Origin of the sequence: Sphingopyxis sp. (assembly GCF_034380315.1) — a bacterium.
GTDB lineage: Bacteria > Pseudomonadota > Alphaproteobacteria > Sphingomonadales > Sphingomonadaceae > Sphingopyxis.
Genome location: NZ_JAXMPB010000001.1, coordinates 165976 through 221727 on the forward strand (window position 1 = coordinate 165976; position 55752 = coordinate 221727).

Below are 55752 nucleotides of genomic sequence, written 5' to 3' on the forward strand. Positions count from 1 at the left end.
GCGGCAAGAACCACCGCAGTCTTGTTCAAGATAGCGATTTCCGCTGTCATATACCGCTCCCGCCAAATCTGTAGAACGATATGCACAAGCAATAGTATAGTAGTCAATTAACACTATATCCGCCGCACCCCCGGCCCGCGCCCCTTGCGCATCCCCGCCAGCAATTCCGTCACCGCCCATACGCAGGCATCGGCGCGGTCGGGCGAGCGTCCCGGCCCGGCATAGCCGCCGCCGGTCTGCAGCCCGCACAGCTCGTCCTCCAGCGCGGCAAAGCCGCCCGCATGCACCACCGCGCCGCGTTCATAGGCGATGGCGACCGGCTCGGCCCGCCGCACCTTGCTCTGCCCCGCGCGCACCGCCACCACCGGCAGGTCGATCATCGCGGCGCGCAGCGTGGCCTCCACCATCTCGCCCCCCATATTGCTTTCGGCGACCACCCGGTCGGCGCCCCAGCGCGCCGCGGCGGCCGCCACCGCCTGGGCCCAGACATGCGGCGGCGCCTTTTCGACGCTCGCATCCTCGACCACCGCGACCCGGCCATCGCGCAGCAGCACCGCGACGATGATCCCGCACGCATCGCCATGACTCGTCGCCGGCGGATCGACGCCGATCGCCACCCGCACCGGCTTGCCGACGCCGTCTGCCGTAACCCGGCAGCGTTCGATCAGCGCGCGGGTCCACAGCGCGCCCTCGGCATCCTCCAGCATGTCGCCGTCAAGCTCCTGCCGCCCCAGCCGCGTCCCGCCATAGCTTTCGATCATCGCGACGACGAAATTGGCGGGCAGAAAGGGGTTTTCGCGCGTCCGCCCGCGCGTTTCGACCATCCCCGGCGCCGTCATCAGCTTGCGCATCGCGGCGGTGACGCGCGGGGTCGTCGTCACCACCGCGCGCGGCCGCTCGCCGAGCCGCAGGCCGAGCATCAGATTGTCCCACACCGCCGTGCCATGGCGCCATTTCGCAAGCTCGTCGCACCAGGCGGCATGATGTTCGGGCCCGCGCAATTCCTCGCCCGCTTCGGCCGAATAGAGGGTCGCGACCGCGCCATTGGGAAAGCGCAGCTCGCGCCGCGTCTGGTACCAGCGCGGCACCTCGCCCGGCCGCGCCACCGCGATCAGCCCGCTCGGCCCCTCGACCATCACCCGCTGCCCGTCGGCCTGCGTCGCGGCGACCAGCGCGATCCGCGCGGCGGGCAGCGCGCGCGCCAGCTCGCTCACCCATTCGGCTCCCGCGCGCGTCTTGCCGAACCCGCGCCCGGCGCGGATCAGCCAGATGCGCCATTCCCCCGGCGGCTCGCGCTGGCCGTCATGTTCAAAGCCGAACCAGCGCGTCGTCAGCTCGCCCATCTGCGCCGGGTTCAACCCGCGAAGCACGAAGCGCAGCTCGCCCGGCGTCATCGCGCCCATGTCGCCGAGCACATCGTCGGAGCGCGACCGCCGCGACGGCGCATCGTCCGCCAGCTTGTCCGCCATCACCGACCACCCCGTTCGAAACCATGCCGCCCGCCAGAACAGCGCATGCCCATCCCCCGCGTCACGGACGCAACGCGCCCCCGCAAACCGGACGGCCGCGATACATGCGCCCCGGCGACAGCCAGGGCGCCCACGGACAGGCGCTCCCCCCGCCCCCGGCCCTTCGCCGAAGAGCGGCGCAATCAATCCGCCCCCGCCCCTGCGTCGGCGCCGCCTGCATCCCCGCCGCCCGCAGCGTCGATGCCCGCGCCGTCCACACTCCCGCCGCGCCCGTCGGTCAGCAGCGCGCCGCTGTCGCCGATCGCCGCAAGCCGGGCGCGCTGGCGCTTCACCATTGCGATGCGTTTGATCAGCACCGCGTCGGTTTCCTCCTGCGTCGCGATGCGGCGTGCGCCGCGCGGGCGTGCCTGGCCCGCCAGCACGCTCTGGCGATGCTTGTTCATCACGTCGATCGCCTGGGCGACGCTCATTTTCTCGAGCATTTCCTCGCGCTCGTCGATCTCCAGCTCGCCCACCGTTTCCAGCGCACGGCGGAGCAGCGCCATGTCGAGCCGGTCATAACCGATCATCAGCGCCTCCTGCCAATGCGCCGCGAATTCGGGGTCGCGGCGGCGCAGGCCATAGGCCGCGGTCGGCCCCATCCCTGCCGCGACATGCGCGCGCCCGACGTTGCAGCTATGCGCCAGCTCGGTCAGAAAGGCGCGCCGCGCCGCCGCGGTCCACCCGCTCGACCGTCGTTTCCGGATTTGCGGCGGCATCGATCCATAGCGTCCGATCACATCACCCGCCGCGTCGCCATCCGCATCGCGTGCCACGTCGCCGGCAATCCCCGCATCCCCCGCCCGATCATCGTCCATCCGCTTTCTCCCACGAAAAAGGGCCGCACGCCCAAAGGCGCCGGCCCGACTCGCATTTCTGCATGATGGAGTATTTGTGCCATATCAGCGTTACGATGTCAATAGATTTTTACCTATTTGGTGTTTTTCGATGATATCGAAACGGAAGCGGTCCGAAATGGGCGGTCCGCTGCCGGTGTGACGACGGGCTCAGCCGGCATTTGGCCGGTTGGTGGCATTCGCCGGTGGCCGCTGCGCAGAGCCCGGCGCCCCCCTCGGCCACAGCAGCAGGAACAACGTGGCCGCAGCCAGCAGGCCGATCGTCAGCACGCTGCTTTCCGGCCCGGCCGGCCCGCCGGTCAGGGCGTCCGGTCCGGTGGGCGTCAGTTGTACGACCAAGGCCGGCAGTTGCAGATCCAGGCCGGTGATCGGCACGGCAAAGCCGACGCCCGTGAACCAGTTCCAGCCCGCATGCCAGCCCATCACACCCCAGATGCTGCCCGCGCGCCAGGCCCAGGCGCACGCGAACAGGCCAAAGGTGAACGCCATGACGATTTCGCGAACCGGCTGGTGCGGCGAGAAGTGAAGAAATGTGAAGGCGGCCGAACTGGCGATGAACCCCGCCGCCAGGTTCCAGCGGCGCGTCGCCGTTGACAGCAGCCAGCCGCGAAAGATGAACTCCTCCACCCCCGCCTGAAAAGCAAAGCAGGGCAGCAGCACCGCTATCCAGAACAGCGATTCCGGCGAGAAAAGGGCGGGAAGGACATCGCCGCTGACATAGCCCCCGGCGAGCCAGATCGAGACGACCGCCAGGGCGATCATGCCGACGCCGATCGCCAATCCGGTCAGGTGCTTGCGCAGCCCTTGCTCGCCGGTCAGCCCCAGGGTCGCAAGGCTGCGGCGCTCGACGAAGTGCGACCAGGCCCAGACGGCGGCGCCCATCGCCGCAAAGGGCAGCAGCAGGAGCACGCAAAAACCGAATGCGGACCGCGGCTCGCCCTTCGCATCGACAAGGCCGATCGATTCGAGGCCAAGATCGATCGGCACGCTGGAGAATGCGACGAGCAGAATGCAGACCACTGGCGAAAGCCAGGCCCAGGGCAGCCAGCCGCGATGGGGTTCGGACGAAAAGATACTTTGGGTCATTCGGGCCGTTTAGCCGGGCGGCTGGTCAGGCTTATAGAATGATTGTGCGCGCCTGCCCGGACCGGTGCCAGGCCAATGGCGTGGTGCCGAACGTGCGCTTGAAGACCCGGCCGAAGTGGCTCTGGTCCGCGAATCCGGCCTCGTGGGCAGCCGCGGCGATGCCAAGCCCGCTGCGCAGCAGTTCACTGGCACGCTCCAGTCTGCGGCATTGCAGATAGCGATAGGGGCTGGTCCCCAACAGCGCCCGGAAGTCGCGCGAAAGCTGCCAGCGATTATAGCCCGCGAGCTTTTCGAGGTGATCGAGGTTCGTCGCGGGTGCCGGAACGCTGTCGAGGAATTCGCGCACCCGCATCACGGCTTCGCGATTGACATTCCGCCCGGCCGGCGAAGGGCCGCCGTCGCACCGCTGCATCGCGGACACCAGCTGGTGGAGCGCGTCCTGATAGCCGAAGAGATCGGCGTCGGCCGTGCACATCGCGATCAGGCGCAGCGCCGATCCAACCAGCTCGGCGTCTGTCGAAACCCCTTTGGCCAGAAAGGGCAGCGCGGCTCCCCCGATCACGGTCTGGACATGGACAGGCGGCAGATAGGCCGCCCGATACGAAAATCCCGACGGGTCGCTGCAATATCCATCATGCACTTCGTCGGGATGCAGGATCACCGCTTGGCCGGGCAGCGACTGCCAACGCTCCCCGCGGTAATTGAACGACTGCACTCCGGACGTCGTCACCGCGATCGTGTAGGTGTCGTGGCGGTGCGGCGAAAACGCACCCACACGAAGCTGCGCGTCAACCAGCTCGACCCTGGAACCATGCGGCCCGACATGCTGATTTTCCGAATTGGACCGCATCCAGGCGATATTGCCCCGGAACCGGATATTCGCAAGGGCCCAACCCTTCCGCGCGCGTCGAATGGCGCTCCGCGTTCAGGCGATCGGGCGCAGGGCGCCATTGTCCGAAATGAGCGCGCAGCCCCCCTCACGCGGCATCGTGGAAAATCAGCCCCAGCGTATGGCGCTGTCCGCTGTGCAGCGGGCTGACGCCGTGGCGCATCGTCACGCGGTAATCGCCGCGGGTGCCGCGCACCGGGCGGCTGTTCACCGCGAAAATCACCGCGTCGCCGCGCGCCAGCGGCACGACGCTGGCGCGCGATTGCATGCGTGGGCGCTGTTCGGTCAGCACGAATTCGCCGCCGGTGAAATCCTCCCCCGGCGCCGACAGCAGGATCGCCGCCTGCAACGGAAACACATGCACGCCATATAGATCCTGGTGCAGGCAATTATAATCGCCCGGCCCATATCGCAGCAGCAACGGCGTCGGCCGCGCCTGCCCCGCCGCATGGCACCGCGCCGCGAAATCGGCGTGGGCGGCGGGAAAATCGCCCGCCTGCCCCAGCCGCGCCGCCCAGATATTCGCCTGCCCCGCCAGCCGGGCGTACAGCGCGGTGCGCAGCGCCGCGACCAGCGGCGGCAGGGGATAGGAGAAATATCGATATTCGCCGCGCCCGAACCCGTGGCGCGCCATATGCACATGGCTGCGAAACCCGGCCTCGGCATCGTAAAGCGCCGTCAGGCGGCGGCATTCCCCCGCGCCGAGCAGGCCGGGCAGCACCGCCCACCCCTGCGCATCGAGCGACGCGGCGACATCCCCCCAGTCAAAGGCGGCAAGGCGCCCCCGCCCATCCCCGGACGCGCCGGGATCAGGCGAAGCGGGATCGGGCGAAAGTCGGGAGGTGGGCAAGGGGGCGGAAGCGGTCATGCCCCCTCCTGCCAGCCCGGCGCCCGCCCCGCGCCCCGTTTCTTGCGTTCAAAGCATCCGCGCAAGCCGGGTCAGGCCGCGCGCCACGCCCGCGCGGTCGATCGCGCCGCCCAGCGACACGCGCAGCGCCGCCGCACGGCCCGCATCCTCCGCTCCGCCGCTATCCCCCGCCCCGGCCGCAAAGGCATCGGCGGTCATTGCCGTCATTCCTTCGCGGCGCAGCGCGGCGGCGGCTTCGGCGGCCTCCGCCACGCCGGGCATCGGCACCCACAGATGATAACCGTCGGGGTGCGCGGCATAGCGCCCCAGCGGCATCAGATGCGCCGCGATCCGCTGCCGCGCGCGCGCCTCGGCCCGCGTTTCGGCGATCAGCCGGTCGTGGCTGCCATCCTCCAGCCAGCGCGTCACCAGCGCGGCGTTCAGCGGCGGCGCCATCGCGCCGCTTTCGTGCATCGCCGCCGCGACCGCCAGCGCCGCCGCCTCCGACGGCGCGCGGACATAGGCGACGCGCAGCGCCGGCGACAGCGTCTTCGACGTGCTGGCGATATGATAGCCGAGCGCCGGGACATGCGCGGTGATCGCGGCCAACGGCCGTTCGGCGAGCAGGCCATAGGCGTCATCCTCGATCAGCATCACGCCGCGCCGCGCCGCCACCTCGGCCAGCGCCGCGCGCGCGCCCGCGTCCAGCGTCGCGGCGGTCGGATTGTCGTTGGTCGGCACCACATAAAGCGCGCGGACCGGCGCGCGGCGGCACAGTGCGTCGAGCGCCTCGGCGTCGATCCGCGCCAGCGGCGCGAGGCAGAGCCCGGCGCGGCGCGCCAGCGCGATAAAGCCGGGATAGCAATACGCACCGCACGCCACCGTCTCGCCGGGTTTCAGCGTCGCGGCGATGATGGCGTGCAGCGCATTTTGCGCCCCCGCCGTCACCACCATCTGTTCGGCTGTGCTCGTCAGGCCCAGCCGTGCGCCGATCGCGGCGCCGCCCGCGCGGTCGGCGGCGCGCCCGCCCGCCGGGGCATAGTGCAGCCGCCCGCTCGCCCCCTCGGCGCGCAGCAGCGCGCTCGCCGTGCGCTCCCACGCCGCGACCAGCGTGCCGCCTTCGGGCTCGGGCGGCATGTTCATACCGGTGTCGCGCGGCGGCGGCCCGGCGGCGATCGCCGCCTGCGGCAGCACAAAGCTCCCCGCCCGGCCGCGCGCGCCGATCAGCCCGGCGTCGCGCGCGCGCTCATATCCCTTGGTCACGGTGGACAGGTCGATGCCCAGCCGGTCGGCCAGCGCGCGCTGCGGCGGCAGGCGGTCGCCGGCGCGCAGCCGCCCGCTCGCCACCGCCTCGGCAATCGCCGCGGCGATCGCGGCATATTTGGCGCCGCCGCCCGCGCCGGGCAGCTCGGGCAGCCAGCCCTCAGCCATCGGCGCGCTCGGCAAGCGCATCGGATGCGGGCGCGGAAAGGGCGGAAGGAACGGCGACGGGGGCGGCGGGGGCGACGGGGGCGGCTTCAGCGGCCGTGGCGTAGGGCGTCCGGCCCTCCGCGTCGCGCTTCGCCCGGGCATTCAGCCCGGCCCACAGCGCGCCGGTTCCCGCCTCCTGCGCCTGGTTCACATATTGCGACGCGACCAGCCAGCCCTTGATCGGGTGCAGCGCGGCCAGGCACGGGACGATCATCAGCGGCGCCGACACCAGCAGATGCGCCCACCATGGCGGGTTCATCGCCACCTCGAACCACACGACCAGGAACAACAGGGGGAAGGCTATGAAACATAAGGAAAAAAAGGCCGGCCCATCATCCGGCGCCGCAAAATCATAGTCGAGTCCGCACGCCTCGCAGCGGTCGGAAACCTTCAACCAGCGGCGAAACATCCGACCCTCTCCGCAATGCGGGCACAAACCGCGCCACCCCGCCTCGAAAATCCATCGCCACTTGTCGCGGCCTTCCAACTCAGTCGTCATTTTCGTGAAATCCCGATGGCGGCGGTGCCAAATACCATACACAATGCCATACATAACTTTTCCCGCTGGCGATGCAAGGTCGGACGGTCCGGCTCCCTGCATTCCCCTTCCGAATGGATCATCATCGCGCACGCGCCCGGTCCGATATCCCAGCTCTGATCGAGGGGCTCGGTTTGCGAGGCCCGGTTCGCCGGGCCCGACCGGGCACGCCCGTCGATGTCCTGCGCCACCGGCATCTTGCGCCGTGGTCGCCGCGCGCTTAGGTTGGCGGTCCGGCCCACGCCGCCTTCTCAAACTATGGAACCGACCGTCATGGACAAGACACTGACCGCAACGCCGCCCCGCCTTGCCGCCACGAAAGCTCTTGTTCATGCCTGCTTCCACGCCTTCGATCACCATCGCCAAACTTCATTGGTCGACGCCTGACGGCCGCGCCGTCCTTTCGGGTCTCGATCTCCAGCTTCAACGTCAACGGGTCGGCATCGTCGGCCGCAACGGGGTAGGCAAATCGACGCTGCTGCGCCTGCTCGGCGGCGACATCGCGCCCCAGTCGGGTCATATCGCCATCGACGGCAGCGTCGCCGCGCTTCGTCAGAATATACAGGTCGATGCAGGCGCCAGCATCGCCGACCTGTTCGGCGTCCGCGCCGCGCTCGCGCTGATCCGCAGGGCAGAGGCCGGAACCGCCACCGCCGACGAACTCGCCGACGCCGACTGGATGCTGGAAGAACGGATCGAAAAGGCGCTCGCCTCGGTCGGCCTGCCCGCTGCGGCCGACACCCCGCTCGCATCGCTTTCGGGCGGCCAGCGCACCCGCGCGGCGCTCGCCGGAACCTTGTTCGCCGCGCCCGATTTCCTGCTGCTCGATGAACCCACCAACAATCTCGACCGCGACGGTCGCGCGGTTGTGCGCGACCTGATCCGCGGATGGCGCGGCGGCGCGCTGGTCGTCAGCCACGACCGCGAACTGCTGGAGGAAATGGACGCGATCGTCGAGCTCTCCGGCCTCGGCGCCGCGCGCTACGGCGGCGGGTGGAGCGCGTATCGCGCGCAAAAGGACAGCGAACAGGCATCCGCCGAACAGGCCCTCGCCGGGGCGGAAAAACAGCGCGCCGACACCCGGCGGATGGCGCAGACGACCGCCGAACGCCAGGCGCGCCGCGATGCGGGCGGACGGCGACAGGCGGCACGCGGCGACCTGCCGCGCATCTTGAACGGTGCCCGCAAACGCCAGGCGGAAGAAACCGCCGCCGCCGGACAGCGCCGCGCCGAACGCCAGCAAAGCGCGGCAGAGGATCGTCTTGCCGAGGCACGCGGCCGGATCGAGATCATCGATCCGCTCGCGGTCTCGCTGCCGCCAACCGGCCTTCCCGCCTCGCGCACCGTGCTGGCGATCGAGGACGTCACCGTCGGCTACGAACCGGGCCGACCGGTGCTCGCCAACTTTTCGCTCTCCCTCGTCGGGCCGGAACGGGTCGCGATCGTCGGCCCCAATGGCGCGGGCAAATCGACCCTGCTCGCCCTGATCGCCGGACAGCTCGCGCCATGGGACGGCCGCGTGCACACCCCGGTCGCCTTTGCGATGTTCGACCAACAGGTCTCGCTGCTCGATCCGCAACGATCGATCGCGGACAATTTCCTCGCGCTCAATCCGGGCACAACGAACAACCAATGCCGCGCGGCGCTCGCCCGTTTCCGTTTCCGGGCCGATGCGGCAGACCGCATCGCCGGGACGCTCAGCGGCGGCCAGATGCTCCGCGCCGGACTTGCCTGCACGCTCGGGGCGCCGGCACCGCCGCAACTCCTCATCCTCGACGAGCCGAGCAACCATCTCGATCTCGACTCGCTCGCCGCGGTGGAGACCGGGCTCGCGGCCTATGACGGCGCGCTGCTCATCGTCAGCCACGACGCGCATTTTCTGTCGGCGGTCGGGATCGACCGCACCATCGCGCTGCCGGGCGGCGGGCCTATTTCGCCTTTTCGCTGACCGCCTTGTCGCTCACCGCCTTGATCACCAGCGCCTTGTCGTCGGTCAGGTAACGCTGCGCCAGCGCCTGCAGTTCGGCCGGCGTCGCCGCCTCGACCTCGGCGATACCGTTGCGGCTGCGGTCGAGGCGCGCGGCCTTCGACGCCGCCTCGGCGACATAGTTCAGCCAATAGCTGTTCTCGCGCCGCGCTTTGGTCATCGCCTCGACCAGCGGCCGCCGCGCCCGGTCGAGCAGGTCGGCATCGACCGGCGCATCGCGCAGCTCCTTGGCGATTGCAAAAATCGCGGCGCGCGTCGTCGCCAGATGGCCGAAATCGACATTGCTCGCGGCGAACAAATGGCCATAGCCCGGGAATTCGTCGGACAGGCTGGCCCCCGCGACCGGGCTATAGCTTTCACCGAGCCGTTCGCGCAGCTCCTCGGTCAGCTTCAGCCGCATCACCCGCGACAACAGGTTGAGCCGCATCGCCTCGCCAAGGTTGCTGTCGTCGCGCGCGGGCCAGTAAACCCGCAGCTCCGCCTGCTCGGCCGGCCCCTTGTGGATCAGCGTCCGTTCGCTGCGGTCGCTGGCAAAGTGCCGGACACGCGCGGCGATCCGCGGGTCAAAGTGCGCACGCCGTTTGGGCAGCGCGCCAAAGGTCGCGGCGACGGCGTCGATCGCGGCCTGTTCGTCGATATCGCCGACCACCCCGACCTCGATCGCGCCATGTGCGAAACTGTCGGCAACCGCGGGCTTCAACTGCTCCCAGTCGAGCGCCATCATCCGGTCGAGCGGCGGGGTTTGTGATCGCGGGTCGTCATTGGCCAATATGCCGCCCGCGTCACGGCCGATCACCGCCGAGGGCGTCGCGTCGTTCGCGGCATATTGCTGGGGCAGCACGCGGCGGATCAGCGCCAGCCCGTCGGCGCGATAGCCGGGATGGGTCAGGAACGCCGCCATCAACTGCGCCTGCAGCGCGAAATCCTCTGGCGAGGTCAGGGCGCTGCCTCCAAAGGCATCGCTGCCGCTGCCAAAGGCGGGGCTGACCGTGCGCCCGGCCATGATGCTGCGCAATTCGTCGCGGCTGTGCGCCTCCAGCCCGCCGACCGTCAGCGACCCCGCCAGCGCCACCTTCGTCGGATCGTCGGCGGTCGCGAGCAGGTTGCCGCCATCGACGCGCAGCGACAGATAGACGCGGTCCTTCTGGAAATCGGTGCGCTTGATATTCAGCATCACATTGTTCGCGAAACGGATACGGCGAATGCCGAGGTCGGCCACCATTTCATCGCTGACGACGCGGCCCGGCGCCCCGAAATCCTGATAGGCAAAGGCGGCGGTCGCCGTGTTGGCGGGCGGCGCCACAACCTCCGCGCGCGCACGCTCGAACGCCGCGAGCACGGCTGCCTCGGCACCGTCGATGGGGCGCTTCGCCGTCACCCGCACCAGCGGCGCGCTCAGCCCGTCCATGCGCGCGCGAAAGGCCGCCGTCACTGCCGCGGCATCGAGCGCCGGGGCCGCCGCCTCGAACAAGGTCTGCGCCGTTTGGGGGTGCGCCACCACAAAGTCGCCATCGGCGGCGCGCAGAATGACGTCGGCAAGCGTTTCGCTGCGCCGCGTCGATGCGCCCGCCACCGCGTTGCGCAGCGCGGTCCGGCGGTTGGCCAGCTGTTCGTCGACTTCGGCCTGGGTAAAGCCATGCTCGATCGCCCGGCGCCATTCCTGCTCGACGACCTTCAACGCCTCGGCCCAGGCACCTTCCTTCGCGACGGCGCCGACCGACACCTGATCGAAAATCTTCCAGCCCCCAGCTTCGCTCAGGCCGCCGCCCAGAATCGGCGAATCCTCGTTCAGCGCGATCTTGGCCAGGCGCCGGCTGACGATCGCCTCACCGACATCTTCGGCCAGATTGCGCGCCCGTTTCGCCTTCGTGTCGGGTTCGTCGACCCATGGCTTGAACATCGCGATGCTCACGCTGTCCTGGATCGCGGGATCGACGAACACATCGCCGGATACCGCGCGATCATATTCGACCATGCCGATATCGGGATCGGCACCGGCGGTGCCATGTCCCCGCCAATCGGAAAAGCGCGCCAATATCTTCGCCTCGACGGCCGCGGCGTCGAAATCGCCGACCATCACCAATGTTGCGCGTTCGGGGCGATAATATCGGTCGTACAGATTGCGCAGCCGCGCGGCGGGCGCCCCGCGTATCACCTCTTCCGTCCCGATCGGCAGGCGGTTCGCGACCGTCATGGCGGGCATCTGGAATGCGAGCTGATCGACCAGATTGCGCAGTTGATAGGTATCGCGGGCGCGCCGTTCGGACAGGATGATGCCGCGTTCGCGGTCGACCGCCTCGGGCGCCAGCGTCAGTTCGCTGGCCGTTTCGCGCATCAGCATCAGCCCGGTGTCGATCAGGTCGTCCGACGCATTGGGCAGGTCGAGCTTGTACACCGTCTCGTCAAAGCCGGTCGATGCATTGGTGTCGGCGCCGAATGCCAGCCCCTTGCGCTCGAGCAGCTTGATCATCTCGCCCTCGGGCACATGGGTCGATCCGTTGAACGCCATATGCTCCAGGAAATGCGCCAGACCGCGCTGGTCCTCGGCTTCGGAAAAGCTGCCGACATCGAAACGCATGCGCAGCGCCACACTGTCCTTGGGCGTGCTGTTGGCGAGCAGGGCATATTTCATCCCGTTGGGCAGCACCCCAAATCGAATGGCGGAATCGACCGGTACATCGCTGGCGGCGAAGCCCCAGGCACGGGCGGCCGGGGTCTGCGCATTGGTCGCGGAATCGGCGGCATCGGATGGCGCGGCGGATGCGGCGGCATCGGATGGCGCGGCGGATGCGGCGGCGTCGCGCGCGGCGGCCGGAACCCCGGCACATGCCAACAGGACAAAAGGGATAATCAGCGGGGCCGCCAGGCGGCGAAAACGGACTCTGGTCATGACGCTGATCTGGCCCCCGCACCGCCGGGGGTCAAGCGGCCGTCAGGCGATGCTGCTGATCGTATCGACGGACGGACGGCGCCGACGGTCGAGCGCCTTGACGGCATACAGCGCCCGGTCGGCGGTTTCCAGCAACTGCCGCGCGCTCAGTCCCTGTTCGGGCCACGACGCGACGCCCACGCTGGCCCCGACCCGGATCGGCTGACCTTCGATATGCAGCGGCGCCGCAAGGGCCGACAATATGTGATCGGCCATGGCGGTTTTCAGCAGGGGCGATCCGGCGGGGGCCAGTATCGCAAATTCGTCGCCGCCCTGCCGGGCGACCATCGCATGTGCGCCGCAGGCGCGGCGCAGGCGATCGGCAACCTCGCAAAGGACGAGATCGCCGACGGCATGGCCATGCTGGTCGTTCACCGGCTTGAACCCGTCGAGGTCGAGCAGCGCAATCGCGAACAGGCTCTCGTCCCCGGCCCGATTGATTTCCTCGTCCAGCCGCATGTCGAATTCGCGGCGGTTGGCCAATCCGGTCAGCGGGTCGGTGTGCGCCAGGTCGCGCATCTGCCGTTGCAGTTGCAACAGGTCGATCAACTGGCCGTGCTGCTGGATCACGTTGCGCAGCAGGAACAGCGTTGCAATGACAAGGCTGGTGCCCGCGGCAATTTCCGGCGGGCGCCCGGATGCCAGCATCAACAGGGCGATGGGGCCCAAACCGATGGTCAGGTTGACGAAAGTCGCCATGCGGATCGACGACAGGCAATAGGCGGTGGCCAGCGACCCCATCGCCATGATCATGGCATAATAGCTGTGATTCTCGGGCGGGGCGGCAAGCCAGTTGGTCACGGTCCACACGCTGCACATCAGCCCCGTGGTGCCCGAAATCCAGGTCGCTTCGGAAATCATGCGACGCGCCCGGCGCGGGCTGATGTAACGGCCGCGAAAATGGATCAGGTAAAAAAAGCCGATGATGCCGACAATCGCCAGCGTGACCGGAAAACCGACGCGAATGATGGGATGGACGGTTTCAACCCCGGCATAGATTGCGGTGGGCGTCGTCGCCGCCAGCATCAGGAACAGCGCCGGGGTCAGCGTCTGGATACGCCGCGCCCGCAGCACCGCGACATCGTCCCGCAGCGTTTCCGGCACCGACGGATAGAACCGCCTGCTCAGCCATTGATGCACCCCCGTCATGCCCCTCCGATATCAAGCGCGGGTAAAGCATCGGTTAAGCAAACCAATCCCCTTTCGCCCGTCAGATACGGCCTCCCCGCCGCGAGGGGCTCGTGAAATATTAACCATGTTAGGTCAAGGGTCGCGCCGCTCTTAACCAGCTCGGAGTGTTGACCATGTCTTTCGTGTCGCCGCTGTCGGCATCGCCCGTTGCCGTCAAAGCCGTTCCCGTTCCGTCGGCGGACCCCACGCTTCCGCAACAGGACAACCCGGCAGAGCAGGCAGCCCGCGCCGCGCAGCTTGCCGCGACACGGCAGGTCTATGTCTGGACAACCGATGTTCCGACCTTGCCTGGCGTGCCGCTCGCCAGCGACGTGCCAGCGAACGACGAACCGACGATCGCCTGGTTCGCGATCCTGATCGGCGTCGGCCTGGGCATCGTGCGCAACGCGCTGGCCGTGCTGGTCGGCGGCGCCGACAGGGGCGAGATCGCGCAGCCCCGCGCCCATTATGAAGCGCTGCTCGCCGAATGCGACGCGATCGAGGCAGCGACCGCCCACATCACCGCGCTGCATGGCATCCGCCCCGGAAATTCGCTGGTCCAGCGCGCGGAAAACGACGTCGAACTGTTCGTCGCCGCCGCCGAGCTTGGCAAGCATGTCGCCGAATTGACGACGTACAAGGAACGGCTCGACACGCTGATGAAGGTCAGCGACGCCGAGGTCGCCGGACTCGGCCGGAACGCGCCACGCAGCGTCGAGGCTTATCGCGCCCTGTTCCAGACGCTGCCCGTTCCCGGCGACAGCTATATGTTCCTCGACGACGACTGGTTCGCCCGAATGCGTGTCCAGGGGCCGAACAATATGCTGATCGCCGCGCTCGGCGATACGCTGCCCACCAACTTCCCCTTGACCGAAGCGCGATATGGCGCGGTCGTAAACGGCGACACGCTGTCGGCCGCGCTGGAACAAAAGCGTCTGTTTCTGCTTGATTACAAGGAACTCGAGATTCTCGTCCCCGGCACCTATTCCGGGCGCGCCAAATATACGTGGCAACCCATGGCGCTGTTTGCGATCCCGCCGGGGGGCTCGTCGCTCGTGCCGGTCGCGATCCAGTGCGGCCAGGATCCGGCCAGCCATCCGATCTTCACCCCATCGGTGGATGCCGGTCAGGCCTGGGGCTGGGAAATGGCAAAACAGGTGGTGCAGGTCGCCGACGGAAATTATCACGAACTGTTCACCCACCTTGCCCGCACCCACCTGGTGATAGAGGCCTTTGCGGTCGCGACGCACCGCCACCTCGCCGTCTCGCACCCGCTCTGGGCACTGCTCGTCCCGCATTTCGAAGGGACTTTGTTCATCAACGACCAGGCGGCCGCCTCGTTGATCGCGGCCAATGGACCCATCGACCATATCTTCGGAGGCACCATCGCCTCGAGCCAGCTTGCCGCGGTCGACGACCGGCTGGCATTCGACTTCTATGGCCAGATGCTGCCCGTCGATATCGCGGCGCGCGGGGTCGGCTTGTCGTCGGCGCTGGTCGATTACCCCTATCGCGACGATGGCTTGCTCGTCTGGAACGCGATCCGCGAATGGTCCCGTCAATATGTCGGTCTCTACTACTCTGCCGACGCCGATGTGACGGGCGATACCGAACTGACGGCCTGGGCGGAATCGCTGGCGGGCGAAGGGCAGATCAGGCAATTCGGCCCGATCGCGACGCGCGACCAGCTCGTCGATGTGTGCACGATGATCATCTTCACCGCCAGCGCCCAGCACGCGGCGGTCAATTTTCCGCAAAGGGATATCATGGCCTTTGCACCGGCCGTGACCGGCGCCGGCTGGCAGTCCGCTCCCGGCGTCCAGCGCGGCCATGCCAAGGGCGAATGGCTCGACATGATGCCGCCGCTGGCACTGGCCCTCGAACAGCTCAACGTACTCGAACTCCTGGGCTCGGTGCATTACCGGCCGCTCGGCGATTATCGCAGCAATGCCTTTCCCTATCCCGCCTGGTTTCGCGACCCGCGCGTGACGGGGGCGGAAGGGCCGCTCGCCTGGTTTCAGGCCGCCCTCAAAAATGTCGAGGCGCAGATCGTGCAGCGCAACGCCAATCGCAGGCGGCCCTACCCCTATTTGTTGCCCAGCCTGATCCCGACCAGCATCAACATTTGACGTCGCACCCTGCGCGCCGCGCGGTGAATTTAATGCACCGGTGAGAATTGGCTGTTACATCTCCGCCGTTCCCATCAGGAGATTTCACCGCAATGCGCCGATCGCTGACGTTCACCCTGCCCTTGGTGGCGCTTCTCTGCGCCTGTCAGCCGGGAAAGGACGCCAATCTCGGCGACGCACAGCGCTTCTACGCCGAAGGGCAGTGGGCCGATGCGCGGATCGAACTGATGAACCTGCTCAAGGTCGAACCCGATAATATCGCGGCGCTGGAGTTGATGGCACGGATTCAGGTCGCGAGCGGCGACGGCGTCGGCGCGGCCGCCACCCTCGCCCGCATCGGGGACAAGAACGCCACCAAGGAGCGCGCAGACCTGCAGGCGGAAGCGGACATGCTGCGCGGCAAATGCCGGGACCTGCGCGACAGAAAGCCGGACAAGGACGCGGCCATGTCGGCGACGCTGCGCCGGGTGCGGGCGCTGTGCGCCCACGATGGCGGCGACGCGGCTGCGGCGGCGTCCGAAATTGCGGCGGGGCTCGCCGATCACCCCGGCGACACCGGCCTGCAGGTCGCCGCCGCCCGCCTGGCGATGCTCCGCGGCGATCTTGCCGAGGCCGACCGGTTGATCGCCGCCGCGCGCAAGAAGGACAACGAAAAATTCGAGGTAGAAATGGTCGCCGGAGCCATTCAGCAACGCCGCGCCAATATCACCGCCGCCTTGGGTCACTATGCCGCCGCCGAAAAGCTCAACCCGCTGAACAGCGGGCCACTTTCCGCCCAGGCCGAATTGCTTGCCGCGGCCAAGGATGTGAACGCCCTCACCGCGGTCGTCGAACGGCTGCGGCGCATGTCGCCCCAATCGTCCGCAACGGCGATCGCCACCGCCCGGCTGGAGTTGTTGCGCGGCGACCCGCGCGCAGCACAGCAGCAGTTGCTGGCTGCACGCCAGCTCGCGGGCGACCGCCCGTCGATCCAGCTGCTTGCCAGCCAGATTGCGGTGGCACAGGGCAATCATGACATCGCGATCGCCGAACTGTCACGCTATCTCGGCAGTGGTGCGCGCGACGAGGTCGCCGCCATGGCGCTCGCCGATGCGATGGCCGCGGCGGGAGAGCCCGACCGCGCGGTCGAGACGTTGAAACCCTTCGCCGCACAGCCCGACCCGTCGCGCTCGCTGCTCGCGGCGCTGTCCCGCCACGCAAAGGCGGCGGGACAATCCGATGCTGCGGCCTATGCCGCGCGCGCTGTCGGTGCATCGCCGCGCCGCACCGCCAATCTGCTCATCCAGGCGGAACAGGCGCTGGCCGCAAAGGACTGGAAGGGCGCGATCATTGCCTATGACGCGCTGATCGAGCGCGAGGGGATCAAGCCCAACGCGATGATCCTCAACAATCTGGGATGGGCGCATTTCCAGAACGGCAATGCTGACAAGGCCGTGACGCTGCTCGACGCCGCGCTCAAACAGGCGCCGGAAAACGCCTCGGTCCTCGACAGCCTCGGCTGGGTGCTATGGTCGTCGGGCAAGGACCGGGCGGCAGCGCGGCGCCATCTGGCCAAGGCGCATCGGCTTGCCCCGGAAAACGCCACGATCAAGGCGCATTGGGAGGCGGCGAACCGCTGAAACGGCGGCACCGGAATCGACGATCCCGCCTTCGGCCGACGAAGACGGGATCCTCAAAAAAGTTATGAGTTGTTCAGGCCGCCGCGAGCGCGGGCGCAGCAGCGGTCCGGCGGCGGCGCCACAACAGCGCGCCAACGCCCAACGCGAACAGGCCGAACATGCCGGGTTCCGGAACCGGCGTGCCCCCGGTCGAGGTACCCCCGGTCGAGCTGCCTCCGGTCGAGCTGATCGTGCCGCTGCCCACGGCCGAGCTGGTCGAACCCGCGCCGGTGATCGACTGATAGCGGGTAAAGAAATCACTCAGCGTCAGCGAGCTGACCGGCGAGGCAAAGGACAGCGTCAGCGTGCCGCTTCCGGTACCGCCCAGATTCACACCGCCGCCACCGCCGCCGGCGCAGCTTTTGGTGCCGCCGCCGCCCTTGAAGCACACATCGACACTGCCGACATTGGGGACGTTCGAATTGAACGCCGTCACGGTAAAGGTGCCGGTGCTCGACGCCCCCCTAAGCGTCGGGTCGGTATTGAAACCAAAGCCCGAGATGCGCGAGGTGGTGATGGGATTCGACGAGGTGTTCGTCGCCGCATAGCTCAGCGTATAGCTGTTCGCGGTGGTCGACGTCAGGGTGAAGACGATCTGCGCGGTCAGGCCGGCGATCGTACCGCTGCCGGTGTAACCATTATAGTCGACGGTGAAGCTGTTGCCGATGTCGCCGCTGCCCAGCGTGATCACATCGGCATGCGCAATGCTGGGGGACGTGGCGATCGCCAGAACGGCCAGTGCAGACATCAGACGCAGTTTCATGTGACACCCCAGTAATAAATTGATGGACGCGACTTTACCAACAATCCGCCAGCAAGCTTATACAAAAACTAACAAAAATCGTCCCAAAGCGAGAATCGCGGCCAAAAGATGATGAACCGCGACGGTTAATCATCGCCCACGGATCGGCCGCCCCGCACCAGGCGCCAAAGTCCCACGCCGCGCGCGGATCGGCCAGCGAAGCGGGGTCAGCTGCCCTTTTTCTTGCGGTGGGTTTCAAGATCGAGCACGGCGTTGTCGCCGCCCTCGGGCATCAGGCCCAGCCGCCGCGCGACTTCCTGATATGCCTCGACCTCACCGCCCAGATCACGGCGGAAACGGTCCTTGTCCAGCTTTTCGCCCGACGACATGTCCCACAGGCGGCACCCGTCGGGGCTGATTTCGTCGGCCAGGATGATCCGGCTGAAATCACCGTCATACAGGCGGCCGAACTCCAGCTTGAAATCGACGAGGCGGATGCCGACCGCCGCGAACATGCCGCTCATGAAATCATTGATACGGATCGCCATGTCCTGAATGTCGTGCAGTTCGTCCTGGCTGCACCAGTTGAAACAGGCGATATGCTCTTCGGCGATCAGCGGGTCGCCCAGCGCATCGTCCTTGTAGCAATATTCGATCAGCGTGCGGGGAAGCTGGGTGCCTTCCTCGATCCCAAGCCGCTTGGTCAGCGAGCCCGCGGCGACATTGCGAACCACGACCTCGATCGGCACGATCTCGACCTGACGGATCAGCTGCTCGCGCATGTTGAGGCGGCGGACGAAATGGTGCGGCACGCCAATATTGCCAAGCAGGGTAAAGACATGCTCCGAAATCCGGTTGTTCAGCACGCCCTTGCCGTTGATCGTCCCGCGCTTCTGCGCGTTAAAGGCCGTCGCATCATCCTTGAAATATTGGATCAGCGTCCCGGGTTCGGGGCCTTCGTAAAGGATCTTGGCTTTGCCTTCATAGATCTGGCGGCGGCGGGCCATGGGCAGGAACTTTCTGTCGGAACCAAATGAATGACCCCGGCGAAAGCGACTCAGCATAGAGGCGCGGTGCCGGGGCGATGGCGCCCTATAGCGCCAAAGCCGCGCCGCGTCATCATGTGATGCGGCTGGCCATCACGGCGCTTGCGCCTGGATCAATACGTTGCAAAAAGCAATTTACTAACCAGGGAGAGACATGATGAGCTTCGACCAGATTCGCCTCGACAAGCAGGACGGGATCGCGCTTCTTACCCTCCATCGTCCCGACCGGATGAACGCCTTTACGACCCAGATGATGCTGGAAATCGTGGCGGCGCTCGATGAGTGCGATGCCGACGACGCCGTGCGCGCGGTCATCTTCACCGGAGCTGGCGATCGCGCCTATTGCGCCGGCGCCGACCTCGGCCAGGGCGCCGCGACCTTCGATTATGACAAGCGCGCCGACAAGGCGGCAACCTTGCCCGATGGCATCGCGGCCAGTCCGGTGGCACAGGATGGGACGATCGACTGGTCGCACCCGCTGGTACGCGATTCGGGCGGCCGCGTATCGCTTCGCATCTTCGAGGCGAAAAAGCCGGTTCTGGGGGCGATCAACGGCGCCGCCGTCGGCATCGGCGCCACGATGACGCTGCCCATGGATGCGCGGCTCGCCAGCGACACGGCGCGTTACGGTTTCGTCTTTGCGCGGCGCGGCATTGTGCCCGAAGCGGCGTCGAGTTGGTTTCTGCCGCGCCTGGTGGGGATCAGCAACGCCGTCGACCTATGCTGTTCGGGACGCCTGATTTCGGCCCAGGAAGCCCATGACGTCGGGCTGGTCCAATCGGTTCATGCGCCCGGCGATCTTATCGATGCCGCCATCGCCAAGGCGCGCGAGATGACCGAACACAGCGCACCGGTCTCGGTCGCGCTGACCCGGCACATGCTGTGGCGCATGATGGGTGCCCCGCACCCGATGAGCGCACATCGTTGGGACAGCCGCGCCATCTTTTCGCGCGGACGCAGCCCCGACGCGGCCGAGGGCGTGACGAGTTTCCTCGAAAAACGGCCGCCGCACTTCACGGCGAGCGTTGCGACCGACTATCCATCCTTCGCGGAGTTCGAGGACGCACCGCCCTATCGTTGACCGATCGCGGGGGGCGGCGCCCTCCCGCCCCTTGGCGGCTGGCTATGCGCGGCACGTCATCGCCGGGCCATTTTCTTCGCCGCGTTGAACCGTACCGCCTCCTGAACCAGCGCCTGGAACGCCGCTGCATCGATCGCCGCCCCTTCGCCCAGATCGATCGCGCGGCGGGTTCCGCCGGTCAGGCTGGCGTTGAACAGCCCCGTCGGATCGTCCAGCGACGCGCCATGGGCAAAGGTCAGCTTGACCTTGTCCCGATAGGTTTCACCGGTACATAGCAAGCCGTCATGTTCCCAGACCGGAACCCCGCCCGGGTTCGACGGCTTGCGCCATTTCAACGCCTCGGCGACATCGGGCTCGGCCGCCTTGATCAACGCGCGCACCCGCGCCAGCATCGCACCGCGCCAATCCGCCAACGCGGCGATATGCTGCCCGATCGGGTCGGCGGCGCTGTCATCATGGGTCACAATTTTTCTCCGGGAAGAAGGCTCGCCTGCCGTACCCAGTCGGCGAACTGCGCCGGGTCGAAATCATGCTCATGGACGTGGTAATAGCGCGTATCGCCGCTTTTCGAGGCGACGGGTGGGACCGGGGCGAGCGACTGCCCCCGAAAAAAGGTCAGCTTCAGATATTTGTCGAAGCAATGATAGCTTAGGAACCACCCTGCCCCCTCGCGACCGTACAGGGGCGAATTCCATTTGATCGCCTTCGCCACGCCGGGAACTTCGCGCTCGACGATGGCGTCGATGCGGCCGCCGATCGCGCTTTTCCAGCCGGGCATCGCCGCGATATAAGCCTGAACGGGTCCGTCGCCCTCCCCCTTGGCGATCTGCGGGTTGCCGCCCGACAATAATTTGGGTGCCTTTGCCATGGCGGTCACGGGACGACGCGGCGAAAGGCCGCATAGGGACGGAAAAAGAGATAGAGCCCCGACACCATCATCAACAGCAAAGGCGGCAGGGGCAGGAAATAGACCCACTCGGCGGGCTCGCTTCCAAAACCCAGCAGCGCAAAGATCGCCGCCACAATGCCGGTGAACAGGATCGACAGCCAGCGATGGAGCTCGCGAACGACCTTGCTGAACTTCATAAATCGGCTCCCTTGATGTTCGGTCTTGATGCTGGGGCTCAATCGACCCGCTCGAGCACCGCGTCGAGTGCGTTCAGGAAACGCGGCCAACCAGCCCGCGCGCCATGATAGGCAAGCTTGTTGTCGGCGGTGAAACCTGTCTGGACCATCCGCAGCCGCGTTCCGGTGGCGGTGGCGGTCAGCGTCCATGTGACGACGCTTTCAAGCCCGCTTCCCGCCCAGCTATAGGCCAGAATCCGTTCGGGCTCGACGGTGATCACCTCGCAATCGACATGCCCCCAATCGGCGCCAAAGCTGAAATGATGCCCAGGCGTTGCCGCGATATCGCCAGCCATCAGCCATTCGGCGACCAGATGCGGCTGGGTCAGGGCGCGCCACAATTTTTCGGGCGGGTGGGCGAATTCGCGCTCGACGACGACGCGGCGTGCCTCGGCCGATGTTTCGGTCATTGATCCATCCTGTTCAGCAGATCTTCCAGCCCGTCGAAACGCGCTTCCCAAAAGCTTTCCATGCGGGCCGCCCAGTCGACAACGGGCGCAAGCGCGCCGCGCCGCGCGCGATAGTGCGCCTGCCGCCCATCGGCGCGATAGACGACAAGTCCCGCCGCTTTCAGGACGCCCAGATGCTTGGACACGGCAGGCTGCGAAATCTCCGCCGCCGCCGTCAGCGCCCCCACGGTCTGCTCGCCTTCGCGGCACAGCCGCTCGAACAGCGCCCGGCGCGTCGGGTCGGCCAGGGCCTTGAACAGAATATCCTGCGCAGGTGATATCAAACTCATAACCTCTTGATTATGGAACATCCATAACCATTGGGTTATGAGTTAGTCAAGCACGAAGGCCGCGCGGGATTATGGGGCGGCGGTGTATCTCCGGCGCCCATGCGCGACGCTCATGCTGTGCGATCCCGACAGGGTCAGGTTGCGCGTGCGGATCGATGCGATATTATGCCAGGTCGCGGCCATCCGTTCGGGCGTCAGCGCAATGGTGGCATAGCCGCGATCCTGCGTATTCGCCCATTTGAGCTGCGGCGACACGGCACGCAGCGCGGTCGTGCGAACATCGTCGGAAATGCCCGGCGTATAGGCCTCGAAACCTGGCGAGGTAACGCTGTGTCCGCCGACCTCCACGCCGACCGGACGGTCGTCGTGGCTCAGATCGAACGCCCAGGCATTATGGCTGTCGCCCGAAAGCGTTACCAGATTGGCGTCGGCCTGCTGCACGGCGGCAAGCAGCCGCGCGCGCGCCGCCGGATAACCGTCCCAGCTGTCCATGTTGAGCGGCAGGCCAGCCTTGGCGGCCAGTTGCGACACCTCGACGCGGCGCCGGACATAATCAGGCTGGTTGGCGCCGAACCAATTGCGCGATTCGGGCGGGGTGAACAGCGCCCCCATCACGACCTGCTGCGCGCAAATCTGCCAGCGCGTTCCCGCCGAAGCCGAAGCCGCGATCCCGCCGAACAGCCATTGCTCCTGCTCGCGCCCCAGCAACTGGCGCGCCGGGTCGCGATAATCGGTTTCGGCGAAACGGCGCAGGGTCGCCGCGACATCGCCCTTGTCCCGCAGGATGTCGCCAAGATCAAAGGGCTTGTCGCGCCCCGAAATGCGCGTTTCGGGCAGGAAGATCGTGGCAAGTTCGCCGACCTGATACTGGCGCCAGCGATCGTCCGATACCGGCATCCACTCGCGATAGGCGCGCTCGGCGGCCGCCATCCGGTCGGCCCAGCGCCCTTCGCCCTCATTGTGATTTTCCGCGCCGCCCTTCCACGTGTCGTTGGTGAACTCATGGTCGTCCCACTGGGCGATGACCGGGAACAGCTGATGCAGCCGCTGCAGATCGGGATCGCTGCGATAGGCGGCATAGCGCAGGCGATAATCGGCAAGCGCGACGATCTCGTGGCTCGGCTGGATCATCCGGCCCGGCAAGGCCTGGCGGGCGGAGGGGTAATTGCCCGCCTGATATTCATACAGATAATCGCCGACATGGACGACCAGGTCGATGTCCTGCCTTGCTGCGGCATGGCCATAGGCGTTGAACCAGCCAAAGGGCAGGTTGGAACAGGAAAACAGCGCGAGACGGAATGCCGCGGCCGCACCTTGCGGCAATGTCCGCGTCCGGCCGGTGGGCGATTTGGTGCCATCGGGTGAAACAAAACGATAATAATACCAAGAATCAGAAACCAACCCCGAAACAACGATCTTGGCAGTGTGATCGCGCTCGCCCTCCGCCGTCGCAGTTCCGCCAGCGGAAACGCGCGAAAAATCGGGCGTGTCGGACAGTTCGACCGTCAAACGCGTATCCGATGGCGCTGCGTAGCGGGTCCATAGCAGTACCGAATCGGGTCCGGGTTCACCGCTTGCAACACCATGCGTAAAGCCTTGCGCCGCCATCGCTCGCGCCGCTCCGGGAAGCGACAGGGCTGCAAGCCCCGTCGTGCCGAGCTTGATCAGCAAGCGGCGGTCCATGGCATTCCAGAGCTGGTGCATCGCGATTCCCCTTTTGTCTGTGGTCGTTTCGCGCGGCTGATGCCCGGTGTTTGTTACGCTTTCGCGTTAGCCCATCACCCCAAGCGTCAACAACATGGTCATGAAAGCAATCACCGTGAACAAGCTGAAATAGAGGAGCAGGTTCATTCGCACAAAGGCGCCGAACCGCGACGAGCGATAAGCGCCCCGAAGCTGGCGATACATGTGGAGCGGCACATAAAGGGCCGCGACGCCCGTCGCCACGTCACCAATGACGGTCAGATTCAGCAACCGCACGACAACGAACAGCAACAGGACAAAGCTGATCGAATAAGTGACGAAAACAAAATGATCATAGGTGCGGAACCTGCGGCTGAATGGAAAGAGCAACCACATGAACGGCAGCGAGAGCGGGATGAGCGCCCATGCGAATTTATAAGCGTTCGCCTGCAGTTTATAGATGACAAGCCCAGGGTTCGCGACGCCCTTCTTCAAGCTTTTGTCGAGGATCGGGACGCCCGTGTCGACCTTCGTTCGCGACAGGAACCGCGCGCTGGTCATCACCTGTTCTTTGGGATCGTCCAGGACCGCCGGTCCTTTGTCGCGTTCCGCCTTGCTCATCGAAGGGACCATGCCCAGATAGCCGGCGCTCTTCTCCAGCGTGGCGCGCCGTTCGGTCAGTTCATTTCGTTCGGAAACCGATAATTGCGGAGCGGCCAGTCGTTTGTCGATGCGATCGATCTCGCCTTCGAAACTCGATGTCAGCGCATTGCTGCGCGTCTGCTCGGCGGCCGCCTTCGCGATCTGCTCGCTTAATCCCCCGCCAGGCCCCACCATGGCGAGCACGACATAAGTAAGGAAAACGGAAAAAAGGAACAAAGCAAGCGGCGAAATAAACCGTGCTCGTTCGCCATGGATATAGCGGCGCGTCAGATCGCCCGGTCGCCACGCGAGAAGCGGCAGCGTGTTCCATATCTTCCCTTCGAAATGGAAGATTGCATGGACCAGATCATGCCCGATCGCGCCAAAGCTACGATGAATATCGGCCTTTTGTCCGCAGCGGTGGCAATGCGACCCGGTCAGCACGGTCCCGCAATTCAAGCAGCGCATACCCGCCGCCGCATGACCCGACCCATGCCCCGGCTCTACCACGCCACTCGCAAGCCCCGCTGTGACGGCTGCCCCGATCGCTTCCATGTCCCCGCTCATGCGCACTGCCTAATGGCCTCGGCCAGAGGGTGCAACGGGACTTTCGCGGCGTCCGTAAAGCATGATAGGGCCAAGGCATGACCACCGATACGCTGAACCCGCCGATTACCGACACTGACGCACTGATTGCCGACATGGGCGTACGCGCCCGCACTGCGGCCAAGCGGCTTGCGGTGGCGACAACGACCGAAAAGGCTGCCGCTCTACGCGCCGCGGCGCAGCAATTGCGTGGCGAGGCTCCGGCCATCCTGGCGGCAAATGCGCATGACATGGATGCTGGCCGGGCGAACGGCTTGTCCGCCGCGATGCTCGACCGTCTGCGGCTCGACACAGCCCGCCTCAACGGCATCGCCGATGCTGTTGAGGCCGTGGCCGCGCTGCCAGATCCGGTCGGCGCTGAAATTGACCGATCGACACGCCCCAATGGCATCGAACTTGCCCGTGTCCGCGTTCCGCTCGGCGTTATCGGAATCATTTATGAAAGCCGCCCCAACGTCACTGCTGACGCCGCCGCCCTCGGCCTGATGTCCAGCAATGCCGTCATTTTGCGTGGCGGCAGCGAAGCGATACATTCCAACCGCGCAATCCATGCCGCACTCGTCGCCGGGCTTGCCGAAAGCGGACTGCCAACCGACGCGATCCAGCTGGTACCAACCCAGGATCGCGCAGCTGTCGGCGCATTGCTGCGCGCGCAGGGCCTCATCGATATCATCATTCCACGCGGCGGCAAGGGATTGGTCGCGCGCGTACAGGACGAAGCGCGCGTCCCGGTGCTCGCGCATCTCGATGGCATCTGCCACACCTATATCGACGGTGCCGCAGACGCAGAAATCGCCGTCGCATTGGCGGTGAACGCGAAAATGCGGCGTACGGGCATCTGCGGCGCGACCGAAACGATCCTGATCGACCGGGCCTATCAGGGCCCACGCGCCATTATCGATGCGCTGATCACGGCCGGGTGCGAGGTGCGCGGCGACAAGGCGATCGCAGCGGTCAGCCCGCATGTCACGCTGGCCGACGCCAGCGACTGGGATAGCGAATATCTCGATGCCATCGTTTCGATCGCACAGGTTGACGGTATCGACGGGGCGCTCGCGCATATCGACCGCCATTCCAGCCGCCATACTGACGCGATCGTGACTGAAGACCGTGTCATCGCTGGCCGTTTCCTCGCCGAAGTCGACAGCGCGATCGTGATGCACAACGCCTCGACGCAATTCGCCGACGGCGGCGAATTCGGCCTCGGCGCCGAAATCGGCATCGCGACGGGGCGGCTCCACGCGCGCGGTCCGGTGGCGCTTGAAGGGCTCACCACCTATAAGTGGCTGGTGCGCGGGACCGGGCAAGTTCGGCCTTGAAAGCCACGCCACGACCGCAAGTCAGGAAATGGCTTTGCTGGTTGGCACTGGCCGCAGGGATCGCTACCACTCCCTTCCTGTGGCTGGTCGTCCGCGACACCGTCATGCTGCTGCGCGCGAGCGAGGGAGAAAAGAAGGAAGAAGCGCAGTGGATTCTGGCCGAACGCCTTGCCCAAACCGTCGGTTATTCGAATATCAGGACCGATGGGCAGATGCCCAAGATCAGCGCAGCCGCGCATGAACCGACTTGCTTCGTTATCGATGCTTCCACATTTCGCCCAAGCGATACGCCGCCTGCACGTTCGTCTAAAGAAAGCTGGCGCTGGTTTGAACTTGGTGAAATTTTATCGAAGCATCGGACGTTGGCCGAGCGCGAACCAGTTCGGGTTTCGCAGCACCGGCTTTTTTCGAAGAGTTTTTCGACCAGCGAGCTCGTGCTGTTCAACGCCTGCCTCTTGGCGACGCCGTTCGCGGGTTGGTGCGAAGCGCGGATATCCGATCATCTGGAAGGCGAATATACCAAAAACTATCATGAGACCGTTGAGTCACTGGGCCTGATGCTTCGCCGTGCGAACGACCAGGTAAGATCATGTTTTACCATGCCGCGCGTGGTCAAACCTTGAGTCTCTTCCATCAGCGCAGCGACTGGCGAGTCCGTCCATGATTCCCACCGGTCTCCTCGGCGGCAGCTTCAATCCCGCGCATGGTGGGCATCGTGCGATCAGCCTCAATGCGATCGACGCGCTGGGGCTCGACGAATTGTGGTGGCTCGTCTCGCCCGGCAATCCTTTGAAGCCCAAGGCCGGAATGGCCCCACTCCCCGCCCGGCTTGGTTCGGCGCAGCGGATGGCGCGGCGGGCGCCGATCCGCGCGACCGCGATCGAGGCCGAACTCGGTACGCGCTATACGGTCGATACGCTCAAAAAGCTTGTCCGCCTTTACCCGAACCGCCGGTTCATCTGGATCATGGGCGCCGACAATCTGGCCCAATTGCCCCAATGGCGCGACTGGCGGGAAATAGCTCGGTTGATGCCGATTGCGGTAATCGCGCGTCCGGGCTATAACGGCCGCGCCCATGCAAGACGTGCGATGGGATGGCTGCGGCGCTTTGTCCGGCCCGCAGACCAGAAAAAGCATTGGACAAACTGGAGACCGCCTGCCCTCGTGTTCCTGCGATTTTCGCCCGATGTGCGATCCGCAACTGCGATACGGCAGGCCAACCCCCGCTGGTTCGAACGCTATGAAGGCCGCGCGCTGCGCGACCCGATCACGCGCTCATGGCTGGTGGAACCGAATAGGAAAGGACGCATTTGATCTCCGCCACCAAGGATGCCGCGCCCGGCGCCGCACCCGCAAACGACAGCGTGGAAGCGCTCCACGCGCTGATTCTCCACCAGTTGGACGAGGATCAGGCCCAGGAAGCGATCTCCATCCCGCTTGCCGGAAAAAGCAGCATCGCCGATCATATGGTGATCGCGAGCGGCCGGTCGACGCGACATGTATCGGCAATCGCCGACAAGCTGGCGCAGCGTATCAAGCAGGAAGCCGGCCGTCTGGTCCGCGTCGAAGGCCTTCCCAACGCCGATTGGGTGCTGATTGACGCCGGCGATGTCATCGTCCACCTGTTCCGACCCGAGGTACGCAGCTTCTATAACCTCGAACGCATGTGGTCGTTCGGCGACGCTCCGCCGGTCGCTGCTGCAAATTGACGTTCGCCCCGCCCGGCGGCTAGGCGGACGCCCATGTTGCTGCACATCATCGCACGCGGACGCATCGGACGGGGCCCAGAGGCCGAACTGGTCGAACGCTATATGAAGCGCGTTACCTGGGCGCAGAAGATTTCGGAGTTGCCCGACAGCGGCGGGCGCAGCCCGACTGCAGCGGAAAACAGCCGCACCATCCTGCTCGACGAGGACGGCGACCAGATGTCGTCGCTCGAATTTGCGAAACTGCTCGAAAAATGGCGAGACAGCGGGGTGCGCGAAGCGCGCTTCTGCCTCGGCGCCGCCGACGGCTTCACGCCCGAAGAACGCAAAGGCGCCGACAAGGTCATCGCCTTCGGCCGAGCTACCTGGCCGCACCTGATGGCGCGTGCCATGTTGGCCGAACAATTGTGGCGAGCAACGAGCATCATAGCCGGCCATCCCTATCATCGCGAAGGTCGGCAGTGAAACAGGCCCTGTCCGCTCTCGCGATCGCCGCAATGGTTGCAAGCGCCACGCTGGCGCTCGCCCAAAGCGACATATTCGATCCAACCCGGATCGCCGCCCATGAACGCGAGCAGCTGATAACGGCCAAGCAACAATCCGCCGAAGCCATGGCGCGTAGCGCACGCTTTGAGGCGCAGGCCACCGCAGCAGCGAATGAAGCCGACCGTCTGAAAAGGCGCAGCGCCGCCATCGCGGCGCGCATCCAATCGGCCGAAGCCGACATCAGCGCAGGACAAGCCCGCGTCTCGCTTGTCAATCGTCGCCTCGCTGCTCAGCAGGCACAGTTGGCCAAACAACAACAGCCGCTGCTTGAACTCGCGGCCATGCTCCAGCAGCTGAGCCGCCAACCGCCAGTCAGCGTGCTGGCCCAACCCGGATCACTCACCGACATGGTTCACGCTCGCGCGGTCCTCGACGCCATCGTGCCAGTGATCGAACAGCGCAGCGCCGGGGTGCGCCGTGATCTGGCTACGCTTCGCACCACACACCGCCAGCAGGCGATCGCCTTGCAAGCGCTCAATGCCAGCAAGGCCCAGCTGGCGGAACGGCGCAGCGCGTTGACGCATCTGGAAAATGAAGGGCGCCTACGTTCGCGCGAGCTGATGAGCAGTGCACGACTGGAAGCCGACCGAGCACTTGGCCTGGGCGAAAAGGCCCGCGACATCGTCGAACTGATGGACGAACTGGAGGCCGACGGTGCGGTACGGGCCGAACTGGCGCAGTTGACGGGGCCGATTGCGCGCCCGCGCGACCCGACCGGATCGATCGCCGTCGGCCCTCCGCCCGCCGCGCCCGAGATCGATCTTCAACGTGGCGCCTATCGCCTTCCCGTGGTCGGCCGTATCGTCGCCGGGTTGGGAGAGGTTAATGACAGCGGCGTGCGGTCGCGCGGAATCACCGTCGCAGCCCAGCCCGGCGGTCAGGTCGTGGCCCCCGCGCAGGGGCGGGTCAGCTTCGCCGGCGATTATCGTGGCTATGGAAAGATAGTGATCATCGATCACGGCGGGGGATGGGTGTCGCTACTTACCGGAATGATCGGCCTGTCGGCAGGCGTTGGCGATACGCTTGACGCCGGCGCCCCGATCGGTCGGGCCGGATCGGGCGACAGCCGCATCACCATCGAACTGCGGCGCGCGGGGCGTCCAGTCGATGTCGTGGCGATGCTCGGCTGATCACGGTGCGTTAAGCTGGGGTTCTAACGCCATCAGATAGGCAAAGCGTCCGCTTGACGCTCGCGCAAATGCGTTGGAGGATGGCGACCCCGAGCTTATAAGGCGGTGCCTGTGCACTCGCGTGACCGAAAGACTCGCATGACCGAAATGACGACCACCCGACGCCCTTCCAGAAACCGCTTTGCATTGTGGCAGGGTGCAGCCGCCCTCAGCACGCTCGCACTGGTTCCGCTCGCGACCGGCGCGATGGCAAGTGTCGATGCGTCGACCACCGAGGAAATATCGCGTTTCATGGACGTGTTCCTGGAGGTGAAGTCGAACTATGTCGAACCGGTCAGCGACGAAAAGCTGATCGAGGGAGCGATCAATGGCATGCTCGCCAGCCTTGACCCGCATTCGGGCTATCTCGACGCACGGGGCTTCTCCAACCTGCGCACCCAGACTGATGGCGAATATGGCGGCCTCGGCCTGTCAGTCACGATGGAAGATGGGGTGGTCAAGGTGATCGCACCGACGGCAGACACCCCCGCCGACCGCGCGGGCATCAAGGCCGGCGACTATATCACCCATATCAACAAGGAACTGATCTTCGGCCTCACCCTTGATGAAGCGGTCGAGCAGATGCGTGGGCGCCCGGGGACAAAGATTGACATCACCGTCGTCCGCGAAGGACAGGATAAGCCGATAGAACTGACGCTGACGCGCGAAATCATCGACCTCAAGCCGGTGAAGTGGGAAGTAAAGGGCGACGTCGGCGTGCTGACCGTGACCAGCTTCTCGGCCGATGCCGCTCGCGATCTGAAGGTCGCGATGCTGGCGACCGAAAAGGCGCTCGGCCGCGCGCCGCGCGGATGGATTCTCGACCTGCGCTCGAACCCCGGCGGATTACTCGATGAAGCGGTAGGGATCAGCGACCTGTTCCTCGAGCGCGGCGAAATCGTTTCGCAGCGCGGGCGGCGCAAGGGCGACATCGAACGCTATTTCGCCGAACCAGGCGATGCCGCGCACGGCGCGCCCGTCATTGTGCTGATTGATTCGGGTTCCGCCTCGGCTTCTGAAATCGTCGCTGGCGCACTGCAGGACCAGCATCGTGCCGTCGTGATGGGCGAACGAAGCTTCGGCAAAGGATCGGTCCAGACGGTCCTCCCGCTTACCGATACCACAGCGCTGCGACTGACCACGGCTCGCTATTACACGCCGTCGGGCCGCAGCGTTCAGGAAGGTGGGATCGAACCCGACATCCGTGTTCCGCAGCTGTCGGATCCAGATTACGCCTCGCGCCCCAAGTTCCGCGAAAGCGACCTGCGCCGCCACCTTGTCAACGAAAAGCGCGTCGACAACGGCTTGCTCGAAAAGGACGAAAAGACCGATCCGCGCTTTTCGGCGACCACTGAAGAGCTGAAGGCCAAGGGGATCGAAGACTTCCAGATGCATTATGCGCTGCAAACCATCGGACGCGTTGGCGCCGTCACGTCCCGCATGGCGCAAGGGGGCAAGGCGCCCGCCGCCAAGCCAACCCGACGCAACTAAAAGGCCCTTGTGATGACATATCCGCGCCTGGCCGCACCCCTCGTCGCGCTCGCGGCACCGCTGCTTCTCTACGGCGGGGCGCTTGTCTCACAATATGGCTTTGACCTTCATCCTTGCGAGATGTGCTATTGGCAGCGCTGGCCGCATCAGGCAGCGATCGTCCTCGCTGCAGTCGCATTGCTGATGCGCGGCAACGACCGCGCCGTGCGACTGCTGACCCTGATCGCTGCCATTGCCATTGCGATCAGCGGCCTGATCGGCATTTTCCATGCCGGCGTCGAATATGGGCTTTGGGAAGGGCTGACGACGTGCAGCACAGGCGCGACCGGACCGGTTTCGCTGGATACGATCATGGCCGCGCCAATCACCCGCTGCGACGTGCCGCAATGGACGCTGGCCGGCATTTCGCTCGCTGGCTTCAATGCCATCTTCTCACTTGGAGCGGCAGCACTCATCTTGACCTTGCTGCGCCGCGGGCGCACATCGGCAGCATGAGCGATATTCCTGCCAAGAACGGCCCTCGCGCGGCATCGATGATCCGTGTCGATCAGGCTGGCGAATATGGTGCGACACGTATTTATGCCGGGCAGTTGGCCGTGATGGGCAATCGCCACCCCATGGCGCGCGAAATCGCGCATATGGCCGAACAGGAAGAGCGGCACCGCAAATTTTTTGACGAGATGATTGCGCGCCGCGGCGTACGACCGACCGCACTGCAACCCTTCTGGAAGGCAGCCGGCTTTGCTCTCGGCGCCGCGACAGCGGCGATGGGGCCGCGCGCCGCGATGGCCTGCACCGCCGCAGTGGAGACCGAGATCGACCGCCATTATCAGGAACAACTCGCTGAACTCGGCGACAGTGACCCGGAATTGAGCGCAGCGGTCGCTGAATTCCGGGCCGAAGAACTCGAACATAAGGAAGCGGCATTGGCTGCTGGTGCAGAGAACGCGCCAGGCTACCCGCTGCTTAGTTTCGCGATCCGCGCGGGCTGCCGCGCCGCCATCGCGCTGTCGAAACGTATCTGATAGGGTGGCACCCACTCCCCGCGTTCATCGGCGATGCAGAATCGGTCTGCCATGCGACGCGAAATGACGAAGGATAAACATATGACGCGCCTGCCTTATTTTGCCCTGATGCTCGTCGGGAGCGCCCTCTCCCATTCGGTCGCCGCGCAGGAAACCGTTGTCGACGGCGAAAAGGTCAATCAGGTGTTCGTCTATGGCAGTGACAAGTGCGAGCCCAGCACGCCCGACGAGATCGTGGTTTGCAAGCGGCTTCCCGAGGGCGATCGTTATCGCGTGCCGCAGTTGTTCCGAGGCGGCGATCCGCTCGATCCGCGCAATGACGCCTGGGCGAACCGGGTCGTTGCGCTGGAACGCGTCGGCCGGTTCGGGACCGACAGCTGTTCGCCGGTCGGGCTTGGCGGCTTCACCGGCTGCACCCAGGCTCTCGTTGCCGGGGCGAAGGCCGAACGCAAGGCTACCGACAAGACCGATTGGCAGGCGATGATTGCCGATGAACGCGCCAAGCGTCTCGCCGGGATCGACGATGCTGCTGCCGAAGTAGAAGCAGCGGTCGTCGCCGAAGAGAAAGCGCTCGAAGAACGCCAGCGGGCGGCCGCCGCGCTCGAAGCACAGGCGAATGGTGAAGCGCCCGCAAAGCCCGCAACGGACGATCCCGAGGCAGCACCGCTCCCCGTCCCGCCGCCGCGTTAAGCGGCGACGGGCGCTGGAACGCGTCAGTTCAGCAGATTCCGCTTCCAGAAGAGCAGCGACGACCAGAAATTATAGTCTGCGTTTTCCTTCTTCGCGAAGCCGTGACCTTCGTTGGTGCCGACAAGGTGCCAGGCGGTGCCCCCGTTCTTGCGCACTGCAGCGACGATCTGATCCGCTTCTGATGCCGGGACGCGCGGGTCATTGGCGCCGGTGACGACGAACAGCGGCTTGCGGATCTCGCCCGAACGGGTCAGCGGCGAAATTTCGGTCAGCTTCTTGCGCTGCACCGGATCGCGCTCGTCGCCATATTCGACGCGGCGCAAGTCGCGGCGATAATCCTGGGTATTTTCGAGAAACGTCACAAAATTGGAAATCGCCACAACGCACAAGTTGGCGCGCAGCTTGTCGGAATAGTGGATTGCCGCCGCATAGCACATATAGCCGCCATAGCTGCCGCCAGTCAGCCCGAAACGCCCGGCATCGAGCGCCTTGTCCTTTGCCAGATGGTCAAGAAAGGCTCCCATGTCCTTCACGCTATCCTCGCGCTTGAACGGACCGTTGTCGAGGCTGACAAAGGTTTTTCCATAGCCCGTCGAACCGCGAACATTGGGATAGAAAAGCGCTACGCCCAACTCGTTCAGCAGATAGTTGTTGCGGCCCTGAAAACCGGGACGCGACTGTCCCTCGGGGCCGCCGTGGACGCTCATGATCAGCGGCCGCTTGCCAGGAAATTTGCCGGGATCGGGACGATAGAGAAAGCCCGAAACCTCTAGCCCGTCGAAACTTTTCACCTTCACAAGTTCAGGTTCAACGTTCTGCGACACGTCAAGACCGCCGGTCTCGCTTTCGGTCCAGCGCGTCACCGCCAGCGTCCGGGGATCGATGCTATAGGCGTCGGCGGCGCTACGCGCCGAGGTAAAGCTGATCCCGATGTCGCCCCAAGGTGCGATTTCCAGTCCGCCGATAATTCCGGCGGGCAACGCATCGACGGTACGTACGCTTCCCGAGGCAGGATCGAACAGGCGCAGCTTGCTCATCCCCGCTTCGTTGACAACATAGGCGATGAAGCTGCCGTCCTCTGCGATGTCGAAACTGTCGACATCCCATTTTTCGGCCGGGCCGCGCGGCGTGAATTTTCCAGTCATCGGGTCCATCGTACCCAGCCGCTGAAAATCGTTCCCCTCGTCGCTCGTTACCCAGATGGTACCGTCCGGCGCGATCGAGGCACCGCCGAGAGAGACGGTCTTCTTGTGATCGCCGATCGGCGTCATCTTGCCGGTCGCCAGATCAAGGCGGAACAGGTCCGATTTCTGGACCGACGTATATTTGCCGACCAGCGCCCAGCTTTTGTCAGCTGAAAAATCAGCGACGAACCAGCCGCCACCCTGAACTTCGGCCGCCATGCGTGCCGTGGAGGGGCTGCGCGGGTTCATCACATAAATATCGGTGTCGCGTCCGTTCCGGCGCGTGGAGGTATAGGCGATCAGCTCCCCATCCTTGCTCCAGGCATTGAGCCCGTTACGGCTTTTTCCGTCGGTCAGAAGTTCAAGCTGACCGTTCTTCATCGCATAGATCTGAAAGAATTCGTTGCCGCCGATATCCTTCTGGACCAGCATGATGTCGGCGGTGCGGGGAGCCCAGATGCCGCCACGAACCGGCTCCGCTTCGAACGTCAGCTGCTTTCGCGCTCCCATCGGCGTCGCCACACGGTGAATCTGGGCAGTGTTGCTAAAACGGGTCGAAATCAGGATCGACCGGTCGCGCGGGTGCCATGCAACAAACCCCGCTCCGCGATTTTCCAAATAAGGGCGGGTTGCCGCGGCCAGATCGCCAGGCACCTCAGGCATGCCGTCGGCGATAAGGGCCGCAGGCTTGGGCTCAGCGGCAGGTACTGCCTCTTCGGTAGCAAGCGCAGGTGCCAACGGCAGGCTGAGGGCGGCAAGAAAAGACAAATAGCGCATTTGGATTTCCCCGTGTTACATCGATTGATCAGCGATAACGCAATATTTGAGGATAGACGTTATCGCTGCCCCTTTCGGATGCAACGCTTCGACGAACCGCCCATCCCCTTCGATAACGGACTGTCAGCCCTTGGCCGCCTCGGCCGCGATCCATTCTTTGACCTGCGCGTCCAGGACGTCCAGCGGCACCGCTCCCTGCCCCAGTACGGTGTCGTGGAAGGCGGCAAGATCAAAACGCGCACCAAGCTGCTTTTCGGCAAGTCCGCGCAACTCGCGAATCTTCAACTCGCCGAGTTTGTAAGCCAGCGCCTGTCCTGGCCACGAAATATAACGATTGACCTCGGCCTCGATATTCGCGGCGGACAGCGCGCTGTTGTCGGTCATGAAGGCAATCGCCTGCGCTTTCGACCAGCCCTTGGCATGGATTCCGGTATCGACCACCAACCGGCAGGCCCTCCACATCTCATATGATAGTCGCCCCATATCCTTCGCGGGCGTGTCATAGAGACCCATTTCGATCCCCAGCCTTTCCGAATAGAGGCCCCAACCTTCTACAAAGGCGGTGAAGAACGCCCCATATTTCCGAAAGTCGGGTAGCGGCAGTTCCTGTTGCAGCGCGATCTGATGATGGTGCCCCGGAACCGCTTCGTGGACGCTGAGGGCCGGAATTTCCCACAAGGGCCGCTGATCGAGAAGCGAGGTGTTGACGTAATAGGTCCCGGCGATGCCGATTTCGGGCGAACCTGGACCATAATAGGCGGTGGTCTGCCCTTCCGCCGTCTCCGCCGGAATTTCGCGCAGCCCATAGGGAAGACGCGCCAGCTTGTGAAACAGACCTGGCATCTTCCCATCGATGGTCTTGGTGACGCGCGCCACCTTTTCCATCAATTCCTCCGGGGTCTTCGCATAATATTGCGGGTCGGTCCGCAAATGTGTGATAAAGGCTTCGCGCGTCGGATAGCCGGCCTTTGCCGCAACCGCCTCCATCTCGGCACGGATGCGCGCAACCTCTTCGAGCCCGATCTGATGTATCTGCTCCGCGCTCAGTTCGGTCGTCGTCATCTTGCGGATACGGAAATCATAATAAGCCGCCCCGCCCGGCTGTGCCGACACGCCCGGATTAACCGCACATCTGGGCTTGTAGCGGTCGATGTACCAGCTCGCCTGTTTGCGGAGCGCAGGATAAATTGTATCGCTGATGATAGTTGCGGCCTCGTCGGACAGCTTTTTCCAGTCTTCTTCGGCGACCCCCTCAGCACGTTTACCGGCATAGGGGGAGTAAAAGCGCGCCTGCCGGGGATCGCCAACGATCAACCCGGTAATCCCGCCCTCATAGCCACCGAGCGAGTCGCAAGGCAGCGTATATCCGCCGGCGATCGCCTGGTCGGCAACGGCGATCGACTGGTCATTCACCCGTCCGAACTGTTTCAGACGGGCGTTATAACTTTCGAAATCAGCCTTGGTCTTGAAAGGCAAATAATTCGCCATATCAGCGAAATCCTGGTGCCAACCCGACCGATTGGTGAAATTGATTGTGCGCTGGCCAAAGCCATTCTCTTCGACATCCTCGCGCAGCGTGCGCATCAGGATGCCCCGGTTTACTCGCCCCGAGGCCGTTAGCGAGGCTGGGTCGATCGCGTCCAGCCGCACAAGCAACTTTTTCGCCACTTCAGCACGGCGATCATTAGCGGCGAGCGAATGATCGCCGACCTGCCCTTCATAACTGCGCACGCCAACCGACGAGGCATAGATGGGCGACGCGCGCATCACCCCAGCCCAATATTCATCGGCAAGCACATCGACCGCGGAGTCGGGCGACGACATCGCCTGTGCCGCCGCCGGCAACATCACCGCCATCGATACCGACGTCAAAACAGTCCAAAACGCGACCCGCATCTTTTCCTCCACCAGACACTATAGATGAACGCCCGAATAGAGGAGGCAGACACTGTTGGCGAGTCGCCGTCACGGTGATTCGCGGTGACATACCACGAGCACCTTTCCCTAGCGTCAAATGCGGGTCAAAGCTCCGTTTCGGTTACATTTTCGTCACCTCATCACGGTTTTGTGCCGAATATGGGGCTAAATGACCCGAATTATTAACGAATCACAGCCAAACTGTCTTGACTCGAGGGTTCTACAGGCAAATCGTGGCGATCTGGGAATCGCCGGCCGGGGAGGCTGATAATATGGCATCGACATTCGGACCGCGCCTTTGGCGCCGAACGACCGCAAGCGTGCCCGCCGCGCGCAGCCTGGGCCGCCGAATGACGCTGCATGCCGCAACCGCCCTGATTGCCTTCGCCCTTCTTCAGATCTGGTTGGTTTCGAGCGCCATTTCTGCGGGCGCGCCCTCGGCACTGATTGTCGTCGCGTTGATCATTCTGGTCGCGCTGGCTCTTCCGGTTACGCGGGCAGTCGAACGACGCTGGTATCACCTCAGTCGACAAGCACTCGCCAGCTGGGGTTTGCACGCCCGCTTCCGTCGCGACGTCCGCCGGCTGTGGGCCGCCGCTTTGACCCTGCCCTTCCTATGGGTCAGCGGCGCGATGGCCGCCACCGACGCGATCGCTGCGATCATTCGCTGACGCCTACTCGCCTTCGACTAAAATTTTGACGCTGTCGCCCTTGCCGTATAGGGCGCGGCCATGCTGACCGTTTCCGAAGCCCTCGACCGCGCGCAACTGCTTTGCGACGCTGCAACCAAGGCTGGCGCCGATGCCGCCGACGCGCTCTATTATTGCAACGCCGCCACTTCCGTTTCGATGCGGCTGGGTAAGCTTGAGGATGTCGAACGGTCCGAAGGACAGGATATCTCTCTGCGCGCCTTCGTCGGGCGCCGCAGTGCCAGCGTATCGACTGCAGACATGGATGCGGGCGAACTTGCCAAGCTCGTCGAACGCTGCGTCGCCATGGCGCGGGAAGCGCCAGAAGATCCCTATGCTGGCCTGGCGCCCGAAGACAGGCTGTTTCGTGGCGCTGCGCCAGATCTCGATCTGGATGACGGCAGCGACGCCGACCCGCAAGCGTTGCGAGATGCGGCACTCGCCGTGGAGGAAGCTGCACGCGCTGTCGCAGGAGTCAGCAACAGCGAAGGCGGCAGCGCGAGCCACAGCCGCACGCGATTTGCCCTGGCCACCAGCCACGGCTTTGCCGGAGGCTATGGATCGAGCGGGCACAGCCTTTCCGCCAGCGTGATCGCGGGCGAAGGCGCATCGATGCAACGTGACTATGGCTGGCACAGCGCGCACCATCTTGCCGACCTCGAAAGCGCTGCCGAAATCGGCACGCGCGCCGGCACGCGCGCCGTGGCGCGGCTCGCCCCCGGCAAGGCGCCGACCGGAAAGCTGCCTGTTGTTCTTGACCCGCGCGTTGGCAGCAGCATCATCGGCCACCTGCTCAGCGCGATCGCCGGGCCCGCGGTGGCTCGCGGAACCAGCTTTCTGTTCGGCAAGGAGGAGCAATCGCTCTTCGACAGCGGCGTCATCATCCGCGACGAACCCCATCGCCCGCGCGGACTGCGCAGCCGCGCCTTCGATGGCGAAGGCCTGCCCACGGCGGCACGCGATATTGTGGCGGACGGCCGCATCACTGGCTGGCTGCTCGATACCGCTTCGGCCAAGCAGCTTGGCCTTGCACCCACCGGCCATGCCAGCCGCGGCGGCGGCGCGTCGGGGGTCAGCGCCAGCAATCTGCATCTCGCCGCGGGTGTCGTCTCCGTCAAGGCGCTCATCGCCGACATCGACGAGGGCGTCTATGTCACCGAATTGATCGGCCAGGGGGTGAACCCCGTAACCGGTGACTACAGTCGCGGCGCGTCGGGCTTCCTGATCCGCGGAGGAGAGATTGTGGGCCCGATCGCCGAATTCACCGTCGCGGGCAACCTCGTCGACATGTTCGCAGCGCTGGTCCCGGCTGACGATCTCGTCTTTCGTCACGCGACCAACGTCCCCACCCTGCGTATCGACGGCATGACCGTCGCGAGCAGTTGATTCGGGTTTCTTCGTCTTGCCTACCCGCAACCTGGAAGCAGTGATCGCCGCGACACGCGAGGTCGGCGACATGGCGATGGCGCGGTGGCGCGGAGAGGGCAAGGCCGTCAATGTCTGGCACAAGTCGCACGACAATCCGGTCAGCGACGTCGATCTGGCCGTCGATGCACGGCTGAAAGCGGTTCTGGGCGCGATGGTTCCGGAAGCGGGGTGGCTGTCCGAAGAAACCGCCGACAACCCCGATCGCCTGTCCCGTCGGGCGATGTGGTGCGTCGACCCAATCGACGGCACCCGCGACTTCATCCGGGGCCGTCCCGGCTGGGCGGTATCGGTGGCGCTGGTCATCGACGGGACACCGGAATTGGGAGTGCTTTATGCCCCGGCGCTCGACGAACTATGGGTGGCACAAAAAGGCTCCGGCGCAACGTTGAACGGAGACACGCTACGCGCGAGCGAGCGCTCATGCTTCAGCGGCGCGCGCGTACCCGCCGACAGTTTGCCCAAGGTCGACCGCGACCTGGTTATGGTGACAAAGCCCAACAGCATCGCGCTGCGCATGGCGCTGGTTGCCGATGATCGCGCCGATCTCGTTGCGACCTTGCGCTGGGGATTTGAATGGGATGTCGCTGCGGCGGCCTTGATCGCCGCAGAGGCAGGTGCGATTGTCACCGACGCCTTTGGCGACCCGCTCCTGTTCAACACACCGCGCGCCCAGGCCTTTGGCGTCATCGCCTGCGCGCCCGGCATTCATGCAGCGGTTGTCGACCGGCTTCGCGACCGCGCCCTCGCCCTGACGGCGGCTGATTGACAACCCCGGCGAACCGCCGAAAAACCCCGGCTACGCTTGACATTTGACCCGACTCGCCGTAACGGCCGCCTATTCCGACATCATGACCGGACGGCGAAGCGCAGTAAGCGCATTCGTGGTCCGTTTTTTGCGTTGGAAATCAGACGCTTTGAGATGGGGCCGATTGCCAGCGCGCCCTGTGGAGCAGGAGAAAGTTACCAATGGCACGTATTGCGGGCGTCAATCTGCCCACTAACAAGCGCGTGATCATCGCGCTCACCTACATCCACGGCATCGGTCGCAAGACTGCCGTTGATATTGCCGACAAGCTGGGCATCGATCACACGCGCCGCGTTCAGGACCTGAGCGACGCCGAAGTGCTTCAGATCCGCGAAGCCATCGACGCCGACCATACCGTCGAAGGCGATCTTCGTCGCAATACCGCGATGAACATCAAGCGCCTGATGGATCTCGCCTGCTATCGCGGCCTGCGCCATCGCAAAGGCCTGCCGGTTCGTGGCCAGCGCACGCACACCAATGCGCGCACCCGCAAGGGCAAGGCCAAGCCGATCGCCGGCAAGAAGAAGTAAGGTTAGAGCGCGCCCGTCCGGCGCGCTTTCTTGCTTTTCCGCCGGTGCCTCGAACAGCCACCGGCCAGCTTCAGGATTTAGGTAGGATACAGCATCATGGCTCGTGAACCGCAGCGCCTTCGTCGGCGCGAACGCAAGAATATCTCGTCGGGTGTGGCCCACGTCAACGCGACCTTCAACAACACGATGATCACCATCACCGACGCCCAGGGCAACGCCATTGCCTGGTCGAGCGCTGGCATGATGGGTTTCAAGGGCAGCCGCAAGTCGACTCCCTATGCGGCGCAGGTTTGCGCCGAAGACGCTGGCAAGAAGGCCGCCGAACATGGCGTCCGCACGCTGGAAGTCGAAGTAAAGGGCCCCGGCGCTGGCCGTGAATCGGCTCTTCGCGCCTTGCAGGCGGTTGGCTTCCACATCACGTCGATCCGTGACGTGACGCCGATCCCGCACAATGGCGTCCGCCCGGCCAAGCGCCGCCGCGTCTGACGCATACGGAACGGAGGCCACCGCGTCGCCGCGCCGTCACAATATCTAACGCTGGACCGGCCGACCGACCCCGACCCGTCCCGCCATCAGCAAAGGGAAGTCTATGACTGTCAATATCCGGAACTGGCAGGAATTGAAGAAGCCCAGCAACCTGGAAATCAAGGCTGGCAGCGACAGCAAGCGCAAGGCCACCTTCGTCGCCGAGCCGCTCGAGCGCGGCTTTGGCCTGACGCTCGGCAACGCGCTGCGCCGCGTGCTGCTCTCGTCGCTCCAGGGTGCGGCCATCACCTCGATCAAGATCGAGAACGTCCTTCACGAATTCTCGAGCCTTGCCGGCGTGCGGGAGGATGTCACCGACATCGTCCTCAACGTGAAGCAGATCGCGCTCAAGATGGAAGGCGAAGGCCCGAAGCGGCTTCAGCTTTCCGCAACCGGCCCCGCGACCGTGAAGGCGGGTGACATCATGGTGTCGGGCGACATCAAGGTGATGAACCCCAACCACATCATCTGCCACCTCGATGAAGGCGCGACGTTCAACATGGAACTCGTCGCCGACACCGGTAAGGGCTATGTCCCCGCGACCGCCAACCGTCCGGCCGATGCGCCGATCGGCCTGATCCCGGTCGACTCGCTCTATTCGCCGGTGCGTCAGGTTGCCTACAAGGTCGAGAACGCGCGCATCGGTCAGGAACTCGACTATGACAAGCTGAACCTGACTGTCGAAACCGACGGTACGGTTACGCCGGAAGACGCCGTCGCATACGCGGCGCGCATCCTGCAGGACCAGCTTCAGGTTTTCGTCCACTTCGAAGAAGCCATGAACGACAGCGGTCTCATCGGCGTTGCGGCCCCATCGCAGTCGAGCGAAGAATCGGACGTCAACCAGCTCAACCGCTTCCTGCTCAAGAAGGTGGACGAACTGGAACTGTCGGTTCGCAGCGCCAACTGCCTCAAGAACGACAACATCATCTACATCGGCGATCTGGTTCAGAAGACCGAAGCCGAAATGCTTCGCACGCCGAACTTTGGCCGCAAGTCCTTGAACGAAATCAAGGAAGTGCTGTCGTCGATGGGCCTGCGCCTTGGTATGGACATCCCCGGATGGCCGCCGGAAAATATCGAGGAAATGGCCAAAAAGCTCGAACAGGAACTGCTCGGCTAAATTTCGCGTCGCCCCGGCGAAAGCTGGGGCGACGGTTTCGGGAAGGGGTCGGCCCGCAATCGACCTGGCTTGGGGTACCAGATGGCCCTCATCAAAATTCTATTTTGATGGGAACCGACTAAACGGCCCCTATGACAAACAAAGGAATGAATTATGCGTCATAAATCGGGTGGCCGGAAACTGCAGCGCACCAGCGCGCACCGTACGGCGATGTTCCGCAACATGTCGGCCTCGCTCATCAAGCATGAGCAGATCACGACAACCGTCGCCAAGGCGAAGGAACTGCGTCCGTATGTCGAAAAGCTGATCACGCTGGCAAAGCGTGGCGGCCTCGCAAACCGCCGTCTCGCACAAAGCCGCCTGATGGACGACACCCAGCTGAAGAAGCTGTTCGACGTCCTCGCAGCGCGCTATCAGGACCGTAACGGCGGTTATACCCGCGTCATCAAAGCAGGCATCCGCGCATCGGACGCCGCGCCGATCGCGATCATCGAATTCGTCGATCGTGACGTCGATGCCAAGGGTCAGGACTCGGGTCCGGTCGAACAGCTTGACGAGGAAATGGCCGAAGCCTGAGCTTCGCTCTTTCCAAACCGAATTGGGGCGGCGTCCGAAAGGATGGCCGCCCTTTTTCTTGGGCGGCTGGAAGCGATCGGCACGGACCACCACGCCACGAAGCTGAACATGGCCCGAACCAAGGCTGAACGTCAGATAAGCGGGAAGTTCAGGGCGGTGTCACCGGCGAATCGATAAAAGGTTTCCAACAGGCCGCGATGGCGCTGCCGGAATTTTCAGGAGACCGAACCATGGCACACAAGATCCAGTCCTTTACCAAGGCCGCAATTGGTGCGGCCGCCATCGGCGCTATGACGCTGAGCGCAACCCCCGCCATGGCGCGCGACCGCCATGACGATGATGGAATCAGCGCGGGTGAAATCATCGCGGGCGCCGTGGTCATCGGCGGGCTGGCGGCGATCCTCTCTTCATCGGGTCGTGACCGCTATGACCGCTACGACGATCGCTATCGCGACCGCTATGACCGCGATCGCTACGGCTATGACTATCGCCGCTATGGGGGCAGCCGCGCCGCAGTCCGCCAGTGCGTCAGCGCGGTCGAACGCGGCAGCCGCCGTTACGGAAGCACCGATGTCACCCAGATCACGAAGGTCGATCGCAAGCGCGATGGCTATCGCGTCAGGGGTCATGTGGTCGTGCGCGATGGCTATCATGATCGCTGGGGCCGTGACGGCTACTATGATCGCGGCCGCTTCAGCTGCGATGTCCGCTACGGCCGGGTCCGCGACATCGATTTTTCGGGACTGCGGTAAACAAATCGCGGTTGCAGCGCCAACCCTTGGCCCGCCCATGCATCTAGCATGTGGCGGGCCGCTTGCATCCGGTCGCGCCGCACCGCAAGATGGCGGCATGATCAAGCTCAGCCTCGCCGTCGCTCTTCTGCTCACCGCGACCACCGCCCATGCCGAAGAGAGGCCAGCCTCGCCGGCTGATCCTGACCGTCTGAAAGCATCGGTCGAAAAGCTGGTGTCTTTCGGAACCCGGCATACGCTGTCGTCGTCGACCGACCCCAAGCGGGGCATCGGCGCCGCCCGCAACTGGGGCGCGGCGGAACTGGAACGCATTGGCAAGGACTGCGGCGGTTGCCTTACCGTCGAGCGCATCGCCGACCGTTTCGAAGGGCCGCGCGCGCCCGACGGCGTGATCGTCGAGAATATACTGGCCATTCAACAGGGCAGCGGCGACCCGGCGCATGTGATCATGATTTCGGGACATATCGACAGCCGGGTCAGCGACCCGCTCGATTTCACCAGTGATGCGCCGGGCGCCAATGACGACGCATCGGGCACTGCGCTCGTCATCGAAGCCGCGCGGCTGCTGTCGAAACAGAAACATAGGGCGACGATCGTCTATGCGCTGCTGTCCGGCGAGGAACAGGGCTTGTGGGGTGGTCGCCTGCTGGCGCGGCACGCCAAGGAGCAGGGATGGCAGGTCGCCGCACTTTTGAACAATGACATCGTTGGCGGAACCCTCGGCACCGAAGGCGCGGTTGTCACCGATCGCGTCCGCGTGTTCAGCGAGGGCATCCGAGCGTCGGAAGACATGAAGGCCCAGATGGCTCGGCGCGGCATCGGCGGCGAAGATGACGGACCATCGCGCGCGCTGGCCAAGGCAGCCGTGCGCGCAGCAGGCAATGCGCCCGCAATCGGGCTGGAGGTGCTGGCCGTCCGCCGTCCCGACCGCTTCCGGCGCGGTGGTGATCACCTGCCGGCACTTGAGCTTGGTTACCCCGCGATCCGCTTTACGGCAGGAGTCGAGGATTACGACCATCAGCATCAGGACGTCCGGACCGAGGGAGACCGGAAATATGGCGATACCGTCGACGAAATGGATTTCCCCTATCTGGCGCGCGTCACCGCATTGAATGTCGCATTGGCGGGCGAACTCGCCGCCGCACCGCCTGCACCGGATGGTGTCAGCCTTGATGGGGCGGTCAGTTCGAACACAATGGTGCGCTGGTCGCCAGTCAAGGGTGCTGCGGCCTATCGCGTTCACTGGCGACGCGCGGATCGACCCGACTGGACCGAAAGCCGGCTGACAGCAGCCGCAGCCGACAACGAACTGCTCCTCGACGGGGTACAGATCGACGACCATTTCTTCGGGGTGTCCAGCGTGTCGGCGGACGGCCACGAAAGCATCGTGACCTTTGGCGGACTGCCCCCCGCGCAATAATCGTCAAAGACGCTATTCGAAAATTTACCTTCTTCGTTTAGGGAAGGTATCGGGACCAATAGCTTAGCGCCCGAGGTGGGAATCGAGCGCCAAAATTTGGGTCGCACATGTCAGGTTCAGAGGCATCTCCCGCCTCAACACCCCCTGCTGAAAAGCGCCAACCGCGGCAATCGCGGCTGGTGAAGGCTTCGTTCAGTTGCCAACGACTGGGCCAGTTCGACGTGACTATCCGCAACGTGTCGGAAACCGGCGTTGGCGGACAGGCGCCGCACATGTTGCAGATCGGCGAACGACTGACCGTTTTCCTGCCCGGACACGACGCAATGATCGGCACGGTGAGATGGGTGGCGGACAAGAAGTTCGGGATCGAAACCGACAAATCTATCGAGACCGCGCGCCTGCGGGCCACGCAGGGAGATCATCTGGTCGCTGCCGACAGCCATGCGGACTTCCAGATCATCGCTGCACCGACGATCTCGACCTGGCGGCCAGGTCTGTCCCTCAGCCCGCAGCTTCCCGGCCATTACGGCGGCAAACGCACGCTTTGACCCTGCACCACAAAGGAAAGCCGGCACGAATCGCTTCGCGCCGGCTGCCCCGTTGATATCATATTGTATGGCGAATACGCCCGTCAGGCCACGCGGCGCACTTCGTTGCCGTCGTCGTCGATGTCGCGCAGCACATAACCGCGACCCCAGACCGTTTCGATGTAATTTTCGCCACCGCAGGCGAGCGCAAGCTTCTTACGCAGCTTGCAGATGAAGACGTCGATGATCTTGAGTTCGGGTTCGTCCATGCCGCCATACAGATGGTTCAGGAACATTTCCTTGGTCAGCGTCGTGCCCTTGCGCAGGCTGAGCAGCTCGAGCATCTGATATTCCTTGCCGGTCAGATGAACGCGCGTGCTATCGACTTCGACTGTCTTGGTGTCGAGATTGACGGCCAGCTTGCCGGTACGAATGACGCTTTGGCTATGTCCCTTCGAACGGCGGACGACCGCATGGATACGGGCGACCAACTCGTCGCGGTGGAACGGCTTGGTAACATAATCGTCAGCCCCGAATCCGAACGAACGCACCTTGGAATCCATTTCGGAAATGCCCGACAGAATCAGCACCGGGGTTTGAACCTTCGCCGTGCGCAATTTCTTGAGCACGTCATAGCCGTGCATGTCTGGCAGGTTCAAATCGAGCAGGATGATATCGTAATCATAGAGCTTGCCGAGATCGAGGCCTTCCTCGCCCAGATCGGTCGTATAGACGTTGAAGCCCTCGGTGGTGAGCATCGTATCGATCGCCTTCGCGGTCGTCGGCTCGTCCTCGATCAGCAATACGCGCATTGGGCACCCCTTAATCCATCCCGAAGATCGGGACTGTTTCCCACGATGATCCCGCAATCCGTCCGCAGACCATCTTGCGATGCGTCGACAGGCACCCGGTTCGGGACTGCCGAAATATTAACCATGAAACAGATGAAGGGAAAAGGTTAATTTTGCATTAAACCGCGGAAATCCGCGAGTCGCGACGATTCTGCAACAGTGGAACGCCCCCGTGTCACCCGTCGGAGAGCGCCAGATGCCGTGCATGGACCCCGGTGCAGGAAGCCTTAAGCCGTTCGACCAGATGATCCGACAGCGCCCGAACCCGCGCCGGGCGAAGGCGCGACGGCGGTGACAAAAGGTGCAGATGCGCCTGCGGAAGCGACCAGTCGGTGAGGATCCGCACAAGCGCACCCGACGCCAGTTCCTCTGCTGCGATAAAATCCGGAAGCACTGCAATCCCGCCACCTGCCACCAACAATGGCACAGCAATATCGCCGTTGTTCGCGAACAGCGGCCCGGTGGGCAGCACGGTCGTCTCTTCGCCCTTGCGTTGGAAATGGAGCGGTATCGCGCGCTGACGATGGCCATAGCCGATCAGCCGATGGCCGGCGAGGTCAAGCGGATGCCTGGGCGTCCCCCGTTTTTCCAGATAGGCGGGACTTGCGAGGACCGATGCCGCCACCGGCGCGATCGTACGCGCGAGCAGACTGGAATCAGCCAATGGCGCGATGCGAAGCGTCAGGTCGATCCCCTCCGCCACCGGATCGTTGCGGGCGTCGCTCAATATCACGTCGATCTCGACCGCCGGATGCAGATCAAGAAAGGCCGCGAGCGGCGGCCCCAGCACCTTAATACCAAAACTCATCGGTGCCGCGAGGCGGATCGGCCCGGCAAGGTCGAGCCGGTCGCCGCGCGCCGCCTCGGTCGCCGCGGTCGCCGCCGCGACCATCGCGCGCGCCTCGTCGAGCAGCCCGGCGCCTGCGGTTGATATTGCGACAACGCGCGAACTACGGTGCAACAGGGTGATCCCCAGCGACGCCTCCAGCCGCGTGACCGCTTTCGACACGCTCGCCTTGGAAAGGCCAAGCGCCGCCGCGGCCGCGGTAAAGCTCCCACCATCGGCGACGGCCACGAAACAGGCCCAGCCTTCATAATCGGGAAGCGCCATCGGTTACTCCTGCCCGCCAGTCCACCGCGGGCGCTGACCGCCCGGACCATAGCAACAACATAGCCAAAAAATGGAAACGATGATTTTCCATATGCGCTATTTTAGAAACAATACGAAAGCCTATCTTGCCCGCAACACAGAAACGCCGCCGGGAATCCAGTTCCGGCAGCGGCAAGAGAAAGGTTTGTCCGATGATCGACATTCGCAAGTTCGAAAGCCTGGGCCACGCTGATCACGGTTGGCTGGATGCCCGCCACCATTTCTCCTTTGCCAACTATCACGACCCCGATCGCATGGGATGGGGCGCATTGCGCGTCTGGAACGACGACGCCATCGCGGTGCAGGCGGGCTTTCCTCCGCATCCGCACCGCGACATGGAAATCATCACCTATGTCCGCAGCGGTGCAATCAGCCACCGCGACAGCATGGGCAACAGCGGCCGCACCGCGGCAGGCGACGTCCAGGTGATGAGTGCCGGAACCGGCGTGACGCACAGCGAATTCAACCTGGAGGATGAAGAAACCACGCTGTTCCAGATCTGGATCATCCCAGATCGTGTCGGCGGCAACCCTGGCTGGGGCCAGCGAGACTTTCCGCAGGCTGACCGGTCGGGACGGTTCGTGACGCTCGCCAGCGGGATCGAAGGCGATGTGGAAAGTTCCGGGGCCTTGCCGATCCGCGCCAACGCGCGTGTGGCGGCGGCGACGGTGGAGGCAGGGAGCCGCGTCTCCTATGAACTTGGCACCGGACGCCATGCCTATCTGGTCGCCGCCAAGGGCCGCGTCCGCGTCAATGGCACGGATGCCAATCCCCGCGACGGCGTCGCGATCCGAGACATCAACCGGATTGATGTCGAAGCCCTCGACGACGCCGAACTGGTGCTGGTCGACAGCCTCTGACGCCATATCCCTCGGGCCGCCGCCTTATCCCCTCCCTTGCGGGCGGCGGCCCACCCCCCCTGCCTTTACCTGCAAACCAAGGAGCCATGACATGAGCAACATTCTTCGTATCGATGCGAGCGCCCGCCACATGGGCTCAACCACCCGGCAACTCACCGACCGGCTGGTCGCGCGCCTTGTCGAGCATGGCTATGGCGCCAGTGTCACCCGCCGCGACCTGACTGCGACGCCGCCCGCCCTGCTGACCGAAGCTTGGGTCGCCGCCAACTTCACCGACGCCGCCGAGCGCAGCACAGACCAACGGGCCGCGCTCGCGGCTTCCGACGAACTGATCACCGAACTCGAAACAGCCAACACGATCGTCATCGGCGTTCCGGTCTATAATTTCGGTATCCCCGCGTCGCTCAAGGCGTGGATCGATTTGATCGCCCGGGCGCGCAAGACCTTCCGCTATACCGAAAACGGGTCCGAAGGCCTGCTGACAGGGAAGAAGGCGTTTCTGGTCGTCGCATCAGGCGGCGTGCAGGCCGGCAGCGAGCAGGATTTCGCGACCAGCTATCTGCGCCATGTGCTCGCCTTCGTCGGCATCACCGACGTCAGTGTCATCGCAGCCGATCAGCACATGATGGATGAAGGGGCCCTCACCCGCGCCGCATCGGCGATTGAGGAGCTGCCAAAGGCCGCCTGACGACCGCAGCCCGGCACGAGACGAACGCGCCGGGCTGCTCGCCCGTGGTCGCTGCCGCGACCTTTCCCCTTTCGGTGCGGGGGCCGGCGTCCTATAGCGCCACGATGCTGCTTTCCGACCGTGTTCTGTTCCTCGATGGTGAGGCCCTGGTTATCGACAAGCCCGAGGGGTTGCCGGTCGATCCGCCGCGTGACGGCAGCCTCAGCCTCGAAAACCATCTCGATTCGCTACGCTTCGGCTTCAAGCGCTGGCCACTTGCGGTCCACCGGCTCGACCGTGACACGTCGGGATGCCTGCTGCTCGCCCGCAATCCCAAGGTACATGGCCGCTTTACCCGCGCCTTCGAAGGGCGCGAGGTCGACAAGCAATATCTGGCGATTCTCGAGGGCGTGCCCGACGCCGACAGCGGCACGATCGACCTCGCGCTAGCCAAGACATCGACCGCCGAGCGCGGGTGGCGCATGGTGGGCGATGCGAAAGGCAAGCCGTCGGTATCGCATTGGGAGAAACTGGCGGTCGAGAGCGGCCGTGCCCTGCTGCGCTTCCGTCCCGAGACAGGACGCACGCACCAGTTACGCGTTCACGCGCTGGAAGGGCTCGGCTTTCCCATTCTGGGCGATCCGGTTTACGGTACTGGCGGGGCCCGCGACCGCACACTGCTGCACGCCGAAAGGCTGGTCGTGCGGCGTGACGTCAAGCCGCCAGTGGTGGCCGAAGCGCCCTTTCCTGCACGCTTCGCAGCGCTCGGTTTCTCCCCGCCCGAGGGAGCCGCGCCTACCCGTGGCTGACATTCCGGAAAGCGCGATCACCGAACGCTTCCTTGCCGGGTCCGGACCGGGTGGACAAAATGTCAACAAGGTCGCGACCGCGTGCCAGCTTCGCGTCAATGTCTATGCTCTCGGCCTGGCGCCCGATGTCTATCGACGGCTGAAGACGCTGGCAGGCAGCCGCATGACGGTCGATGGCGAACTGGTCATTCTCGCTCGACGGTTCCGTACGCAGGAAGCGAACCGAGCCGACGCGCGCGCGCGGCTGTCCGAGTTGATCGACGCGGCGCTCGTCCGTCCCGAGAAGCGCATCAAGACCAAGCCGAGCAAGGCCGCCAAGGCACGGCGTGTCGATGGAAAGAAAGCGCGCAGCGCGGTCAAGGCGAGCCGTGGCCGGGTACGCGGTTTCGACTAGCGGCGACACGGCGTCCATGCATCTGTATCGCCTCGACGCACCGGCGCGCGCGGTAGCCGCCGCTCTGGGCGCCGAAGCAGGCGCCGACCCCTGGGCCGGCGGCCATGTCGCCCCCGGACAGCCGGCGCCGGTAATCACTGGTAACGGTCAGCCAGGAAGCCGCCGCCATTTGCGGCCAAAGCTATGGGGCGTACCGCCACCACCGCGCGGGACGCAGCCCGTAGCGCATGTCCGCAACCTCGCCAGCCCGTTCTGGATCGGGACGTTGCGGCATCCCGAACTGCGCTGTCTGGTGCCCGCTACCGCCTTTTCCGGATGGACGGGACCGGTGGGTGCAAAGCGGCAGCATTGGTTCTACCTGCCCGACCGGCCGATCTTCGCCTTTGCCGGGATTCATCGGCAGGGGGAAGATTGGCCCAGCTTTGCGATCTTGACCACCGATCCCAACCGCTTGGTCGGACGTCATGCGACTGAGGCGATGCCGCTGATCCTTCGCGCCGAGGACCATGACCGCTGGCTGACCGCCGAATGGCGCGACGCAGCGCAGCTGGTCACGCCCTATCCCGGCCAAGATATGGCTGTCGCCGACACCCCGCAAACGCAGAAAGATTCATCCTGAATCTTCACCTGCAGATAACCATCGATACAATAGAATCGCGGGACAAGACGACGGAATCAGGACTGCATCACGTGCTGGGCAACGAAAATTCGACCGACAGGACACCCGCAGCCACCGACGAGGCGCGGCGCGCGAGTCGCAGCGACGTCCGCGCCCGCGCCCGGCTGCGCGAAGCGGGACGCCATCCGTTCGACGCCGACCTGTTCGATCTGTCGTCCACCGGCTTTCGCTTCTTTTCCTATTCGCCGCCCGCAATCGGAACGCGATTGTGGGTCAATCTTCCCGGCCTGCAACTGCTCGAAGCGGTCGTCCGGCGCATAGACGGCACCAGTTGCGGATGCGAATTCGCCAGTGCGCTGCACCCTTCGGTGACGGCACATCTTCAATCCAGCCTGCGCTGAGCGTTCAGCCGGGATCTTTTTCTGACAGATTCAAGATATGCTGCCATTCGGCGGGCCGCACCCGCCCGACCGACAGGCGCGACAGGCGGATCAGGTCCATGTCGACCAGCTTGGGATCGGCCTTTATCTCCGCGAGCGTGACTGGGCGATCCAGCTTGCGCACCGGCGCCACCCGAACGACGACCCAAGGTGAACCCTCATCGGCAGTCGGATCGGGAAAGCTTTCTTCGGTGATACGCATGATCCCGACGCATTCCTTGCCGATATTGCTGTGATAGAACAGCGCCTCGTCGCCGACCTTCATCGCCATCATGTTGAGCTTGGCCGAATGGTTGCGCACGCCGTCCCACATGCCGGTGCCTTCGGCAACCAGCTGGTCCCAAGGATAAACATCGGGTTCCGATTTCATCAGCCAATATTGTTTGCTCATGTCGCCGGGCTTAGCCGAGCGCAGCGCACGGGCAAACGCCTTTTTCCCTTTCGTCCGCCCATCGACACGCCTAAATCCTGATTCATGTCAAAGACGTGCGGCCCCTATGCGGGCAAGGCACGTCACAGCAACATTCAAATGGATTTTCATCGCATGACCGCCGCCGTCCCCGTCATTTCCATGTCGCTTTCCGCCGAAGATTTCGCCCGCGATTTCGGCGGCTCGTTCGAGCGATTCGGCTTTGCCATGATTACCGATCACGGAATCGACCCAGCGCTGATCGACGATGCGTGGGCCAAGGCAAAGGTATTTTTCGCGCTGCCCGAGGCCGCAAAGCGCGCCTATCATATCCCCGGCGGCGGCGGCGCCCGCGGCTACACCCCCTTTGGAACCGAAATCGCGAAGGGCGCAAAGGAAGTCGATCTCAAGGAATTCTGGCATGTCGGGCGCGATCTGCCCGCGGGCCATCCGCTCGCTGCGCAGCAACCGAACAATGTCTGGCCCGACGAAGTGATGGGTTTTCGCGACACCTATGACACGCTCTTTGCAGAATTCGACCGGGTCGGCGGTGCGTTGCTTTCAGGCATCGCCCGCTATCTTGGCCTCGCCCCCGATTTCTTCGACGACACGGTAAGGGACGGCAACAGCGTGATGCGCCTCCTCCACTATCCTCCTGTCGAAGCGCCCGCCAAAGGCATCCGCGCCGAAGCGCATGAAGATATCAACACCATCACCCTGCTGCTCGGTGCCGAGGAAGCGGGGCTCGAAATCCTCGACAAGGATGGCAGCTGGCTTCCCGTCTCGCCGCCCGCCGGGGCAATGGCGGTCAATGTCGGCGACATGCTGCAACGTTTGACCAACAACCGTCTTCCCTCGACCACCCACCGGGTCCGCAACCCGGACGAAGGCCGTGCGAGCGTCGCGCGCTATTCGATGCCCTTCTTCCTGCATTTCCGCTCGGACTATCCGATCCGGACGCTCGAAAACTGCATCGACGCCACGCACCCCGATCTTTATCCGACGCCGATCACCGCCGATGAATATCTGCAGGAAAGATTGCGCGAGATCGGTCTGAAGAAATAGATTCTCAGCGCGTAGAGGCGGCGAAACGCGAACGCAGCGCCTGAAGTTCGCGCTCGGGTACGGGCTTCAGCGCTGCCGCTGCCTTTCCTTCGCGCAGGCGCTTGCGATCCTTTTCCGATGGCTCGACCCGGCGAACGCGCACCGGTGCGTGGCCGCGCTCCTTGATCCCGATCAGATCGGCAGCGCCGCGCGACAGGTCGATGATCCGCCCACCCCCGGCGAAAGGACCGCGATCGTTGATCCGCACGATGATACGGCGGCCGCTGTCGAGCGCCGTCACCTCGACATAAGTGGGCAGCGGCAGGGTGGTGTGCGCCGCGCTGATCCAGCCGGGACGGAATTTTTCGCCGTTGGCGGTCCGATTGCCCGACTCGCTGCCATACCAGCTCGCATATCCCATCATGTCATAGCTCGGCGCAGCGGCGGGAACATAGGTGGTGCCGCGCACCGAATAGGCCGAACCGATCTTTACCGGCGTATCGCTCACAGCGCGAAAGCCGCCACCAGCGCACGCGGAAAGCGATAAAAGCAAAGCAGCGGCGACGCTCTGGCGGATGACCGGATGAGGCGACATACCCTGAAACCTAACGCCTGCGTCGCCACGCCGAAAGACCCATCTGCCACGCCATCACCCTGTGCCATCGCGCCCGCAGCTGCCCGAGGGCTGTTCTGTCATCGGTCCACCCAATAATCGAACACCGCCTGCTGCTGTTCGCGAATGAAGCGCGCCGCCGCCGCGCCCTCCCATGGACCGTCATAGCCAAGAAGCAGCGCGGTACCGCCGACCCACCACCCCTGCCCCGGCAAGCGATCGCTTTCACGTACCACCAGCACGGCAAGGTCGGGTTCGCCGTCGAGTGCACATAGCCGATCGACCTCGCCCAATGTCTTGCAGACCGCACGCATCTTGGGCCGGGTGAAACGAAAGCCCAAATCGCCGAGCAGTTCGGAATAGCTGACGCTTCGCCCTGCACGCGCCGCGTGGGTCAGGATCGCGCGGATACGCGGCGCATCGCCAAGCGCACTGACGTCGGCGACCGCCGCTTCGCCGCCCAGCCCTCCGTCTAGCGCGCCTTTGGCGGCCATGGGATAAAGCCCGAGGTGCGCTGTACATATTCGGCATAGCCAGGCCGCGTCCGGTGCAGCCCTTTTTCGAGCAGCGCCTTGCCCGACCAGCGTGTCAGCGTGAAGGTCAGGAACAGCGGCCCGACGACACTCGCGAGTGCCGCCGGATGGCCCGTATCGGCGGCGATCAGCCACAGCCCCCACCAGGTAAGCGCATCGCCGAAATAATTGGGATGGCGGGTATAGCGCCACAGGCCGGTATCGAGCACGCGTCCCTTGTTCGCAGGGTCGGCGCGAAAGGCGTCGAGCTGTGCGTCGCCAATGCTCTCAAAGGCAATGCCGCCAAGCGCCGCAACGATACCAAGCCAACCGAGCGGCGACAACACAGACCCCGGGTCAGCGGCGCTCGCCCAGATGCCGATCTGCGCCGGTAGACAAGTGATGAACAGCAGGGGCGCCTGGGTTAGAAACACGGTGACGAGCGCGGTCTGAGGCCAGCTCCAGCCCTTGGCCTCCATCGTCCGCGCCATGATCATTTCATAGCGCGGATCCTCTCCCGACCGGCGCCAGCGCAGAAACAAATGCCCCGCCAACCGCAGTCCCCACAATGCGGTGAGCAGCACAAGAGCCATGCCATGGACGCCGTTTGCTCCAGTCTGCACCAACGCCCCGGCGGCGAGCAGGACCATGCCAAATGCCCAAAAGGCGTCGATGAAGGACACGTCGCGAACCGCCACCGACAGACGCCACAAAAGCAGGATGACGGCCATCAACCCCACAAAATTCAGCAACAGCAGCAACGGCAGCGCGGTCATCCCTGTGCCTCCCCTCCCTCTTCGCCCAATATGTCGGCGATCGAGCGTACCGCACGATCGGGATATTTGGGAACACAGCTTTTATAGACGTCGAGCACCTTCATCATATCGGCGCGAAAATCACCGGTCGGCCAGATCAGTGGGCCCAAACCGCCGGTGCGGGTGCCGTAATCCATCAGTCCGACGACCATCGGCACCTTTGCCGCCAACGCAATCTGGTAAAATCCCGTCCGCCATTTCCGCACCTTGCCGCGCGTTCCTTCAGGCGCAACAGTCAGCATGAACTCGTCGCGCCACGCAAACTCGTCAGCCATCTCCTGCACGACATTGGCGTTGCGGTGCCGGTCGACCGGAATGCCGCCCATCTGGCGGATAAACCCGCCCAGCGGCCAGCGAAACAACGACAGCTTTGCCATGAAATGCGGCCGCACACCCAGATCGGCGGTCAGCCCCAGAAAGTTGACGAAGTCCCAATTGCTGGTGTGCGGCGCCGCAATAATGATGAACCGACGCGGTTCGGGCACCTCACCCGCTGCCTTCCACCCGCGGGCACGATAGAGCGCGAGCAAAAACCGGCGCACAGTGCGCGCCAGCCATCCCGGCTTATCGTCCCCATGATCTGCCATGCCATTCCCCTTCCCGTCCCGCTTGCTCCAAAGCCGGAACCGGCGCAAGCGGCTTGCGACGCCCCGCGCTTTCTGCTCCCATGCCCGCAAACAGGGGAGAGATTGCATGAGAAAAATATCCGTGCTGTTGCTGTCGACCACGCTGTTCGCCGCACCGGCCGTCGCAAGGGAAAGCGCGCCGCGCGCCGATCAGATCGCCTTTCGCGACATCTATCGCGAACTCGTTGAAACCAATACCACCCTGTCGTCGGGCAGTTGCACGCTGGCCGCCGAGCACATGGCGACCCGGCTGAAGGCAGCGGGCTTTTCCGATGGTCAGCTCACCCTGTTCACGGCGCCCGGCCACCCCAGGGAAGGTGGGCTGGTCGCCGTTTATCCCGGCACGTCGCAAACCGCGAAACCGATCCTGCTCGTCGCGCATATCGATGTCGTCGAAGCGAAGCGCGAGGATTGGGAACGCGACCCATTCAAGATGGTCGAGGAAAACGGCTATTTCTATGGCCGCGGCACCGCAGACGACAAGGCACAGGCGGCAGTGTGGGTCGACACGCTGATCCGTTTCCAGAAGGAAGGGTACAGACCCAAGCGGACGGTCAAGATGGCGCTGACCTGTGGCGAGGAAACCAACGGAGCCTTTAACGGGGTCGAGTGGCTCGCCGCGAACAAGCGCGAACTGATCGATGCCGAATTCGCACTGAACGAAGGCGGTGGCGGCGACAGCGACGGCAAAGGAAAGGTGCTGGGCCAGTCGGTGCAGGTCGGCGAAAAGACCTTTGCCAATTTCCGCCTCGAAACGCGCAATCCCGGCGGCCACAGTTCTGCCCCGACGCCAGAGAATGCGATCTATCAGCTTGCCCGTGCGCTGACGCGGATCGAGGAATATGAATTTCCGCTCGAGATGACAGATACGACGCGGCGCTTTTTTGCCGAGGCCGGCGCGGCGCGCGGCGACCGGATCGGTAGCGCGATGGTCGGGCTGGCGCGCGACCCGACCGACCGCGAGGCCGAATCGATCGTCAACACCGACCCCTTTCTGCACAGCAATTTGCGC

General features: G+C 64.5%; 60 protein-coding genes (2 of these 60 cut by a window edge). 32 read left to right on the top strand and 28 right to left on the bottom strand.

The features are described from left to right. The 8 genes from U0S50_RS00865 to U0S50_RS00900 form a co-directional block, all read right to left on the bottom strand. Positions 1–50, bottom strand: partial view of a hypothetical protein gene (locus U0S50_RS00865; protein WP_322306860.1) — the 5' portion only. The gene continues 1270 nt to the left of window position 1, outside the view; 50 of the gene's 1320 nt are visible here — the first part of the coding sequence; its start codon is at positions 48–50; its stop codon lies beyond the left edge, outside the window. A 63-nt stretch (positions 51–113) separates the two neighbouring features. Beyond that, complete coding sequence (locus U0S50_RS00870; protein WP_322306861.1) at positions 114–1469, bottom strand: DNA-packaging protein; 1356 nt, start codon at positions 1467–1469, stop codon at positions 114–116. A 182-nt stretch (positions 1470–1651) separates the two neighbouring features. Next, positions 1652–2326, bottom strand: a complete 675-nt coding sequence (locus U0S50_RS00875) for a hypothetical protein (protein WP_322306862.1) — start codon at positions 2324–2326, stop codon at positions 1652–1654. A gap of 189 nt (positions 2327–2515) precedes the next feature. Further along, positions 2516–3451: a type II CAAX endopeptidase family protein gene (locus tag U0S50_RS00880; RefSeq protein ID WP_322306863.1), complete on the bottom strand. Its 936-nt coding sequence runs from the start codon at positions 3449–3451 to the stop codon at positions 2516–2518. Positions 3452–3482: 31 nt separating this feature from the next. Further along, complete coding sequence (locus U0S50_RS00885) at positions 3483–4301, bottom strand: AraC family transcriptional regulator (RefSeq protein ID WP_322306864.1); 819 nt, start codon at positions 4299–4301, stop codon at positions 3483–3485. A 127-nt stretch (positions 4302–4428) separates the two neighbouring features. Further along, the gene (locus tag U0S50_RS00890) at positions 4429–5208 is read right to left on the bottom strand and encodes a 2OG-Fe(II) oxygenase (protein WP_322306865.1); all 780 of its coding nucleotides are present in this window, start codon (positions 5206–5208) and stop codon (positions 4429–4431) included. Between the two features lie 48 nt (positions 5209–5256). Beyond that, complete coding sequence (locus U0S50_RS00895) at positions 5257–6618, bottom strand: PLP-dependent aminotransferase family protein (RefSeq protein ID WP_322306866.1); 1362 nt, start codon at positions 6616–6618, stop codon at positions 5257–5259. Next, positions 6611–7156, bottom strand: coding sequence for a DUF983 domain-containing protein (locus U0S50_RS00900; RefSeq protein ID WP_416194934.1), 546 nt, complete (start codon positions 7154–7156; stop codon positions 6611–6613). Before U0S50_RS00900 ends, U0S50_RS00895 begins: the two co-directional genes overlap by 8 nt. Positions 7157–7526: 370 nt before the next feature. On the opposite strand from U0S50_RS00900, the gene U0S50_RS00905 reads away from it, so the two are divergent. Beyond that, the gene (locus U0S50_RS00905; RefSeq protein WP_322306867.1) at positions 7527–9143 is read left to right on the top strand and encodes an ABC-F family ATP-binding cassette domain-containing protein; all 1617 of its coding nucleotides are present in this window, start codon (positions 7527–7529) and stop codon (positions 9141–9143) included. Here U0S50_RS00905 and U0S50_RS00910 read toward each other — a convergent pair. Both U0S50_RS00910 and U0S50_RS00915 read right to left on the bottom strand, forming a co-directional pair. After that, positions 9124–12072 (bottom strand): M16 family metallopeptidase, encoded by a 2949-nt coding sequence (locus U0S50_RS00910; protein ID WP_322306868.1) that lies wholly within the window; start codon positions 12070–12072, stop codon positions 9124–9126. The two genes, U0S50_RS00905 and U0S50_RS00910, sit on opposite strands and share 20 nt — an antisense overlap. A 42-nt stretch (positions 12073–12114) precedes the next feature. Then, positions 12115–13260, bottom strand: a complete 1146-nt coding sequence (locus tag U0S50_RS00915) for a diguanylate cyclase domain-containing protein (RefSeq protein WP_322306869.1) — start codon at positions 13258–13260, stop codon at positions 12115–12117. A gap of 155 nt (positions 13261–13415) precedes the next feature. Here U0S50_RS00915 and U0S50_RS00920 point away from each other — a divergent pair, with 155 nt between their 5' ends. Further along, the gene (locus tag U0S50_RS00920; RefSeq protein WP_322306870.1) at positions 13416–15410 is read left to right on the top strand and encodes a lipoxygenase family protein; all 1995 of its coding nucleotides are present in this window, start codon (positions 13416–13418) and stop codon (positions 15408–15410) included. Between the two features lie 92 nt (positions 15411–15502). After that, positions 15503–17029, top strand: a complete 1527-nt coding sequence (locus U0S50_RS00925; protein WP_322306871.1) for a tetratricopeptide repeat protein — start codon at positions 15503–15505, stop codon at positions 17027–17029. 73 nt (positions 17030–17102) lie between these two features. Here U0S50_RS00925 and U0S50_RS00930 read toward each other — a convergent pair whose 3' ends face one another. Both U0S50_RS00930 and purC read right to left on the bottom strand, forming a co-directional pair. Continuing rightward, the gene (locus U0S50_RS00930) at positions 17103–17831 is read right to left on the bottom strand and encodes a cistern family PEP-CTERM protein (protein WP_322306872.1); all 729 of its coding nucleotides are present in this window, start codon (positions 17829–17831) and stop codon (positions 17103–17105) included. Between the two features lie 206 nt (positions 17832–18037). Next, positions 18038–18817 carry a phosphoribosylaminoimidazolesuccinocarboxamide synthase gene (gene purC / locus U0S50_RS00935; protein WP_322306873.1) on the bottom strand — a complete coding sequence of 260 codons (780 nt, stop codon included), beginning with the start codon at positions 18815–18817 and terminating at the stop codon, positions 18038–18040. A gap of 196 nt (positions 18818–19013) precedes the next feature. Here purC and U0S50_RS00940 point away from each other — a divergent pair, with 196 nt between their 5' ends. Beyond that, positions 19014–19937, top strand: coding sequence for a crotonase/enoyl-CoA hydratase family protein (locus U0S50_RS00940; RefSeq protein WP_322307270.1), 924 nt, complete (start codon positions 19014–19016; stop codon positions 19935–19937). A 56-nt stretch (positions 19938–19993) separates the two neighbouring features. Here the strand turns inward: U0S50_RS00940 and U0S50_RS00945 are convergent, their stop codons facing one another. The 7 genes from U0S50_RS00945 to U0S50_RS00975 all read right to left on the bottom strand — a co-directional run bounded on the left by U0S50_RS00945 (position 19994) and on the right by U0S50_RS00975 (position 24693). Continuing rightward, positions 19994–20401 carry a DUF1801 domain-containing protein gene (locus U0S50_RS00945; RefSeq protein WP_322306874.1) on the bottom strand — a complete coding sequence of 136 codons (408 nt, stop codon included), beginning with the start codon at positions 20399–20401 and terminating at the stop codon, positions 19994–19996. Next, the gene (locus U0S50_RS00950; RefSeq protein ID WP_322306875.1) at positions 20398–20805 is read right to left on the bottom strand and encodes a DUF1801 domain-containing protein; all 408 of its coding nucleotides are present in this window, start codon (positions 20803–20805) and stop codon (positions 20398–20400) included. The genes U0S50_RS00945 and U0S50_RS00950 overlap by 4 nt, the downstream gene beginning before the upstream one ends. A 5-nt stretch (positions 20806–20810) precedes the next feature. After that, entirely contained in the window at positions 20811–21023 is a 213-nt protein-coding gene (locus tag U0S50_RS00955; protein ID WP_322306876.1) for a hypothetical protein, read from the bottom strand. A gap of 38 nt (positions 21024–21061) precedes the next feature. Continuing rightward, positions 21062–21472 (bottom strand): SRPBCC domain-containing protein, encoded by a 411-nt coding sequence (locus U0S50_RS00960; RefSeq protein WP_322306877.1) that lies wholly within the window; start codon positions 21470–21472, stop codon positions 21062–21064. Continuing rightward, positions 21469–21801 (bottom strand): metalloregulator ArsR/SmtB family transcription factor, encoded by a 333-nt coding sequence (locus U0S50_RS00965; RefSeq protein WP_322306878.1) that lies wholly within the window; start codon positions 21799–21801, stop codon positions 21469–21471. Before U0S50_RS00965 ends, U0S50_RS00960 begins: the two co-directional genes overlap by 4 nt. Positions 21802–21870: 69 nt before the next feature. After that, a complete protein-coding gene (locus U0S50_RS00970) occupies positions 21871–23505 on the bottom strand; it encodes an alkaline phosphatase D family protein (RefSeq protein WP_322306879.1) in 1635 nt (544 codons plus the stop codon). A gap of 66 nt (positions 23506–23571) precedes the next feature. Then, positions 23572–24693, bottom strand: coding sequence for a DUF3667 domain-containing protein (locus tag U0S50_RS00975; RefSeq protein WP_322306880.1), 1122 nt, complete (start codon positions 24691–24693; stop codon positions 23572–23574). 77 nt (positions 24694–24770) lie between these two features. Here U0S50_RS00975 and U0S50_RS00980 point away from each other — a divergent pair, with 77 nt between their 5' ends. The 10 genes from U0S50_RS00980 (at position 24771) to U0S50_RS01025 (ending at position 32678) form a co-directional block, all read left to right on the top strand. Further along, the gene (locus U0S50_RS00980) at positions 24771–26051 is read left to right on the top strand and encodes a glutamate-5-semialdehyde dehydrogenase (RefSeq protein ID WP_322306881.1); all 1281 of its coding nucleotides are present in this window, start codon (positions 24771–24773) and stop codon (positions 26049–26051) included. Positions 26052–26092: 41 nt separating this feature from the next. Further along, positions 26093–26674 (top strand): hypothetical protein, encoded by a 582-nt coding sequence (locus U0S50_RS00985; RefSeq protein ID WP_322306882.1) that lies wholly within the window; start codon positions 26093–26095, stop codon positions 26672–26674. 37 nt (positions 26675–26711) lie between these two features. Beyond that, on the top strand, positions 26712–27365 hold the full coding sequence (locus tag U0S50_RS00990) for a nicotinate-nucleotide adenylyltransferase (protein ID WP_322306883.1): 654 nt from the start codon (positions 26712–26714) through the stop codon (positions 27363–27365). Beyond that, the gene (gene rsfS, locus U0S50_RS00995) at positions 27362–27760 is read left to right on the top strand and encodes a ribosome silencing factor (RefSeq protein WP_322306884.1); all 399 of its coding nucleotides are present in this window, start codon (positions 27362–27364) and stop codon (positions 27758–27760) included. The genes U0S50_RS00990 and rsfS overlap by 4 nt, the downstream gene beginning before the upstream one ends. A 33-nt stretch (positions 27761–27793) precedes the next feature. After that, a complete protein-coding gene (locus U0S50_RS01000) occupies positions 27794–28222 on the top strand; it encodes a 23S rRNA (pseudouridine(1915)-N(3))-methyltransferase RlmH (RefSeq protein WP_322306885.1) in 429 nt (142 codons plus the stop codon). After that, on the top strand, positions 28219–29433 hold the full coding sequence (locus tag U0S50_RS01005; RefSeq protein ID WP_322306886.1) for a murein hydrolase activator EnvC family protein: 1215 nt from the start codon (positions 28219–28221) through the stop codon (positions 29431–29433). Before U0S50_RS01000 ends, U0S50_RS01005 begins: the two co-directional genes overlap by 4 nt. 138 nt (positions 29434–29571) lie before the next feature. Further along, the gene (locus U0S50_RS01010) at positions 29572–30963 is read left to right on the top strand and encodes a S41 family peptidase (RefSeq protein ID WP_322306887.1); all 1392 of its coding nucleotides are present in this window, start codon (positions 29572–29574) and stop codon (positions 30961–30963) included. A 12-nt stretch (positions 30964–30975) separates the two neighbouring features. Then, positions 30976–31458, top strand: coding sequence for a disulfide bond formation protein B (locus U0S50_RS01015; protein ID WP_322306888.1), 483 nt, complete (start codon positions 30976–30978; stop codon positions 31456–31458). Next, positions 31455–31988, top strand: a complete 534-nt coding sequence (locus tag U0S50_RS01020) for a demethoxyubiquinone hydroxylase family protein (RefSeq protein WP_322306889.1) — start codon at positions 31455–31457, stop codon at positions 31986–31988. The genes U0S50_RS01015 and U0S50_RS01020 overlap by 4 nt, the downstream gene beginning before the upstream one ends. Before the next feature lie 81 nt (positions 31989–32069). Further along, positions 32070–32678 (top strand): hypothetical protein, encoded by a 609-nt coding sequence (locus tag U0S50_RS01025; protein ID WP_322306890.1) that lies wholly within the window; start codon positions 32070–32072, stop codon positions 32676–32678. A 23-nt stretch (positions 32679–32701) separates the two neighbouring features. Here U0S50_RS01025 and U0S50_RS01030 read toward each other — a convergent pair whose 3' ends face one another. Both U0S50_RS01030 and U0S50_RS01035 read right to left on the bottom strand, forming a co-directional pair. After that, on the bottom strand, positions 32702–34639 hold the full coding sequence (locus U0S50_RS01030) for a prolyl oligopeptidase family serine peptidase (RefSeq protein WP_322306891.1): 1938 nt from the start codon (positions 34637–34639) through the stop codon (positions 32702–32704). Positions 34640–34762: 123 nt separating this feature from the next. Continuing rightward, entirely contained in the window at positions 34763–36535 is a 1773-nt protein-coding gene (locus U0S50_RS01035; RefSeq protein WP_322306892.1) for a DUF885 domain-containing protein, read from the bottom strand. A 293-nt stretch (positions 36536–36828) separates the two neighbouring features. On the opposite strand from U0S50_RS01035, the gene U0S50_RS01040 reads away from it, so the two are divergent. The 10 genes from U0S50_RS01040 to U0S50_RS01085 all read left to right on the top strand — a co-directional run bounded on the left by U0S50_RS01040 (position 36829) and on the right by U0S50_RS01085 (position 44952). Continuing rightward, positions 36829–37227 (top strand): hypothetical protein, encoded by a 399-nt coding sequence (locus tag U0S50_RS01040; protein WP_322306893.1) that lies wholly within the window; start codon positions 36829–36831, stop codon positions 37225–37227. Positions 37228–37287: 60 nt separating this feature from the next. Further along, positions 37288–38631, top strand: coding sequence for a TldD/PmbA family protein (locus U0S50_RS01045; RefSeq protein ID WP_322306894.1), 1344 nt, complete (start codon positions 37288–37290; stop codon positions 38629–38631). 16 nt (positions 38632–38647) lie between these two features. Further along, entirely contained in the window at positions 38648–39439 is a 792-nt protein-coding gene (locus tag U0S50_RS01050; protein ID WP_322306895.1) for an inositol monophosphatase family protein, read from the top strand. 200 nt (positions 39440–39639) lie between these two features. Next, positions 39640–40008: a 30S ribosomal protein S13 gene (gene rpsM, locus U0S50_RS01055; RefSeq protein ID WP_054589142.1), complete on the top strand. Its 369-nt coding sequence runs from the start codon at positions 39640–39642 to the stop codon at positions 40006–40008. A 96-nt stretch (positions 40009–40104) separates the two neighbouring features. Then, positions 40105–40494 carry a 30S ribosomal protein S11 gene (gene rpsK / locus U0S50_RS01060; protein WP_003040416.1) on the top strand — a complete coding sequence of 130 codons (390 nt, stop codon included), beginning with the start codon at positions 40105–40107 and terminating at the stop codon, positions 40492–40494. Between the two features lie 103 nt (positions 40495–40597). Next, entirely contained in the window at positions 40598–41656 is a 1059-nt protein-coding gene (locus U0S50_RS01065; RefSeq protein WP_322306896.1) for a DNA-directed RNA polymerase subunit alpha, read from the top strand. A 153-nt stretch (positions 41657–41809) separates the two neighbouring features. Next, positions 41810–42232, top strand: a complete 423-nt coding sequence (gene rplQ, locus U0S50_RS01070) for a 50S ribosomal protein L17 (RefSeq protein ID WP_322306897.1) — start codon at positions 41810–41812, stop codon at positions 42230–42232. Positions 42233–42462: 230 nt separating this feature from the next. Further along, positions 42463–42984 carry a hypothetical protein gene (locus U0S50_RS01075; RefSeq protein WP_322306898.1) on the top strand — a complete coding sequence of 174 codons (522 nt, stop codon included), beginning with the start codon at positions 42463–42465 and terminating at the stop codon, positions 42982–42984. Between the two features lie 97 nt (positions 42985–43081). After that, positions 43082–44404 carry a M28 family metallopeptidase gene (locus U0S50_RS01080; RefSeq protein ID WP_322306899.1) on the top strand — a complete coding sequence of 441 codons (1323 nt, stop codon included), beginning with the start codon at positions 43082–43084 and terminating at the stop codon, positions 44402–44404. A 179-nt stretch (positions 44405–44583) separates the two neighbouring features. Beyond that, on the top strand, positions 44584–44952 hold the full coding sequence (locus U0S50_RS01085) for a PilZ domain-containing protein (RefSeq protein WP_416194935.1): 369 nt from the start codon (positions 44584–44586) through the stop codon (positions 44950–44952). 83 nt (positions 44953–45035) lie between these two features. Here U0S50_RS01085 and ctrA read toward each other — a convergent pair whose 3' ends face one another. Further along, positions 45036–45743 (bottom strand): response regulator transcription factor CtrA, encoded by a 708-nt coding sequence (gene ctrA, locus U0S50_RS01090; protein ID WP_322306901.1) that lies wholly within the window; start codon positions 45741–45743, stop codon positions 45036–45038. Positions 45744–45957: 214 nt separating this feature from the next. Beyond that, the gene (locus U0S50_RS01095; RefSeq protein WP_322306902.1) at positions 45958–46893 is read right to left on the bottom strand and encodes a LysR family transcriptional regulator; all 936 of its coding nucleotides are present in this window, start codon (positions 46891–46893) and stop codon (positions 45958–45960) included. 191 nt (positions 46894–47084) lie between these two features. Here U0S50_RS01095 and U0S50_RS01100 point away from each other — a divergent pair, with 191 nt between their 5' ends. The 6 genes from U0S50_RS01100 (at position 47085) to U0S50_RS01125 (ending at position 50682) form a co-directional block, all read left to right on the top strand. After that, a complete protein-coding gene (locus U0S50_RS01100; protein ID WP_322306903.1) occupies positions 47085–47792 on the top strand; it encodes a pirin family protein in 708 nt (235 codons plus the stop codon). A gap of 91 nt (positions 47793–47883) precedes the next feature. Next, positions 47884–48480 (top strand): FMN-dependent NADH-azoreductase, encoded by a 597-nt coding sequence (locus U0S50_RS01105; RefSeq protein ID WP_322306904.1) that lies wholly within the window; start codon positions 47884–47886, stop codon positions 48478–48480. Positions 48481–48584: 104 nt separating this feature from the next. Then, complete coding sequence (locus U0S50_RS01110) at positions 48585–49268, top strand: RNA pseudouridine synthase (protein ID WP_322306905.1); 684 nt, start codon at positions 48585–48587, stop codon at positions 49266–49268. Beyond that, a complete protein-coding gene (arfB, locus tag U0S50_RS01115; protein ID WP_322306906.1) occupies positions 49261–49662 on the top strand; it encodes an alternative ribosome rescue aminoacyl-tRNA hydrolase ArfB in 402 nt (133 codons plus the stop codon). Before U0S50_RS01110 ends, arfB begins: the two co-directional genes overlap by 8 nt. Next, the gene (locus tag U0S50_RS01120; protein WP_322306907.1) at positions 49637–50281 is read left to right on the top strand and encodes an SOS response-associated peptidase; all 645 of its coding nucleotides are present in this window, start codon (positions 49637–49639) and stop codon (positions 50279–50281) included. The genes arfB and U0S50_RS01120 overlap by 26 nt, the downstream gene beginning before the upstream one ends. Before the next feature lie 71 nt (positions 50282–50352). Next, complete coding sequence (locus tag U0S50_RS01125; RefSeq protein WP_322306908.1) at positions 50353–50682, top strand: PilZ domain-containing protein; 330 nt, start codon at positions 50353–50355, stop codon at positions 50680–50682. 4 nt (positions 50683–50686) lie between these two features. Here the strand turns inward: U0S50_RS01125 and U0S50_RS01130 are convergent, their stop codons facing one another. Continuing rightward, positions 50687–51112, bottom strand: a complete 426-nt coding sequence (locus U0S50_RS01130) for an EVE domain-containing protein (protein ID WP_322306909.1) — start codon at positions 51110–51112, stop codon at positions 50687–50689. 153 nt (positions 51113–51265) lie between these two features. Here U0S50_RS01130 and U0S50_RS01135 point away from each other — a divergent pair, with 153 nt between their 5' ends. Further along, positions 51266–52195, top strand: coding sequence for an isopenicillin N synthase family dioxygenase (locus U0S50_RS01135; protein ID WP_322306910.1), 930 nt, complete (start codon positions 51266–51268; stop codon positions 52193–52195). Between the two features lie 4 nt (positions 52196–52199). Here U0S50_RS01135 and U0S50_RS01140 read toward each other — a convergent pair whose 3' ends face one another. The 4 genes from U0S50_RS01140 to U0S50_RS01155 form a co-directional block, all read right to left on the bottom strand. Further along, on the bottom strand, positions 52200–52769 hold the full coding sequence (locus tag U0S50_RS01140) for a septal ring lytic transglycosylase RlpA family protein (RefSeq protein ID WP_322306911.1): 570 nt from the start codon (positions 52767–52769) through the stop codon (positions 52200–52202). 98 nt (positions 52770–52867) lie between these two features. Continuing rightward, positions 52868–53281, bottom strand: coding sequence for a ribose-phosphate pyrophosphokinase (locus U0S50_RS01145; protein ID WP_322306912.1), 414 nt, complete (start codon positions 53279–53281; stop codon positions 52868–52870). Beyond that, a complete protein-coding gene (locus U0S50_RS01150) occupies positions 53260–54075 on the bottom strand; it encodes a DUF1295 domain-containing protein (RefSeq protein ID WP_322306913.1) in 816 nt (271 codons plus the stop codon). The genes U0S50_RS01145 and U0S50_RS01150 overlap by 22 nt, the downstream gene beginning before the upstream one ends. Further along, entirely contained in the window at positions 54072–54701 is a 630-nt protein-coding gene (locus U0S50_RS01155; protein WP_322306914.1) for a lysophospholipid acyltransferase family protein, read from the bottom strand. The genes U0S50_RS01150 and U0S50_RS01155 overlap by 4 nt, the downstream gene beginning before the upstream one ends. 106 nt (positions 54702–54807) lie before the next feature. Between U0S50_RS01155 and U0S50_RS01160 the strand changes: the two genes are divergently transcribed. Next, positions 54808–55752, top strand: the 5' portion of a protein-coding gene (locus tag U0S50_RS01160) for a M20/M25/M40 family metallo-hydrolase (RefSeq protein WP_322306915.1). It continues 468 nt past the right edge of the window; only the first 945 of its 1413 coding nucleotides appear in the window; the start codon lies at positions 54808–54810; its stop codon lies off the right edge, out of view.

Coding starts and splice junctions, on each gene's coding strand:
- U0S50_RS00870 (WP_322306861.1), bottom strand. CDS start 1,469: ATGGCGGACAAGCTGGCGGACGATGCGCCGTCGCGGCGGTCGCGCTCC.
- U0S50_RS00875 (WP_322306862.1), bottom strand. CDS start 2,326: ATGGACGATGATCGGGCGGGGGATGCGGGGATTGCCGGCGACGTGGCA.
- U0S50_RS00880 (WP_322306863.1), bottom strand. CDS start 3,451: ATGACCCAAAGTATCTTTTCGTCCGAACCCCATCGCGGCTGGCTGCCC.
- U0S50_RS00885 (WP_322306864.1), bottom strand. CDS start 4,301: ATGCGGTCCAATTCGGAAAATCAGCATGTCGGGCCGCATGGTTCCAGG.
- U0S50_RS00890 (WP_322306865.1), bottom strand. CDS start 5,208: ATGACCGCTTCCGCCCCCTTGCCCACCTCCCGACTTTCGCCCGATCCC.
- U0S50_RS00895 (WP_322306866.1), bottom strand. CDS start 6,618: ATGGCTGAGGGCTGGCTGCCCGAGCTGCCCGGCGCGGGCGGCGGCGCC.
- U0S50_RS00900 (WP_416194934.1), bottom strand. CDS start 7,156: ATGACGACTGAGTTGGAAGGCCGCGACAAGTGGCGATGGATTTTCGAG.
- U0S50_RS00905 (WP_322306867.1), top strand. CDS start 7,527: ATGCCTGCTTCCACGCCTTCGATCACCATCGCCAAACTTCATTGGTCG.
- U0S50_RS00910 (WP_322306868.1), bottom strand. CDS start 12,072: ATGACCAGAGTCCGTTTTCGCCGCCTGGCGGCCCCGCTGATTATCCCT.
- U0S50_RS00915 (WP_322306869.1), bottom strand. CDS start 13,260: ATGACGGGGGTGCATCAATGGCTGAGCAGGCGGTTCTATCCGTCGGTG.
- U0S50_RS00920 (WP_322306870.1), top strand. CDS start 13,416: ATGTCTTTCGTGTCGCCGCTGTCGGCATCGCCCGTTGCCGTCAAAGCC.
- U0S50_RS00925 (WP_322306871.1), top strand. CDS start 15,503: ATGCGCCGATCGCTGACGTTCACCCTGCCCTTGGTGGCGCTTCTCTGC.
- U0S50_RS00930 (WP_322306872.1), bottom strand. CDS start 17,831: ATGAAACTGCGTCTGATGTCTGCACTGGCCGTTCTGGCGATCGCCACG.
- purC (WP_322306873.1), bottom strand. CDS start 18,817: ATGGCCCGCCGCCGCCAGATCTATGAAGGCAAAGCCAAGATCCTTTAC.
- U0S50_RS00940 (WP_322307270.1), top strand. CDS start 19,014: ATGAGCTTCGACCAGATTCGCCTCGACAAGCAGGACGGGATCGCGCTT.
- U0S50_RS00950 (WP_322306875.1), bottom strand. CDS start 20,805: ATGGCAAAGGCACCCAAATTATTGTCGGGCGGCAACCCGCAGATCGCC.
- U0S50_RS00955 (WP_322306876.1), bottom strand. CDS start 21,023: ATGAAGTTCAGCAAGGTCGTTCGCGAGCTCCATCGCTGGCTGTCGATC.
- U0S50_RS00960 (WP_322306877.1), bottom strand. CDS start 21,472: ATGACCGAAACATCGGCCGAGGCACGCCGCGTCGTCGTCGAGCGCGAA.
- U0S50_RS00965 (WP_322306878.1), bottom strand. CDS start 21,801: ATGAGTTTGATATCACCTGCGCAGGATATTCTGTTCAAGGCCCTGGCC.
- U0S50_RS00970 (WP_322306879.1), bottom strand. CDS start 23,505: ATGCACCAGCTCTGGAATGCCATGGACCGCCGCTTGCTGATCAAGCTC.
- U0S50_RS00975 (WP_322306880.1), bottom strand. CDS start 24,693: ATGAGCGGGGACATGGAAGCGATCGGGGCAGCCGTCACAGCGGGGCTT.
- U0S50_RS00980 (WP_322306881.1), top strand. CDS start 24,771: ATGACCACCGATACGCTGAACCCGCCGATTACCGACACTGACGCACTG.
- U0S50_RS00990 (WP_322306883.1), top strand. CDS start 26,712: ATGATTCCCACCGGTCTCCTCGGCGGCAGCTTCAATCCCGCGCATGGT.
- U0S50_RS01000 (WP_322306885.1), top strand. CDS start 27,794: ATGTTGCTGCACATCATCGCACGCGGACGCATCGGACGGGGCCCAGAG.
- U0S50_RS01010 (WP_322306887.1), top strand. CDS start 29,572: ATGACCGAAATGACGACCACCCGACGCCCTTCCAGAAACCGCTTTGCA.
- U0S50_RS01015 (WP_322306888.1), top strand. CDS start 30,976: ATGACATATCCGCGCCTGGCCGCACCCCTCGTCGCGCTCGCGGCACCG.
- U0S50_RS01020 (WP_322306889.1), top strand. CDS start 31,455: ATGAGCGATATTCCTGCCAAGAACGGCCCTCGCGCGGCATCGATGATC.
- U0S50_RS01025 (WP_322306890.1), top strand. CDS start 32,070: ATGACGCGCCTGCCTTATTTTGCCCTGATGCTCGTCGGGAGCGCCCTC.
- U0S50_RS01030 (WP_322306891.1), bottom strand. CDS start 34,639: ATGCGCTATTTGTCTTTTCTTGCCGCCCTCAGCCTGCCGTTGGCACCT.
- U0S50_RS01035 (WP_322306892.1), bottom strand. CDS start 36,535: ATGCGGGTCGCGTTTTGGACTGTTTTGACGTCGGTATCGATGGCGGTG.
- U0S50_RS01040 (WP_322306893.1), top strand. CDS start 36,829: ATGGCATCGACATTCGGACCGCGCCTTTGGCGCCGAACGACCGCAAGC.
- U0S50_RS01045 (WP_322306894.1), top strand. CDS start 37,288: ATGCTGACCGTTTCCGAAGCCCTCGACCGCGCGCAACTGCTTTGCGAC.
- rpsM (WP_054589142.1), top strand. CDS start 39,640: ATGGCACGTATTGCGGGCGTCAATCTGCCCACTAACAAGCGCGTGATC.
- rpsK (WP_003040416.1), top strand. CDS start 40,105: ATGGCTCGTGAACCGCAGCGCCTTCGTCGGCGCGAACGCAAGAATATC.
- U0S50_RS01065 (WP_322306896.1), top strand. CDS start 40,598: ATGACTGTCAATATCCGGAACTGGCAGGAATTGAAGAAGCCCAGCAAC.
- rplQ (WP_322306897.1), top strand. CDS start 41,810: ATGCGTCATAAATCGGGTGGCCGGAAACTGCAGCGCACCAGCGCGCAC.
- U0S50_RS01075 (WP_322306898.1), top strand. CDS start 42,463: ATGGCACACAAGATCCAGTCCTTTACCAAGGCCGCAATTGGTGCGGCC.
- U0S50_RS01080 (WP_322306899.1), top strand. CDS start 43,082: ATGATCAAGCTCAGCCTCGCCGTCGCTCTTCTGCTCACCGCGACCACC.
- ctrA (WP_322306901.1), bottom strand. CDS start 45,743: ATGCGCGTATTGCTGATCGAGGACGAGCCGACGACCGCGAAGGCGATC.
- U0S50_RS01095 (WP_322306902.1), bottom strand. CDS start 46,893: ATGGCGCTTCCCGATTATGAAGGCTGGGCCTGTTTCGTGGCCGTCGCC.
- U0S50_RS01100 (WP_322306903.1), top strand. CDS start 47,085: ATGATCGACATTCGCAAGTTCGAAAGCCTGGGCCACGCTGATCACGGT.
- U0S50_RS01105 (WP_322306904.1), top strand. CDS start 47,884: ATGAGCAACATTCTTCGTATCGATGCGAGCGCCCGCCACATGGGCTCA.
- U0S50_RS01110 (WP_322306905.1), top strand. CDS start 48,585: ATGCTGCTTTCCGACCGTGTTCTGTTCCTCGATGGTGAGGCCCTGGTT.
- U0S50_RS01130 (WP_322306909.1), bottom strand. CDS start 51,112: ATGAGCAAACAATATTGGCTGATGAAATCGGAACCCGATGTTTATCCT.
- U0S50_RS01135 (WP_322306910.1), top strand. CDS start 51,266: ATGACCGCCGCCGTCCCCGTCATTTCCATGTCGCTTTCCGCCGAAGAT.
- U0S50_RS01140 (WP_322306911.1), bottom strand. CDS start 52,769: ATGTCGCCTCATCCGGTCATCCGCCAGAGCGTCGCCGCTGCTTTGCTT.
- U0S50_RS01145 (WP_322306912.1), bottom strand. CDS start 53,281: ATGGCCGCCAAAGGCGCGCTAGACGGAGGGCTGGGCGGCGAAGCGGCG.
- U0S50_RS01150 (WP_322306913.1), bottom strand. CDS start 54,075: ATGACCGCGCTGCCGTTGCTGCTGTTGCTGAATTTTGTGGGGTTGATG.
- U0S50_RS01155 (WP_322306914.1), bottom strand. CDS start 54,701: ATGGCAGATCATGGGGACGATAAGCCGGGATGGCTGGCGCGCACTGTG.